The organism is Enterococcus sp. FSL R5-0957 (genome assembly GCF_038008005.1).
Classification (GTDB): Bacteria; Bacillota; Bacilli; order Lactobacillales; family Enterococcaceae; genus Enterococcus_B; species Enterococcus_B faecium.
The window spans coordinates 115343-173013 of the sequence record NZ_JBBOYG010000002.1; the positions used below are offsets into that span (position 1 = coordinate 115343).

The window sequence follows — 57671 nt, forward strand, 5'->3', positions numbered from 1 at the left end:
ATATAAGATTTCTTGAACTTCACGATAGCTAAGGTTATAACGAAGATAGTAGCCCACGGCTACAATAATCACATCCTGCTGAAATTGCTTTCCTTTAAAATGATTCATCGTCATTCCTCCTGCTATCTTTTTCTATTATTCTACCTTATTTGATAGTAGATTTAAAACTTTGCAACAGAACCCTAACATTCATCATTGCTTTCATCATTACTCTAGTCTATGAGCAGCGTAGAGAATTGAAAGCTGAAAAAAATATTCGCCCAGTGGAAGATGGAACAAGAACAAGTGGAAATGGTTGAATCATTAGCTCATGATTTAGAAAAACCCCTCTTTCCATTATAAGAGGATATTTCGAGGCAATACTAGAATCTAATATTGATGATGGATAGGCTACAATTAACTAGACAGAAAAATTAAGGTGTGTAGACTAGAAGAAAACATACCAGGAGGAATTTTTATGTCTAAGAGAACACGAAGAACTTTTTCACAAGAATTCAAGCAACAAATCGTCAATCTTTACTTAGCTGGAAAGCCACGTGTAGAAATCATTCGAGAATATGAACTAACGGCTTCAGCATTTGACAAATGGGTAAAGCAATCTAAAACGAGTGGTTCATTCAAAGAAAAAGATAATCTTACGCCTGAACAAAAAGAATTGTTAGAACTACGTAAAAGAAACCAGCAATTAGAAATGGAAAATGATATTTTAAAGCAAGCAGCGCTGATATTCGGACGAAGAGACAAGTAATCGATGCGAATAAGCATCTTTACCCTATATCAGCGATGTGCAGAATATTAGGTCTATCACGTCAGTCCTATTATTATCAATCAAAACCAAAGAAAGACGAATCAGAACTTGAAGAAGTAGTCGCTGAAGAATTTATCCGCAGCCGAAAGGCCTACGGCTCAAGAAAAATAAAAAAAGCCTTATCAAAACGAGGCATTCAGATCAGCCGACGAAAAATTAGTAGAATCATGAAAAATAGAGGATTAAAATCGAGCTATACTGTTGCTTATTTTAAAGTACATCATTCTACTTGCAATGAAGCCAAAACGACAAACGTATTGAATCGTAAATTCTTAAGAGACAACCCATTAGAAGCGATCGTAACAGACTTGACTTATGTACGAGTCGGGAAAAAATGGAATTATGTCTGTTTCATTTTGGATCTGTTCAATCGAGAAATTCTCGGCTATTCTTGTGGAGAACATAAAGATGCCGTTCTAGTAAAAAAAGCATTTAGCCGTATCAAACAACCTCTGACAGAGGTTGAGATTTTTCATACTGATCGTGGAAAAGAGTTTGATAACCAAGCTATTGATGAATTATTAACAACTTTTGACATCAATCGATCATTGAGTCATAAAGGCTGTCCTTTTGATAATGCCGTAGCTGAATCAACTTATAAGTCGTTGAAAGTAGAATTTGTCTATCAATACACATTTGAAACCTTACAACAATTGGATTTGGAGTTATTTGACTATGTCAATTGGTGGAACCACCTTCGGTTGCACGGTACACTTGGCTACGAGACACCGGTTGGTTACCGTAACCAGAGATTGGCGCAGCGAATCCTTGATAATGAGCTCGGATGTGCTAACGCTAGCGAGGCAGTCTAACTTTAACTGTTAGCTCCTGCCGAAGATCGTCACATCCGAGGAGGCTCATTGTCAAGGACAATCGGAATAGCATACGGAAAGAAGTTCTGCACCTTATAAAATTTGTCAAAAAAACTGTTGCCATTCCATTGAATGACTTTTCTACCACATTTTTTCTTATTTTCTTTATACTGGTGCCAATAATCAAAGAGCAGTCTTGCCTTGCTTGAACTTATTGACTACATTATAAATAGTTTGTATAGTACGTCCCATTCGGTTAGCGATTTCAACCGGCTTATTATGTTGAAGATAATATGATTCTATCATTGTCAGTTCGTCTATGGTAAGATGTTTGTAGGTCATTTATGGTTACACTCCTTTGTTTTCTTTCGTCGGAAATACAATTTGAGTGTACCATAAATGCCTTTTTATTTTTCTAACTTAATTTTACAATTCGCGTTATAAAAAAGATATTAATGGATAATTATGTATATACGAAAATCGAGATATATGTTATACTTTGTATATACAATTAAAGAGGTGAATAACATGGAAATGATACCAATCAAAAAATGGGGAAATAGCAACGGACTTAGATTGCCAAAAAATTTAATGGAATTTCTGGAATTAAAGACTGATGATCGAGTATCAATCAAAAGCGAAGATGTTAATGGAAAAAGACGATTAATTATCGAACCAGCAATTTCAAAAGAAGAAGTAACTATTGAAGAGCTTTTCAAAGATTACACAGAGGGCAAAGTAAATATTAAAATTCAGGATTTAGGAAGCCCAGTAGGGAGAGAACTATGGTAGATGTTCCAAGACAAGGTGATATTCTTTTATTGAACACAGCTCCCAGATCTGGCCATGAACAGACTGGAAGAAGACCTTATATTGTTCTTAGTCACGATATTATTGCAGATACTAGTAATGTGGTTATTGTTGCACCGATAACTACAACTAGTAGAAATTACCCACTATACATTGAAATAACAGAAAATCATAAAATGAAAACACGCGGAAAAGTTATGTTAGATCAAATCACAACAATTGATTATGAAGCCAGGAACTGCAAATTTCTAGAAAAAGCTTCTGAAAAATTAATAGAAGAATTATTAACAAAAATACGAGCTGTATTTCAAAAAGTATAAATTATTTTTTCATAAAAAGTCGACCCCAAAAATTAGAAAAAAAAGGTTCTGTTGCAAAGTTTTAAATCTACTATCAAATAAGGTAGAATAATAGAAAAAGATAGCAGGAGGAATGACGATGAATCATTTTAAAGGAAAGCAATTTCAGCAGGATGTGATTATTGTAGCCGTGGGCTACTATCTTCGTTATAACCTTAGCTATCGTGAAGTTCAAGAAATCTTATATGATCGTGGCATTAACGTTTCTCATACGACGATTTATCGTTGGGTGCAAGAATATGGCAAACTACTCTATCAAATTTAGAAAAAGAAAAATAAAAAATCCTTTTATTCATGGAAAATGGCATTATTTGTATCGAGCCATCGATGCAGATGGTTTAACCTTGGATATTTGGTTACGTAAAAAACGGGACACACAAGCAGCCTATGCTTTTCTTAAGCGGTTAGTGAAGCAGTTTGATGAACCGAAGGTTGTAGTCACAGATAAAGCCCCCTCTATTACAAGTGCCTTTAAGAAACTAAAAGAATACGGCTTTTATCAAGGGACAGAACATCGTACCATTAAATACCTGAATAATTTGATTGAACAAGACCATCGTCCAGTAAAGAGACGCAATAAATTCTATCGAAGTTTACGCACTGCCTCTACCACGATTAAAGGCATGGAAGCCATTCGAGGATTATATAAGAAAACCCGAAAAGAAGGCACTCTCTTCGGGTTTTCGGTCTGTACTGAAATCAAGGTATTATTGGGAATCCCAGCTTAAATCATAGATACCGTAAGGGATTTTATTCTTTATTTAAAACTTTGCAACAGAACCACAGGAGGGAATGTTGTATAATGGCCAGAGCTACAAAAATTAGGATGAATGATTCAAAAGGTTTTTCAAATGATGTTACAGAAATTAAAGATATTTATTTGACTGGTGTCAAACAACCCGCATATTACTCAAAAGAATCAATCTATGATTTTATAAAAGGCGGAAATACTGTTGATGTTAACATCTATCCATACCCTAAATTAATTCCTGCAATGAGAAATGGACAGCGATATGTTCGATCTGAACCGAATGATACACCAAATGATAATTTGCTAAAATTGCCTAGGGATTAATTTTCATGACTACGGTTAATCACGTATTCTTTTTTCATTTTAATAATTAATAGTACTAACCTAAGAAGATTTAAATACCTTAAAAAAGCAGAAACATTAGTGGGATGTCGTTTATTCAACCAATAAATGATTTGAGTGCAAATATTTTTAAAGATTCTATTATAAAATATGAGATAGCTTAATTATAATAAGTTAGTTTACATAAGATAGATTATACGAAGTTATCAATGTTAAATGCCTTTAAATAAGGACGATTTATGCATCGATTATATTTATGTTAACTAAATTCTCTTTAACATAAATATAATCAACTTAGCTAGATGAATCTAAAATGATTGTCTGTATTGATGACAAAGCTAATTAATAATTACGTGATTCAAAAAAGAAATCATACAATTAGTTGGTCGATTTCTTTTTTTATTCGGTAAATTGTTGGCCTAGTCACATTGTAGTCTGTTGCAATCTTTGAGATAGCAACCCCATTCTCAAGATCCTGAACGATGCTCCTATAGACAAGGCGATGTTGAGGATCTTTGGTGTCTGCACTGTATAACTTAGGACGACCTTTATAGATGCCGTTTGCTTTAGCGATTTTAATTCCTTGTGCCTGGCGTCGTTTCGATTCAGTACGTTCTTGTTCAGCAATCATGGCTAAGATTTGAATGATTAAGTCTTTGATGAATTTATCTAGGAGAGGATTTCCAATTGCTTCAGCCATGATCGGTAAACTGGTGATAATAAGTCGCACATTCTTCTTCTTTAGATAATTAACTGAATCGATAATCTCGTCATAATTTCGTCCAAGTCGATCAATGGCTTCCACAATAAAAATATCTTGCTCTCTGACAAAATCTAAAGCTTCCTGGAAAATCGGTCTATGACTAATGGTTGCTCCAGATTATTTTTCGATAAAAATTTTTTCAGCACCAAACTTTTTCATTTCTTCAATTTGACGTTGTTCATTTTGATCGATGGATGAAACTCTAATATAAGCAATTTTCAAATTTATTCCCTACTTTTCTATAACGTTTATAATACACCCTAATCATACGTTGAAACTCTAAATTTTTCAATGTTATATTTTTGTCTATTTAGGGTAAACTCTAAATAGACAAACGGTTTTTGAATTCTAAAAGTTAAATAGTTTATAATAGAAGAAAAAGAATGGGGTGACGATTTCTTAGATTGAAAAGGAAAGATAAATATTATAGATTATTACTTTTGACAGCTGAAGCAGGATGGATGGATTTTCCAGAAGTTGTAAAAGAAGTTCAAGAGATAGGTGCAACTATTTCTGATAGCCGCTCCTCTCCTATGAACTATCAGGATGCCCATGGAATTAAAATAATTGATCAAGAGAGAAATGTCAGAAAATACACAACAATAAATGAGTGTGTAATTAATGAAAATCTTTGTAGGGCACCGATAACGAAACACATTAAGAATAGAAGCAAAGCAAAAGACGGAAGAACTTTTACTACCTTCTAAGTTTTTTTCATATTTGTTTGCTATACTTAGATCTAAGGAATTAGACTTTCGCTGCCCATTATTTAAGTTTGAGGTAGCGTCTTGCGAGGGATCAATAATGGAAGAAGAAAAAATATTTGAAAAACGCTGGGAATTGGCTTCAGTTGAACAAAGAGCAAGGTACCATAATCTAATGTCCTCTTACCGTAATATTGATTGGACTTACAAAGAAAAGAAGTACTTGCTTTGGTTATGTCAGTTAGATGTAAATACCTTTGAAACATTTGAAGTGATTCTAGATAAGATTAAAAACAGCAATGAAAAAAGAGCTGATCTATAATGGTTCGCTCTTTTTATTTTATTAACTCTTTGGTTACTATATGTAAAATACAGCTTCATATTACAATAAATTTCAGGATACAAATTTATTTAAGCATACCCGTGGTGCTAGTTAATTTTTTCCTAGAGGAAAATGTCTAAACATGTTGGTAAATCAACAAAAAAACGCATATAGTAGTCTCAAAACTCCCAAGAAATGAGGACTACATATGCGTTCATCAAAATATACTGAACATTATACAGATACTTTTATAACATTCAAGGAAATTATGAGAACTGTTTCTAACATATACCACAATTGTGTACCAGATAAGATTAAAAACCGAAGAAATACTGATCAACTGAAGCAACGCGATACAGTGATTATTGCTTGTGTTATATGGGGCATAATTAATGGCTATACTAGCCAAAGAGCCACGTATAGAGCGGTTTGTTCCGTCTTATTTCCTAATGGTGACTTTCCTAGTAGGAGTCGATTCACTCGCTTAAGTTCAAACTTAGCTTACACTATCAAGATTATTCGATACTTTTTCATCAAGAAGCTCACCAAAGGTGAACTAGTCGGAATTATAGATAGTTTTCCTAGTCCATTATGTAAACCAGTTAGAAATAGACAAGCAAAACTATTGAATCAAATAGCCAAAGTTGGCTATAACTCAACAAAAAAATCTTATTTTTATGGTCTTAAAATTCATATGATCGTTACTAAGACTGGCTTTCCGATTACTTACTCAATCACGAATCCAGGTGTCCATGACGTGAAAGTGTTAGAGACTTTATCGGAAGAAGCGAATCTTCCCAATATCCTAGGGGACAAAGGATATATTAGCCATAAAATCCATGAAAAGCTTGCCCTTAAGGGCATTACTATATCCGTTCCGCCACGTAAAAACATGGATAAATCAGAAAAACTAGACCACAGCTTACTTGGAAAACAAAGAAAAACAGTTGAGACTGTTTGTTCTTCCTTAGAAAAATTAGGTTGTCAAAATTTCAACTCACGTTCTGTTAAAGGGCTAGAGAGTAGATTTGAAAGCATATTACTGGCTTACAGTGTTCTATTAAGTCGAGCACAACGACGTTTTGAAGGAACTTTGAGATATTCTTTAGGATATTAAAATTAACTAGCACCACGGGTATATACATAGACAAAAAGGAGAAGAATAGATGAATAAATTGTTAAGTGGGTTGTTTGGAGTATCGGTGATTTTAATGTTGGGGGCCTGTGCAAATTCAACAAGCGGCAAAAGTGAAAATACCAAGAGTGCTGCAGAAGGAAAATTTGTTGTATCAAAAAATATAGAAATAACTGAACAAGAAAAAGAAATGAATGTTACTGAGAGGATGAATGAACTATTTAATGCAGTTAATAAAGACACGATAATAGCAAATACTTCGGAAAAATTTGGCTATCAATTTGCTATTGAAGAGAATTTGAATGAACCTTATAAACTAAGTGATCAAATTAATAAGAATAAAGAACTTATTTTCAAAAACTTAGATAAAGAAATAGGGTTGGAAAATTATTATACAAAAACAGCATTGAAACATATCAAGGAAGAATTTGAATGAATGAATCAACACACACCTTTTCAATATCCGATAGACTTCTTTTTCTTAGCTCAATACACTGGACATTATTGGGGAGAAGTAAAGACTGAAGACAATGGTTACGTGAATGCTTATATTGATAGAAATACTATAGTTTTTGATGGTCAAAGTTGGAAGATAAATCGCATAGATTCTGAAGGAGAGAACGTTGCTAAAATAGAAGTTACAAACGATAATATTCGTCCAACAAACAATTCGTATACATTTGACTCTTCTATCTTAGAGAGTCAAATAAAAAACAAAGAAAGCGATCCAATAGCTGAATCATTACAATTAAATGATCACAAGTACCAAAATATGTCTGTCATTTTCAGCAATCCTGCAATTAATTCGTTACAGTTATCTAATATGAGTGGAAAACCTGCTTTGGTTGTAACTTTAAATAAAGAAGATTCAATTTGGAAAATCAACACAGTAGAGTATGGATATTAATTTTGACAGGTGAATATTATGAATAAAGTAGCGTACGAACAGAAAGAAAAAGACGTTTTAAAACTACCATATTCCACAAGGTACCAGGCATTGAAGCAAGAGAAAATTCGGTTGAAAAAAATCGAGATTGCCGTTCCTGTAGGTTATCAGGACAAAATAAAAAAAGGACTACAACCAAATAAATGCTTCGTAGAAAGTATAAAATTTGCACGAGATGTCAAAGAAGCTATTTATTGCATTGGCCAATTTCAAAAAAGTGAATTTTTTCATGCTTGGATAGAATTTAAGGATCAGGACTATTGTTTTGATGGCACATTTCAAGCCTTCTATCCAAAAGAAAAATATTATGAATATCGAGGACTAAAAAAGCTTTATACGAGGTCTTCTGCAGAAATAACGGAATTGGCGAATAAGTATGAAATGCATGGATTGTATCCTGAAGACAGGCAAAAATTAAAAAGTCTACTTGTTAGTAGTTCGTCATGAAAGTTATAAAACCCGAACAACTTTTAAAAAGGAAGTTCGGGTTTTTTTATAGTGAATCAAGTAGCTTTGGTCTGTATTTATTGATATATGAAGACTCTAACGCATTTAAAATCTGATAAGTGGTTAGTTATCCGTTTAAACTGCTTGTAATAACAATTTGAATCTTTTTTTGTTCATTTAAACATTCCTTCTTTACAAACGAGAACGTATGTTTGTATAATTGTAACGAATGGAGTGTTATTTATGATGGATTATTCAAAAGAGCCAGTAAATGATTACTTTTTGATCGATATGAAAAGCTTTTACGCAAGTGTCGAATGTATAGAAAGGAATTTAGATCCATTAACGACTGAATTAGTCGTCATGAGTCGAGCGGATAATACAGGATCAGGGTTGATTTTAGCTTCTTCACCAGCTGCAAAGAAAGAATATGGGATCTCTAATGTCAGTAGGCCAAGAGATCTACCTCAGCCATTTCCTAAAACGTTACATGTCGTCTCACCACGCATGAATCTCTATATTAAGCGAAACATGCAGGTAAACAATATATTTAGAAAATATGTAGCAGACGAAGATTTATTGATCTATTCGATCGATGAATCGATCTTAAAAGTGACCAGATCACTGAACCTTTTTACGACTGAAGAAACACGAAGTCAACGGAGAAAGAAGCTGGCTCAAATGATCCAGGAGAATATTAAAGAAGAGCTAGGATTGATTGCTACGGTAGGCGTCGGCGATAATCCCCTTTTGGCTAAACTAGCCTTAGACAATGAAGCAAAGCATAATGAAGGATTTGTTGCGGAATGGACGTACGAAAACGTTCCTGAAAAAGTATGGAATATTCCTGAAATGACGGATTTTTGGGGTATTGGCTCTCGAATGAAGAAAAGACTCAATCAGATGGGGATTATGAGCATTAGAGATCTTGCTAACTGGAATCCTTATACGATTAAGAATAGACTAGGTGTGATTGGCTTACAGCTGTACTTCCATGCTAATGGGATCGATCGAACAGATATAGCAATCCCACCAGAACCGACAAAAGAAAAGTCCTATGGTAATTCACAAGTGTTGCCACGTGATTATACTAGAAGAAATGAAATCGAGCTGGTTGTAAAAGAAATGGCGGAACAAGTAGCCATTCGTATCAGACAGCATAATTGTAAAACAGGATGTGTCCATTTAAACATTGGTACATCGATCTTAGAAACGAGACCAGGGTTCTCACACCAGATGAAAATCCCTATCACAGACAATACAAAGGAATTGCAGAATTATTGTCTTTTCTTGTTTGATAAGTATTATGAAGGACAAGAAGTCCGCCACGTCGGAATCACTTACAGCAAGCTATTTTATACTGATTCGCTTCAGCTGGATTTATTTAGTGATCCACAAAAGCAAATTGACGAAGAAAATTTAGATAAAATTATTGACAAGATTCGGCAAAAATATGGTTTTACGTCGATTGTACATGCTTCTTCAATGTTAGAAGGCGCTAGAAGCATTACTAGAAGCACACTTGTTGGTGGTCATGCGGGCGGAAATGGGGGAATTAAAAATGATTGATTACAATGATCGTGGTCGTTTAAAGTGGGCAGGGTTTTATTTATCTGATCATACTGAAGAGATCGATGCGGACAATGAGCAACGTACCAATCATAATTTGGCAAAAGAACAAATGACGACTGAAGATATTGTGAAAGTATTGAACGCTGCAGTCATAAAAAATAGATCAGTATGTATCCAAAAAGAAGAACGAAACGCTGAAGGATACTATCCATACGATATTGTTGGAAAGATCTTAGGTAGTGATGAGCTGGGAATCTACGTTGGAAAAGACAAAATTCACTACGACGAAATACGGCACATTGAATTTTACCAGGATAATAAGTGGAGTCGACTAGAATGAATATTATCCAGCAATATGAGCTAAAGTATATAACATGTATAGTTATATACAAATATTTAGCTTCGGTTAGTATAAACTTAATAAGTGACTTTTTGAGCCAAAAGTAAGGAATGGATAGGCTACAATTAACTAGACAGAAAAATTAAGGTGTGTAGACTAGAAGAAAACATACCAGGAGGAATTTTTATGTCTAAGAGAACACGAAGAACTTTTTCACAAGAATTCAAGCAACAAATCGTCAATCTTTACTTAGCTGGAAAGCCACGTGTAGAAATCATTCGAGAATATGAACTAACGGCTTCAGCATTTGACAAATGGGTAAAGCAATCTAAAACGAGTGGTTCATTCAAAGAAAAAGATAATCTTACGCCTGAACAAAAAGAATTGTTAGAACTACGTAAAAGAAACCAGCAATTAGAAATGGAAAATGATATTTTAAAGCAAGCAGCGCTGATATTCGGACGAAGAGACAAGTAATCGATGCGAATAAGCATCTTTACCCTATATCAGCGATGTGCAGAATATTAGGTCTATCACGTCAGTCCTATTATTATCAATCAAAACCAAAGAAAGACGAATCAGAACTTGAAGAAGTAGTCGCTGAAGAATTTATCCGCAGCCGAAAGGCCTACGGCTCAAGAAAAATAAAAAAAGCCTTATCAAAACGAGGCATTCAGATCAGCCGACGAAAAATTAGTAGAATCATGAAAAATAGAGGATTAAAATCGAGCTATACTGTTGCTTATTTTAAAGTACATCATTCTACTTGCAATGAAGCCAAAACGACAAACGTATTGAATCGTAAATTCTTAAGAGACAACCCATTAGAAGCGATCGTAACAGACTTGACTTATGTACGAGTCGGGAAAAAATGGAATTATGTCTGTTTCATTTTGGATCTGTTCAATCGAGAAATTCTCGGCTATTCTTGTGGAGAACATAAAGATGCCGTTCTAGTAAAAAAAGCATTTAGCCGTATCAAACAACCTCTGACAGAGGTTGAGATTTTTCATACTGATCGTGGAAAAGAGTTTGATAACCAAGCTATTGATGAATTATTAACAACTTTTGACATCAATCGATCATTGAGTCATAAAGGCTGTCCTTTTGATAATGCCGTAGCTGAATCAACTTATAAGTCGTTGAAAGTAGAATTTGTCTATCAATACACATTTGAAACCTTACAACAATTGGATTTGGAGTTATTTGACTATGTCAATTGGTGGAACCACCTTCGGTTGCACGGTACACTTGGCTACGAGACACCGGTTGGTTACCGTAACCAGAGATTGGCGCAGCGAATCCTTGATAATGAGCTCGGATGTGCTAACGCTAGCGAGGCAGTCTAACTTTAACTGTTAGCTCCTGCCGAAGATCGTCACATCCGAGGAGGCTCATTGTCAAGGACAATCGGAATAGCATACGGAAAGAAGTTCTGCACCTTATAAAATTTGTCAAAAAAACTGTTGCCATTCCAGAATTACAAAAAGAGAAAGAAGAGAAGGAAGAATGAAAAAGGTATTATTTGCGGTTAGTTTAGTTGTTAATATAGCACTAGCAGGAGGATTATTTTATACCATTACAGAAATGAATAAGCTTGATGACCAACGGGAAAGCTTAGCAATCAGTAACGAACAATACAAAAGGAAGCTAGATGAAGCTAGCAGCACCAACGTGGACACTCAAGAAGCCGTAGAATCCTCTACAATTGTTTATAGCAATGAATCCAGTGAAACCCTAACAAATTCGGAAAGAAGCACAGCTACAGCTACAGAAACTGTTTCTCAAAAAGCTACTATAACAATAGGAAGTAAAGTATTCACGTTTATAGTAAATGGCTTGACAATAGAACACGATTCTAGCAGAACAGGAAAAATGACCGAGCTTTCTCATGAGTTTCCAGTGATTGTTACTACTCCTAGTGCTACCCTTAACGGTATATTGGTGCAAGACAATAATGATAATAATTGCTATATAATGGTAGACGGTCAAACTCTATACAGAGGAACATACCAATAAATTTTGAGTCTTAATATGACTGATATTTATAAAAAATTCCTGATATTAGAACAAGAATACGCTGTCTTCAAATGTATAATATTACAATAGCACGATATAGCAATATTGTTATATCGTGTTTCATAATAATTAAGAGCTTTAAAATTAGTATTTATTAGATACTTAAAAGCTATTTTAGTATTGATAAATTGTTACCAGCAACAAAAAAGAAGTTACTTAGTGCTAACTTTTGAGCAACTGCTAGAGGAGGTAGGATATGGCTAATTATCCTGTAATTTTTATTGTATTTTCTAGAAATGTAATTATTCTCTTAAACATTCCAGCATATCCAAGTATATAGAAAATTTACGTTTTCTATATACTTGGATTTGAATTATAGCTATTTGTAATTTACTTCAATTATTTCGCTATAGCAGCTAATAACACTATAAAGACACATACAGTAACTCCTTAAATGGGCTGCGTATGTGTCTTTATAGTGTTGATCACTTCATATTTTAGTTGATCGAAATCCTTATCATACGTAGCAATATATACCGCTAAATTTACAGCATCTTTTTGATCAATAGCTAAAAGCTGTCCATTGATTTTCAAAAAAACAAAAGTAGCTAAGAAAGCAGTACGTTTATTTGCATTGTGAAAAGGATGTTTCTTTATCAATTGTATAAGTAGGATAGCTGCTTTTTCATAAATCGAAGGATAAACCTCTTCACCAAAAGCTGAGGCTCGAAGTTGCCCTACACACATTTCTAAAGCATTCGCATCCTTTACACCAAGGGGTTCATTAGGAGAGTATTTTTTTATTTGGATTACATTCATTTTTATAATATCTTTGGCTTCTAGGTAATGAATACTCATTTATCGACAAGCTCTCTAAAAGTAGTATCATATTCAGTTAATGCTTGAGATATTGCTACATCAATTTCATCAGATAAGGCTTGTTTTTTTGTAATTGCCGCTCGAAGTTTTTCTTCATCTAAAAAAACCGTATCTCCGGGATTTAACCCATTTTCTTTAAGAAACTCCTTTGAAATAGTTAATACTACTGAGTTCCCCACTTCCCTAAATTTTCTTTCTTTAATTGCCATAGTCTTCTCCCCCCTTTTTCTTTGTATATACAGTATATACGCTTGTTGATTTTAAATCAAGCATAGTCCCTCTCATGTCTAACTCTATAGAAAGATTGTTCTTTCTATATAATTTAGACAATTTAAAAAATTAAGATTGCCCCCTTCTGTTTCCTTTCCTATTCATGTATACCATTTATTTTAAATTATTAAATGTATACCATTTATTTTAAATTATTAAATGTATACCTATTTATCTGCTTTTTTTAAATAAATTAATAAATTTCAGAGTGTACCAATTGACAAAACACTCTATAATTGGTATAGTCCAATTATAGAGATACTTCTCTCCCCTACTTATCGAAAGGATGAATAACATGAAAAATACAGAAATATATCAAAAAATAGATACAATCATACTTCATATGCCCGATTATATAAAAGATTTTGTTCAAGATCGTGAGGATAAAGATCAATCACCTCGAACTACTTTAGAATATCTAAAAAATTATAAGCTCTTTTATGAATGGCTTCTGAGTGAGTCTATCGTTCCTGATACTTCAATCACCTCGATAAGACAGTTAACTGCCTATGATCTAAACTTGTACAAATCTCATTTGAAACGTCGCACAAAAGAAAATGTAAAAAAAGAGACAACAAAAACTAAGCTCAAAGATAATAATAACTTAGGTCTATCTACTTCTACTATCAATAGAAATATCACAGCATTAAAGGTTCTATTTAAGTATCTTTCGAAAAGTTCCAATAATCCTTTAGGAAAACCATACTTAGACAATAATCCTATGGATCAAGTAGCAACTATCACAGATAAAACTACGTTAGCTGCCCGTGCAAACGCAATCGAGAAAAAATTATTTCTAGACGAAGATACACAAAATTATCTAGATTATATTGCCAATGAATATAAAAAAACTTTGAGCAAACGAGCTTTGATCTATTATCAACGAGATGTAGAAAGAGACCTGGCGATCAATGCATTGATTTTAGGATCTGGATTGAGACTCTCCGAGGTTGTAAATATTAATTTAGATGACCTATCTTTAGATAAGAATAATGTGGTAGTAACTAGAAAAGGAAATAAAAGAGATGCAGTCAATATAGCAGCATTCGCAATGGAATATTTAGGTAATTATCTAGCTATTCGGAAAGAACGATATAAAGTAACAGAAAACGAAAAAGCTTTATTTCTAGCAATTTATCAAGGAGAAGCCAAGCGTATATCCGGTATTGCAATCGAACGGATGGTAGCAAAATATTCAAAAGGCTTTAGAATTCAAGTCAGTCCGCACAAACTGCGTCATACATTGGCTACTAGACTCTATCAACAGACAAATTCTTTGGTATTAACTGCCCAACAATTGGGACATTCTAGTACCAATACAACGACTTTATATACCCATATAGACAATGCAGCTACGATTGATGCGCTTAATTCTTTATAAATATAGTAAAATAAAAAAGATGAGAAACCATAATAGCTTCTCGTCTTTTTTGTTTGAATATTATTAGTTATCCCCTTAATGTAACTGCTATAAAATTTCTTGTCAACATCTGTAAAAAACAAGAAGAAAATTATGTTATACCTTACCTAACTCAAATTGTTTAATAGCCCAAGTATCTATGATTTTTTTATCACTTATCGTAGTACATAGTACTTCTTTTAAGGTAGAGAAGCTCATAGTTTTAAGTAACTTCTCAATTATTTCGTCAGTTCTTGCATCGAACAGCATCCAATCAATTAAGGGAGATCTGCCTTTCATTTTGCCTTCTACTTCTTTACTAATTATTTGGTATTTATCAAAGTAATTTTGTTGGATAAGATTAAACAAATCAGATGTTGCTACTTCTATTGTATCTGGATATGATTTTATTCCTTTAACTTGTTCGATATTAGTTCGTTGGATGATATTTGTTAAGACTTCGTTTCTTATGTTATCAAATTTATCTGAACCAGAAATAATCAATTCTATAATAAAATTGAATGTTTTTTCTTCATAGGGCAACCTGGAATATCTTGTTAGTATTTTGTCTACTAGCTTGGTTTCTGGTATTCCTATATACTCATAAAAGTTAGCTAAATAGTCTTTGTAGTTTATTATTGTTTGCAGTTTACCAGGTACATTTTCGATAATTAGAAATTCTTCGAATACCTTATCTATACTTAAGATTAAATCTTTATTCCACTTTTTTAAGCTTTTTAGGATTTTACTATAAATATAAAAGTTGCTAAAATGAAATTCATAGTTTTTATTTATTATATACTTTATATGATTACTAACGCAATCATATATATCTGTGACATCACTTTCTACATAATTTTCGTTTTTACTTAGCAACATATGCAATAATTTTCTAACTTCATTATCATTATTGTGGAAAATTGGGTATATAGAAAGTAAGTTGACTAGTTTTCTGTAATCAAATTTATAGATGTCAACATAGGATAAAAATTTAATATATTGTTTCAATAATGAAAAATTATTATCTATATGGCTTGTAATTTTTCCACAAATTTCTACACTAGTATCTATAATATATTCGAAGGCCTCTTCGGTTATTTTGATTTTACTAATAGAATATTTGTCCAGATAGATGGGGAGCAATTTCAAATCAAGATATGGAATTATTTCTTTTATATCGCTCAGTTCAATTTCATCTATAACAGAGGATGCACGACTATGTTTATCTTTATTGTCATACAAAATGTTTGAATTATTGGATGCTATTATTAAACTCTCAAAATATCTATTTACTATCATTTGAAATTCTTTGTAATGGCCAATACATATACAGTTTGCGTTCACAAATTGTATGAAAGATTGAAATTCATATTGTAGTATACTAAAATTACTGTTATATGAAAAACCGCCATTTTTTACAGTATTGTTCTCTACTTTTAGTTTATCCAACAAATCATTAATTTTAAATAATTTTTTATAAATAAAATTAAAATTTAGAATAGTATCTCTAAAATAAGTAGCATATTTTTTAGTATCGTTGTTTGAGTTATTAATTATTTTATCTATTACTTCACGTAGTTCTGTGTTGACAATACTTTGTGGAATTTCTGGTTCCTCTTTAAAGATATCAAATTTAATATTAGTTACATTAAATTCTGAAATCATATAATTTAGATAATCTTGTTTTTTATATGCTTCATTTGATATTTCTCTAAATTTTATTTTGGCTTCATTATTTTGATTTAATTTATATAATTCAAATGCGGGCTGTAAAATATTATTCTGTTTCACATCATCAGGGTGAGTAATTTCATTTCCTAAAAAAGAATTTAACCAAGTTTTTTTCTCTAAAAATTTTCTTGTATTACTTTTGTCAGGTAGAGCAAATACTTTTTTTTCTTTAGTATTTATATTGTAGCTATACTGATCTGGATAATAAAGATATGCATCTTCTTCTAAATTCAAGTGACTAACAACATCTCGTGATTCTACAAAGCTAAATTTATCTAAAAATTTGATACTATTCCACACATCTTGAATGTCCCTGCTTTTTTTATTTTTGTTATTGCTAGATATATTTGATAAAAAGTTGACAGTTTCTATTCCTAAATCTTCCCTAGGAATATCATTTTTACCACTTGATAAAACATGGATACCTTTTTTCTTGTAATATTCTATAACTGCTTCTTTGGGTTGGTTTGGAGTATAAAAATAAGATTTCTTTGTGTGATCATCCAGACTGTTATGAATTAATCTAAAGATGGAGTTGAATGTAGTATCTCCTAATGAATATCCAATAAATAAGATGGTATTATTCATTATCAGGGATTTTATTAGTGTTGAGATCATTGGGAAATTATTTTCATAATCCAAGTAATCATTTTCTTTTAAGATAATATTTTTACTATTTAAATCACCATGCATCTTTACTAAATACCTATTACCTTGGGTATAAGGAATATCATAATCACTTTTTATGATACTATATTTTGTAACACCTTTATTTAATTCTTCTTCTAGTAATGTATCATAATTCGTCGTTATAACATGTCGTGGCTGAATTTTTAAGATATGTTCATGTATTTCATTGGGCACTGCATTAGTGTGTTCTTTAAATACATCGGTAATTTTTTGAAAATATTTTTGCTTCCCCCACGTGTCATAATAAAATTGAGCAACTTTTAAGTTATCTTCTTCATTTTCATTCAGTGAAAGTTCCCTTCTAAACTCACTTATAAGTTGATTCCAAGTAGGCAAACCTGAATTAGCTGATACTCCAGCACCTACAAAAATAATTAAAGAATCATTAATCATGGCTTCAATAATATGGTTCATTGTTTGTTGATCCATTGCTGATTCCATACTCAGTTCTCACTCCTTCATCAAATTTATACTTATGAGCACATCTTTTTTATAATTATAGTTCAACATTAATTCATTTTAACAGTTAGCTTCCCAATTTAAATCCACGAAGTGATGCCCCTATTTCATCTTCAGTTATACCAATGTACCTTTTTGTAATTGCTTGTGAGCTATGATTAAAAATAAACATTAATGTAGCAATGTCTCTAGTTTTTTTGTAGTAGTGATACCCAAAAGTTTTTCTTAATGTATGTGTCCCTATATCATCTCTTCCTAATTTTTCTGCTATATCTGCATATATCTGATAGACACGATCCCTTGTTATATGTCGACCTTGTTGCCGACTTGGAAATAACCAATCATTTTCTTCTTTACCTTCAGTATATAATAAAATCTCTTCTCTCAAATTATCTATAAAAATCGGTTTTCGCTTACCTGTTTTATGTTCAACAATAATAGGCTTACTTTTACCTCGTATATCTCCAACTTTTAATCCTATAATATCTGACATACGTAACCCATTATTGATTCCAAACAAAAATAAAAAACTATCTCTTTCCGGATTACTTGTTCTTCTTAGCCAAAACTGAAAATCTTGTATCTCTTCATTTGTCCTTAATGGTTGTACATTATAGCTCACTATTGTTTCCCTTCTTAAAAATATTCTGAGTTTATGATTATGTATATATTTTACCATAATCATGAACTTATATATATACTCTGTTAAAAGTCAAGAAAAACAAGGGGTTTAGTTTATGATTTTATATCATTTCAGTAACTCAGAATATTCCGACTTTTTTGTACAAAAAAATTAACCTTACTTATATGAAGATTCTAAGCTCTTATTTAAATTTTAGACGGGCAGTTATCCGTAGAAGTTCTTAGAATAGCTAATTTACATAATTAAATTATATGAAATTTAAGTTTGAACAATATACTAAGAACTCCCCTTACTATAAAGTGAAATAAATTAGCATATGAATAACCGTGTTACCAAGCTTTTCATTAATAAAATATTTTTATTAATATTTTATAACTTTACGCAAGATCATAATTTTGGGGAGCGTCAATAATTTTGTGTAAATGATTCTTCCCTACTGCAGATTGTTTCTAATTCTCAATCAGTTGGCTTAGCATTTGTTCAAGTTCGCCTTCGGCCTGTTGAAAGCCTTTATGACTGCGACCTAGGAATTTTTGGTTGTAAGTATCAAAAGACGAGACTAAGAAACGTTCCATCGACTCTTCGTTTTGGAACTGTTCCTTGCGGTGGCTGTATTTCTTGATTTGCTTATTAAAGGATTCAATCAAGTTCGTAGAATAAATACTCTTGCGTATGGCCAAGGGGAAATCATAGAAAGTGAGCAAGTGATCGTTCGAAAGAATCGATTCAACCACTTTTGGATAGCTGGTTTTCCATTTTTTCGCAAAAGCACCACGTGCTTCCAACGCCACCTCTTTAGATGAGGCTTGATACACCATTTTAAAATCATCACAGACTTCCTTACGATTATTGACACGCACTTTGTGACTGATATTACGGAAAACGTGTACACAACAATGTTGAAAACGAGCTTTGGGATAGAACCGACTAATCGCTCCTACCATCCCCTTTAAGCCATCCGTGATGAACAGGAGGACATTTTTCAAACCGCGCTCTTGAAGGTCTAATAAAATTTCCTCCCAAATCGTGATGGATTCAGTCGGTGCAATCGCATAGCCCAATACTTCCTTTGATCCGTCCGGGCGAATGCCAACTGCGATATGAATAGCTTCCTTGGCGACGGTTTTCCGCTTTAACGGAATATACGTTGCGTCCATATAAATAGCAGCATAACGGTCATGAAGCTCTCGCCCTTTAAACGCCGTTACCTCTTCTGTAAATGATTTTGTTATATTGGACATGGTTTGGGGCGTGTAGTGATGCCCATACATTTTCTCAATCAAGTCTGCGATTTCCGACATGGTAATACCTTTTCGGAAGAGGTGAATGACGGTCTCCTCTAACGTGTCATTCGTCCGTCTATAAGCAGGAACAGTCTGTTGCTTGAACTCGCCATTGCGGTCGCGCGGAATCTGGAGATGAAGTTCCCCATACTCGGTCTTGACCGTACGGTCATAGGAGCCGTTACGAGAATTACCCGTGTTAAAACCAATGCGATCATACTTTTCGTAATCTAGGAAAGCCGTTAACTCCGTTTTGAGAAGCGTATTGACTGCTTTTTCCAAATGGACACGGAATAATTCATTCAAATCGCCTTTGTTCGCTAGAGTCTTTAGAATTTCTGTAGTAAAATCGTTCATAGGGAAGTCCTCTCTTCTGTGAATGTTTTGTGGTAACTCTATTCTACAGAAGGGATTTCCTTTTTTCTATTTACACAAAATATTTTACACTCTCTAATTTTGTCTGTGTAGATATTTCGTTATATTACTAAAGATAATAAGATTTAATGACCTCATTAATATTGTTTGCTAGGTCCAAACTCTTATTAAACTTTCTTTGCTATAAAACCCAAACATAGTAATAAAAGAATAACTTATTACCTTTAAATTATACTACCAACAAATGGTAGTATATTATTAATTTATATAATATGAAACCTAAAATATAGTAGTATGTTAATTTATACTAAATTAAATAAAGTACTACCTTTAATAGGTAGTACTTTATTATCAAGCCATTATTCCTTCTTCTACTAGTTCTTTTTGTCACATAATTTTGCAATCAATAAATGTTGCGCAATAAGTATAAGAATTCCATTTTCTAAATTTGAAAGGTGATCCATAATTTCATGTTCAAGTAGTTTATTAATTGTCCACTTGTCGCTTCATCTAAAAATTTTATAGGTTTTAGGAATGCTATTCGCTTATTTTAGGAAGATTTTAACTGTTTGCTATAGATATATATCATACTAGTATCGTAATAAAAGTACTCTAAAAGAAGAATTTTCAAATACGCAAAATTAAGTACGAAAGTGGATTTGAGTCAATATCTTGGACACATTTTAGTAGAGACGGTTAAGCCATTTTTTCTTTTGCTAATTCTTCAAATTCCTGTGGGGTTAGATAGTGAATCGAGCTATGGATTCGATTTCGGTTATAAAATCCTTCAATGTAGCTAAATAGCGCTCGATTTGCTTCTTCAAAATCTGAGTAGCTAGTCGTGTAGACTTCTTCTTTTTTCAATGAGGCATGGAAAGTGGAATGGCAACAGTTTTTTTGACAAATTTTATAAGGTGTAGAACTTCTTTCCGTATGCTATTCCGATTGTCCTTGACAATGAGCCTCCTCGGATGTGACGATCTTCGGCAGGAGCTAACAGTTAAAGTTAGACTGCCTCGCTAGCGTTAGCACATCCGAGCTCATTATCAAGGATTCGCTGCGCCAATCTCTGGTTACGGTAACCAACCGGTGTCTCGTAGCCAAGTGTACCGTGCAACCGAAGGTGGTTCCACCAATTGACATAGTCAAATAACTCCAAATCCAATTGTTGTAAGGTTTCAAATGTGTATTGATAGACAAATTCTACTTTCAACGACTTATAAGTTGATTCAGCTACGGCATTATCAAAAGGACAGCCTTTATGACTCAATGATCGATTGATGTCAAAAGTTGTTAATAATTCATCAATAGCTTGGTTATCAAACTCTTTTCCACGATCAGTATGAAAAATCTCAACCTCTGTCAGAGGTTGTTTGATACGGCTAAATGCTTTTTTTACTAGAACGGCATCTTTATGTTCTCCACAAGAATAGCCGAGAATTTCTCGATTGAACAGATCCAAAATGAAACAGACATAATTCCATTTTTTCCCGACTCGTACATAAGTCAAGTCTGTTACGATCGCTTCTAATGGGTTGTCTCTTAAGAATTTACGATTCAATACGTTTGTCGTTTTGGCTTCATTGCAAGTAGAATGATGTACTTTAAAATAAGCAACAGTATAGCTCGATTTTAATCCTCTATTTTTCATGATTCTACTAATTTTTCGTCGGCTGATCTGAATGCCTCGTTTTGATAAGGCTTTTTTTATTTTTCTTGAGCCGTAGGCCTTTCGGCTGCGGATAAATTCTTCAGCGACTACTTCTTCAAGTTCTGATTCGTCTTTCTTTGGTTTTGATTGATAATAATAGGACTGACGTGATAGACCTAATATTCTGCACATCGCTGATATAGGGTAAAGATGCTTATTCGCATCGATTACTTGTCTCTTCGTCCGAATATCAGCGCTGCTTGCTTTAAAATATCATTTTCCATTTCTAATTGCTGGTTTCTTTTACGTAGTTCTAACAATTCTTTTTGTTCAGGCGTAAGATTATCTTTTTCTTTGAATGAACCACTCGTTTTAGATTGCTTTACCCATTTGTCAAATGCTGAAGCCGTTAGTTCATATTCTCGAATGATTTCTACACGTGGCTTTCCAGCTAAGTAAAGATTGACGATTTGTTGCTTGAATTCTTGTGAAAAAGTTCTTCGTGTTCTCTTAGACATAAAAATTCCTCCTGGTATGTTTTCTTCTAGTCTACACACCTTAATTTTTCTGTCTAGTTAATTGTAGCCTATCCAAAGATTCGATTCCAGCATTATCATAAGGTGTTCCTTTTCTACTATAAGAATGCCTTATTTTGTTGGTTTTAAGCCATTGTTCCACTTCTCTTGCTGTGTATTGGCTGCCCAAGTCAGTGTGTAGAATCATTCCTTCTGGAATGTGATAATGTATTTTTGCTTTATTCAATGTTTGAATGACACAATCCACAGTCATTCGTTTTGAAAATGTATAACTAATAATTTTTTTCGTGTGTAAATCCATGATTGAAGATAAGTAACACCAACCATTTTTCTTAGTAGGAATGTACGTAATGTCAGCTGCCCATTTCTCACAGATCGTTTCAGTAGAAAAGTCCTGATTTAAGAGATTCTCTTTTGAAATGATCGGTTTATTAGACCTTTGAGGTCTATATTTTTTAACTACAATCGACCTTAAATTTAATTGTTTCATTAGCTTTTGGACATGTTTAAGAGATACTGAAATCCCTTCTTTTAATAAAACTTGATGGATCTTTGTGGCACCATAGCGTTGTTTATTCGTAAAAAAAATTGTTGAAATCTTCTTTTTCAACTTATTATTTCTGATTTCTGTAGCTGTCAACGGTTTATTCTTATAAAAATAATAGACACTTCTAGGGATTTCTAATAACCGACACAACAAAGAAACAGTGTAATCCTTACACCATTTTTCAATAAATTGAACAAGCGAATTTAGGTTTTCCGAGAGAATATGGCTGCGGCTTTTTTTAAGATTTCAAGTTCCTCATTTAAACGAGCATTTTCTTTTCTCAGTTCAGCTACTTCTTTTCCAGTCAGTCCTGTGGACTGATCAGGTAAATATAAATTCTTCCATTTGTAAATCGTTGCTTCAGATAAGCCATATTCTTTCGCTAACTCTTGAACAGAACGTCCAGTTTGATTCAGTTCAACAATCATTTGTTTAAAATTTTCTTCATATCGGGTCATAAAAATTCATCCTCTCGTAGATAAGTTTAATTTATTCTTGTCTCTACGAAAAGCTGTCTAAGATTTGATACTAACACCATTTCTAAAGGAATATTTGATATTGACATACTACCGATGAAAGGTAAAAGAAAACCCAATGGCCATCAGGAAAAACGGGGAAAACAACAGTATCAGCGCTCAATCCATGATCGACCTGATAATTATCCTGATTTCAATTCTGAGTTTGGTCACCTTGAAGGTGATACGATCGTTGGCATTCATCATAAAAGTGCCGTCATTACTTTAGTTGAAAGATTATCTAAAGTCATTATCACGATTAAACCCAACGGCCGTAAGGCATTAGATATTGAAACTGCCCTTAATCAATGGTTTTCTCGCTTCCCTAAAAACTTCTTTAAATCTATTACGTTTGACTGTGGAAAAGAATTTTCTAACTGGAAAGCCATTAGTAACCAACATGATATTGATATATATTTTGCGGACCCTGGAACACCTTCTCAACGCCCATTAAACGAGAATTCTAACGGGATTCTGCGTCGTAATGGACTGCCGAAATCAATGGATTTTAGAGAAGTGAATCAGACATTTATTTCCAGTGTCAGCAATCAACGTAATCATATTCCAAGAAAATCATTGAATTACAGAACACCAATCGAAATATTTTTGAGCTATGTACAAGAAGCATTTTATTCTAGCTTAATTTGACAAATCATATGATATAATTACGTATTACAAGAATGAACAGAAAAAATTATTTAAGTATAAAGGAACAAAAAGATGGGACAATAGGCATTGGTACGATTTAGACCAAGAAAAGAAAACAAGCATACTGAAGTTGATGAAAAGACTTAATATCGACAAATCTCTATATTTTTCTATATATGGAATTGGATCAATGGATGTTCATGGAACTGGCACTATTAATCATATTGCATCAAATATTGGAATAGAATCAGCGTTACAAATACATGTATTGGAAAAACTATCATTTGTGATAACTTTAGATACTTTGAAAGTAATAAAAGAATTCTATAGATGTAACATCGAGAGAGTGTAAAATATTTTGTGTAAATAGAAAAAAGGAAGTCCCTTCTGTAGAATAGAGTTACCACAACACATTCACAGAAAAGAGGACTTCCATATGAACGATTTTACTACAGAAATTCTAAAGACTCTAGCGAACAAAGGCGATTTGAATGAATTATTCCGTGTCCATTTGGAAAAAGCTGTCAATACGCTTCTCAAAACGGAGTTAACGGCTTTCCTCGATTACGAAAAGTACGATCGTATTGGTTTTAACACGGGTAATTCTCGTAACGGCTCCTATGACCGTACGGTCAAGACCGAGTACGGGGAACTTCATCTCCAGATTCCGCGCGACCGCAACGGCGAGTTCAAGCAACAGACTGTTCCTGCTTATAGACGGACGAATGATACCTTAGAGGAGACCGTCATTCACCTCTTCCGAAAAGGTATTACCATGTCGGAAATCGCAGACTTGATTGAGAAAATGTATGGGCATCACTACACGCTCCAAACCATGTCCAATATAACTAAAGTGCTGACTGAAGAAGTAAATGCATTTAAAGTTAGAACTCTAAATGATAAGTATGTCGCTATTTTCATGGATGCTACTTATATTCCTTTAAAACGGCAAACCGTCTCCAAAGAAGCAATCTATATTGCCATTGGTATACGAGAAGACGGCACTAAAGAAGTACTAAGTTATGCGATTGCTCCGACTGAATCGACCTACGTTTGGAATGAGTTGTTACAGGACATTTACTCCAGAGGGGTTCATGATGTCTTACTGTTTATTACCGATGGCTTAAAAGGCATGAAAGATACGATTCACCAGATTTATCCTAAAGCTAAATACCAACATTGCTGTGTTCACGTTTCCCGTAATATTGCTCATAAAGTACGTGTCAAAGACCGAAAAGAAATCTGTGATGATTTTAAGGCTGTTTATCAAGCTAGCTCAAAGGAAGAGGCAAATACCTTTTTAGGGAGTATGATTGAGAAGTGGCAGAAAACTTATCCTAAAGTGACGCAGTCACTGATAAAAAATCAAGATTTATTGACTTTTTATGAGTTTCCGCCTGGTATCCGCCGAAGCATTTACTCAACTAATTTAATCGAATCTTTCAATAAACAAATCAAGAAATACAGCCGCAGAAAAGATCAGTTTCAAAATGAAGAATCACTAGAGCGTTTCCTAGTATCCATCTTTGATACATACAATCAAAAATTCTTAAATAGAAGCCATAAAGGCTTCCAACAAGTGACGGATACATTAGCTTCAATGTTTACTGAGTAACCCATTATTTTGCAGAAGGACGAGTTATTTACACAAAATTATTGACGCTCCCAACATCGACGATTTGGATGATAATATTATATTAATGGAGGAAGCTTTTAAAAAGATAATTGAGTAATTATATTTACATTTTACAAATTTTATATAGGAGGAAAATAATTATGGATTCGGGATTTTTATGGAATATAACAAGTACAGTGTTGGCATTATTTATACCAATTGCTACATTTTTATTTGAAAATGAGAATGCTGTTGATTGGGATAAAATGGTAGTATTTGATCAAGTTATAAAAATAAAAAAACTGTCTTTTGGACTAATATTGTTAACATTGCCTTTACTTTTCTATCAAACAAATTCAGCAAGTAATGAGTTTTATAGAAAACTTAACTGTATAGTACTTCTTTTATATGTAATCGGCATAAGCTTATCTATTCTATCGTTAGTTAGGTGCTATTTTTGGATTATTAACAAGCGTACTTATTCAAAAAACAATTCTAGTGAAACCGTTAAATATAGAACAGAATGTAGGAAAAGATATATTAGTAACTTATCCAAGAATGAAGCTGTTCAGAAAGAAATATGGTCTCTCATATGGAATTCAGTGGATCAACATGGAGAGATAGAAGAAATCGATCTGATGGATATGTATATAGATCAATGTGAAGAAAATAAAGACTATGAAAAAAAATTAGAATTTATGTCTATCTTTTTCACTAGTATAGACATGAATAAATTTGATGAAATAAATACGTACAATACTATCGATTATGATGTTTATGAGCGTTTATCCAAATTTATTTATTCCGAAATAAAATGTGTGTATCTTGAAGGAAAGAATATAGATATAAAAAAAGTAAATGATTTTTTCGATATCTATACAAAAAACTCTATTTTTAATTGGAATTCTAGTAACAGATATAATCAATTCCTATCACAATTTTTAGAAGAATTATCTGGAGAAGAATATAGATTATTCCTAAATAATAATATTTTAAAATTAATATCTTATGCCAAGAAAGCTAATAGCCTATCTTTAGTAGATAACTTAGATAATCTTTTACCCGATAAACTTATTTATGATGAGAATGAAGATAATTCACAAAAACAAATAATTATATTTGAATTGTATTTAAAGTGGCTTAGCAGCCTGTCAGTGTCACCAGAAAGCAATGATGATGATAAATATTTTGCGAACAAACTGTTTCAATTTATATTTCCAGACTATTCTTCAATGCCATTTTTTACATTAATAAATTTTATGCTGTATGTTAAAAAACACTTAGGATATGATGATTTAGTAGAAATGATAAAGGCATATGATAAAGAACCTTATCCATTCAAAGGAATCAATACTGGTTCAGATATGGCTATGATTTCAGGCGAAACTGTAGAAGAAATTCTAGCTAATTACAAAGAACAAAATATAAAAACTCTGGAATTAATTAAAAAGAATATAAAATACTATGATCCTTTACTAGCGAATAAAGAAAATATTGATGAGTTATTAAATGCAATTGCTGATTCTGATGTTAGATCTCCTAGAATTGATGAGTTAAAAGAAGAAATTTTAATGTATAAAGAACTTTTTTAATTCATTTGATTACTGTTATACTCAATATCATTCTTAATTCTGTAAATAGTTTGTCTAGTAATATTGTAGTTTTTAGCAATTTTTGAAATAGCTATGCCCTCATTTAAATCCTTAACGATGTTTTCATAAACTAAACGTCGTTGAGGATTTTTTGTATCTGCACTATAGAGTTTTGGACGACCTTTATAGACGCCATTTGCTTTTGCAATTTTAATGCCTTGCGCCTGGCGTCGTTTAGATTCGGTACGCTCTTGCTCTGCAATCATGGCCAAAATTTGGATGATTAAATCTTTAATGAATTTATCCAAAAGAGGATTGCCAATTGCTTCAGCCATGATCGGTAGACTGGTGATGATCAGCTGCACGTTTTTCTTCTTTAGGTAATTGACTGAAGCAATGATTTCGTCGTAATTTCTTCCAAGTCGGTCGATTGCTTCGACAATAAAAATATCTTGGTCTCGGACAAACTCTAAAGCTTCCTGGAAAATCGGTCGATGAGTAATCGTTGCTCCAGATTGTTTCTCGATGAAAATTTTTTCTGCGCCGAACTTTTTCATTTCTTCAATTTGGATTTGAGTCAATATCTTGGACACATTTTAGTAGAGACGGTTAAGCCATTTTTTCTTTTGCTAATTCTTCAAATTCCTGTGGGGTTAGATAGTGAATCGAGCTATGGATTCGATTTCGGTTATAAAATCCTTCAATGTAGCTAAATAGCGCTCGATTTGCTTCTTCAAAATCTGAGTAGCTAGTCGTGTAGACTTCTTCTTTTTTCAATGAGGCATGGAAAGATTCGATTCCAGCATTATCATAAGGTGTTCCTTTTCTACTATAAGAATGCCTTATTTTGTTGGTTTTAAGCCATTGTTCCACTTCTCTTGCTGTGTATTGGCTGCCCAAGTCAGTGTGTAGAATCATTCCTTCTGGAATGTGATAATGTATTTTTGCTTTATTCAATGTTTGAATGACACAATCCACAGTCATTCGTTTTGAAAATGTATAACTAATAATTTTTTTCGTGTGTAAATCCATGATTGAAGATAAGTAACACCAACCATTTTTCTTAGTAGGAATGTACGTAATGTCAGCTGCCCATTTCTCACAGATCGTTTCAGTAGAAAAGTCCTGATTTAAGAGATTCTCTTTTGAAATGATCGGTTTATTAGACCTTTGAGGTCTATATTTTTTAACTACAATCGACCTTAAATTTAATTGTTTCATTAGCTTTTGGACATGTTTAAGAGATACTGAAATCCCTTCTTTTAATAAAACTTGATGGATCTTTGTGGCACCATAGCGTTGTTTATTCGTAAAAAAAATTGTTGAAATCTTCTTTTTCAACTTATTATTTCTGATTTCTGTAGCTGTCAACGGTTTATTCTTATAAAAATAATAGACACTTCTAGGGATTTCTAATAACCGACACAACAAAGAAACAGTGTAATCCTTACACCATTTTTCAATAAATTGAACAAGCGAATTTAGGTTTTCCGAGAGAATATGGCTGCGGCTTTTTTTAAGATTTCAAGTTCCTCATTTAAACGAGCATTTTCTTTTCTCAGTTCAGCTACTTCTTTTCCAGTCAGTCCTGTGGACTGATCAGGTAAATATAAATTCTTCCATTTGTAAATCGTTGCTTCAGATAAGCCATATTCTTTCGCTAACCCTCGAACAGAACGTCCAGTTTGATTCAGTTCAACAATCATTTGTTTAAAATTTTCTTCATATCGGGTCATAAAAATTCATCCTCTCGTAGATAAGTTTAATTTATTCTTGTCTCTACGAAAAGCTGTCTAAGATTTGATACTAACACCATTAAAAATGTGGGCACAATACCTAACAAACGTACTAAATATTTACATGGATGATCAACTTAATGAAAAACAGAATCGATTAAATAAATTAAATCAAATCGTAACAAATTGGCACAATTTATTGCCATCCAGTCATTTGGTAGAAGGTCTACACGGCGCTTTCCAACGTTTATCTGACAGAAACGGTGATCGTCCAAACAACATTCATATTCCACCTGTATACATTTTAAAGCCATAGGAAAAAGCCTAGTATCTATTGCTAGACTCTTTTGTATACCTTTACACATTCATTTCCTTCTTCCAGCATTCATAAGACTCAACAGTTGCACTTTTTTTCATTCTCCTACAAATTCCACTAAACAACGACCACTTATAGTCATCCAAAATAGCAGTACCTACTCCCCCTAATCCTAAGAAAAACAGTAAAAGTAAATACAAAAATAGAATCATATTATATGTACGGAGGCATTTCATTTACACAAGATTCTTGACGCTACCCATATTACTCAATAAATTAATATCAAATGGTGAAAATCAACGAAAAAAGGAGATCTATCAAGCAATCTCCTTCCCAATAAATCTCCTCTTATATAAAGTTATTTATGAACACTGATTTAAGCTAAGCTGCCGATATCACAATCTCATCATCCACTAAATCAGCCTTCAAGTTTTTGACATCTAAGTGGTCAAGGTAGAAATCCGTTACCTTATCACGAATTTGTCGTTCAATTACTCGCCGTAATGGCCGCGCACCCATTGCTTCATCATAGCCTTGTTCCATCAGCCAATCTTTAGCCGCTTTAGTTACCTCAAGTTTGATGGATTTTTTGGCTAAAGTTTTTTGTACATCCGCCAACATCAAATCGACAATTTGACTTAAGTCTTGCTTAGTCAGATGTGAAAATTCCACGATTCCATTAAAACGGTTCAGAAATTCTGGGCGGAAAAATGGTGCTAACTTATCCATTAATGACTGATCTCGTTGCTTGTCACCACTTAATGCTTCATTACCAAAGCCAGCATTAGAAGTAGCAATAATAATCGTATTTTTGAAATTAATGACATTGCCTTGTCCATCCGTTAAGCGCCCATCATCCATCACTTGTAACAGTAACGTTAATACTTGTGGATGAGCCTTTTCAATTTCATCTAATAATACAATGGAATATGGATTACGCCGAACCCGTTCAGTTAGAGTATTAGCATTATCTTCATAGCCTACGTATCCAGCCGAGGTACCAATTAATTTCGACACAGCTGTACGATCAGCATATTCACTCATATCTAGCCGAATAATCGCATTTTCATTTCCAAACATATCTAAGGCTAATTGCTTAGCTAATTCAGTCTTTCCTACGCCAGTTGGGCCCACAAACAGAAAACTTCCAATCGGCTGATCACCCTCTGAAAAGCCCGCACGGTTACGCCGAATTGCTCTTGCTACCATTTCAACCGCTTCATCTTGACCGATTACCTTACTTTTCAGACGCTTATCAAGATTTTTCAAGCGCTCAATATCATTAGCGCCCATATCAGAAACTGGTATACCAGTTAAACGTTCAACCGATTGTGCCACATCATCAATCGTGGCAGTGATTTTTTCTTTTTGATCCGTTTCTTTAATCTTTTGCTTGGTTTCCTCGATCGACTTCTTGATATCAGCGGCTTTTGTAAAGTCCTCCGCTTTAATGGCGGCCTCCTTAGCTGCCTCTAATTTTTTAAGGCGTTGATCCAATGTCTCAACATCAGTTTGCGAATTTTTAGCCGCTAAATGAGCCGCAGTCATGTCGATCAAATCGATAGCTTTATCTGGCAAAGTGCGTTGTGGTATATATTGGATTGAATAATCCACAGCCGCCTTCAAAACATCATCTGGTAATACAACATGATGATGTTTTTCGTACAGCTCTTTAACACCTTGTAATATACGTAAAGTGTCAGCGGCCGTCGGTTCATTAATCACAACATCATTGAATCGCCGTGCCAAAGCCGCATTTTTCAAAATAGTATTGCGATATTCATCTTGAGTCGTAGCCCCGATTACACTCAGCTCGCCACGTGACAAAGCAGGTTTAATGATATCAGCCAATCCTTTGCCACCATCTTCACCACCAGTGGCACCCGTGCCGAGAATCTGATGAATTTCATCGAAGAATAGAATAATATTACCAGCTGCTTTAACTTCCTCTACCAGCTGTTTAATATTTTCTTCAAAAGAACCGCGATATTGAGTTCCCGCTTCCAAAGACGATAAATCAATCGAATAGATTTCTTTATCTTGAATCGTTTCTGGAACTTTACCAGCCACAATTGCTTGTGCCAGACCTTCGACGACTGCAGTTTTACCTACACCGGCATCACCAACTAAGATTGCATTATTTTTCGTTCTACGACTCAAAATTTCTGCAGTTTCTTGAATCTCATTCTCACGTCCAATCACTGGATCTAGTAATCCATCACGAGCCTGTTCCGTCAAATTAGTCCCTAATTTTTCTAAAATCCCTCCTTTTTTAACAGCCTGTTGACCATCTTTAGATACTTCTATTGTTTTATTATTTTGGGGTAGCTTACCAGTTGCTCGGTATTGAGCAAACTCATCCGGTGTCAACGATTGTCCATTAACTAAATACCGTGCACGCTTCGAATTTTGATTATCCATGCGCCGAAATAATTGATTGAAAACATCATCCATATCATTGTTGAAAAAAGGATCATTTCCGTAGAAATTTGCCATATTACCACACCTCCATAAAAATTTATATGTGTAACTTAGTGACCATAATATCCTTTAAAACTATAACTGAATTGTATCACAATTTTTATGTATCGCTAAGTAAAGTGCTTATAGAATCAATTAGAAATAATTAGGATAATTTTGTTTAAACAATAGTAAAGAAGTGTTAAGCGTATCAGACTAAGACTTTGCTTTTTCGTGGGCTTCGATTGCCAGAACGTCCTTTGAAACTTCGTTCAATTCATTACCTCATTTCTTTTATTATTTATGATACGGATTAAAGCGTACTCTTTGCCCAAAAAAATATTGTTAATAGGAACTTGATACAGATTAGACAGCTCATTTAAAAGAGAAAATGGAATATCAGAACTATCTTTTTCATATTTGGACAACGTTTGAAAATGCACATCAGCAGCTTTAGCGGCTTTTTTACTAGTGAATCCAGCATTAACGCGCGCTGCCTTTAACGACATAGCAGATTATTTTGGCGTATTGAAGTCTACGATTGATCCGCGGTATGGCGAGATACCGAAAAATTTAATACCTGTTAAAAAATATAGACAGATTCCTGTTTTGGGAGAAATTGCTTGTGGAGATCCTATTTTAGCTGAAGAAAATATTGAAGAATATAGAGAAGAGATAGACGAAAACTTGCCCACTGGTGAAGTCTTTTATTTAAAAATCAAAGGTAATAGCATGGTTCCTACAATCCCTTCTGATAGTTACGTGTTGATTCGAAGACAACCAGTTGTGGAAGATGGAGAAATTGCAGCAGTTATAGTAAACGGCGACTCTGAAGCGACTCTCAAAAGAGTTAAACATGTTAATGATGTTGTAATGCTAATGCCCGATAATAATGATTATCATCCTTATATCATTGATGAAAATAATCCAGCAAGAATTTTAGGTAAAGCGGTAAAAGTAAGTTTTGACCTATAAAAAATACCCCATTCGCAGTTGGAGCTGCGGCTAGGGTTCTCATTTCAGAGACTGTGTATATTATTATATCAGAGATGGGGATGAAAAATGAAAATATTGTACGAATATTATTACTTTCAATAGGCGCTTTTCTTGTATTTATAGGTTTATTTGGTGGAATCATAGCAAGTGGAGATTTTTTATCAGGTGGATTTTCTGTCGTGGTAGGAAGATAGCGTAAAATATTTTGTGTAAATAGAAATTTTAGGTAGATAAAAAGAAAGTCCATTCTGTAAAATTAAAGTTACCTCAACCGAAATTTTATAGGAGGACTTTCTCATGACTAATTTTACTACAGAAATTATGGAAACACTAATCAATAAAGGTGATTTGGATGACTTATTCCGTCGTCATCTAGAATTAGCTATCAATACACTGCTACAAGCTGAATTAACGGCTTTTCTTGATTATGAGAAATATAATCGCACTGGTTTTAATTCAGGTAATTCCCGAAATGGGAATTATTCTCGTTCATTTAAAACAGAGTTTGGAGAATTAAATTTGGCAATTCCTAGAGATAGAAACGGAGAGTTTTCTCAACAAACGTTGCCTGCTTATAAAAGAAGTAACGACTCTTTAGAAACCACCATTATCCAATTATTTCAAAAAGGAATCACTATGTCTGAAATCTCTGAGTTGATTGAAAAAATATATGGTCATTACTATACGCCACAAACCATTTCCAATATCACTCAAATAGTATCTGAAGATGTTGTTGCTTTTAAAGAAAGGTCCTTAGAATCCCAATACTCAATCATTTTTATGGATGCTACTCACATTCCTTTAAAAAGACAAACTGTCTCAAAAGAAGCTGTATATATTGTCATAGGTATCCGACTAGATGGGACCAAAGAGGTTCTTGGGTTTAGTATTGCTCCAACTGGGTCTTCGTATGTTTGGAAAGAAATACTTCAAGACTTAAAAGACCGTGGTTTAGAAGAGGTTTTATTAGTTGTAACTGATGGTTTAAGCGGCATTAACGATAGTATCCATAGTATTTATCCAAATGCTCAATTTCAACAATGTTGTGTCCATATCTCTAGAAACATTGCTCATAAGGTTCGTGTTAGTGACCGACAAGAAGTCTGTAATGATTTTAAATTGGTTTATCAAGCAGCTTCAAAAGAAGAAGCTATGAATCAAATAAGTTTTATGATAGATAAATGGAAAAAGCAGTATCCACGAGTAGTTAAATTACTCATGAATCCTGCTATATTAACCTTTTATAATTTTCCTCCATCAATCAGAAGAACCATTTATTCAACTAACTTGATTGAAGGTTTTAACAAACAATTAAAAAAATATACAAAAAGAAAAGAACAATTTCCTAATGAAGAATCTCTGGAGAGATTCTTAGTTTCTCAATTCAACAACTATAATCAGAAGTTTTTGTGTCGGATTCATAAAGGTTTTAAAGAAATACAAGATACATTAGAATCAATGTTTTAACTTAACCGACAGAATGGTTTTTTCCATTTACACATAATTCTTGACGCAACCGAAATTACTAATAACCATATCTTATATTAGATATAGACATCAATTCTTTTAATTTTTTTGATTGCTTTGCATTTAAAGATACACCGTCTTTTTTTATTGCATTTGATATTTCTAAATTCATACGACTTAAAATTAAAGGTACTGAAGTTCCTTCATTTTTCAGATTTCCAAGGTAGGTGTGCAATATCATTCGAAGGGAATCATTTCCTAAATCTGTCTCTAAATCATCTAATAATTCAGTAATAATTATTTCTGCTCTTTTGCTTCGATCATCTCCGCCAGAAAACCATTTTAAATTACTCATTTATTAATCCTCCTTAATTTTAATTTACTTTTAAATAATTTTATTATAATTTCTCGAAGTCACTTTTTATCTAAATCAATTATCAAATCGCACTTGTTTATTAAGTTAAGGTTATGGGATATCATTATTAATGTCTTATTAGAGTATGTTAATAACTTATCAAAAATTCGCATTTCAGTTTTAGAATCTAGAGCACTCGTAGCTTCATCTAACAATAAAACTTTACTTTCTGATAATAAAACTCTTGCTAGAGCTATTCTTTGCTTTTGACCACCTGATAAATTCGTTCTATTTTCTTCTAGATACGTATCAAGACCCAGAGGAAGCTCATTAATAAAACTCCACAAACAAGTATCTTTCAATACTTTATCAAATTCTTTTTCATTAGGGACACTTTCTAAACCTAAAACTAAATTATCTTTAATGGATCCACTCACAATAAAAGATTCTTGAGGAACATAAGTAATTAATTTACGTAAGTCTTTTCTATTAATATTTTCAATATTTTTCTCATTTATACAAATTTTCCCGCTATCTGGTACATAAAATCCAGCTAGAAGTTGTGCTAAAGTTGACTTTCCCACACCACTATCACCTTTTATTCCTGGTGTTAGTATCAAATCTTAGACAGCTTTTCGTAGAGACAAGAATAAATTAAACTTATCTACGAGAGGATGAATTTTTATGACCCGATATGAAGAAAATTTTAAACAAATGATTGTTGAACTGAATCAAACTGGACGTTCTGTTCAAGGGTTAGCGAAAGAATATGGCTTATCTGAAGCAACGATTTACAAATGGAAGAATTTATATTTACCTGATCAGTCCACAGGACTGACTGGAAAAGAAGTAGCTGAACTGAGAAAAGAAAATGCTCGTTTAAATGAGGAACTTGAAATCTTAAAAAAAGCCGCAGCCATATTCTCTCGGAAAACCTAAATTCGCTTGTTCAATTTATTGAAAAATGGTGTAAGGATTACACTGTTTCTTTGTTGTGTCGGTTATTAGAAATCCCTAGAAGTGTCTATTATTTTTATAAGACGCGAATTGTAAAATTAAGTTAGAAAAATAAAAAGGCATTTATGGTACACTCAAATTGTATTTCCGACGAAAGAAAACAAAGGAGTGTAACCATAAATGACCTACAAACATCTTACCATAGACGAACTGACAATGATAGAATCATATTATCTTCAACATAATAAGCCGGTTGAAATCGCTAACCGAATGGGACGTGCTATACAAACTATTTATAATGTAGTCAATAAGTTCAAGCAAGGCAAGACTGCTCTTGATTATTGGCACCAGTATAAAGAAAATAAGAAAAAATGTGGGAGAAAAGTCATTCAATTACCTGCTCATGAAGTAGATTACATTAAAGAGAAAGTCACTCTTGGTTGGACGCCTGACGTCATTATCGGGCGAAAAGAAAGGCCTGTTTCATGCGGTATGAGAACACTTTATCGTTTATTTTCTAAAGGAATATTTGATATTGACACACTACCGATGAAAGGTAAAAGAAAACCCAATGGCCATCAGGAAAAACGGGGAAAACAACAGTATCAGCGCTCAATCCATGATCGACCTGATAATTATCCTGATTTCAATTCTGAGTTTGGTCACCTTGAAGGTGATACGATCGTTGGCATTCATCATAAAAGTGCCGTCATTACTTTAGTTGAAAGATTATCTAAAGTCATTATCACGATTAAACCCAACGGCCGTAAGGCATTAGATATTGAAACTGCCCTTAATCAATGGTTTTCTCGCTTCCCTAAAAACTTCTTTAAATCTATTACGTTTGACTGTGGAAAAGAATTTTCTAACTGGAAAGCCATTAGTAACCAACATGATATTGATATATATTTTGCGGACCCTGGAACACCTTCTCAACGCCCATTAAACGAGAATTCTAACGGGATTCTGCGTCGTAATGGACTGCCGAAATCAATGGATTTTAGAGAAGTGAATCAGACATTTATTTCCAGTGTCAGCAATCAACGTAATCATATTCCAAGAAAATCATTGAATTACAGAACACCAATCGAAATATTTTTGAGCTATGTACAAGAAGCATTTTATTCTAGCTTAATTTGACAAATCATAAGAATAAACCGTTGACAGCTACAGAAATCAGAAATAATAAGTTGAAAAAGAAGATTTCAACAATTTTTTTTACGAATAAACAACGCTATGGTGCCACAAAGATCCATCAAGTTTTATTAAAAGAAGGGATTTCAGTATCTCTTAAACATGTCCAAAAGCTAATGAAACAATTAAATTTAAGGTCGATTGTAGTTAAAAAATATAGACCTCAAAGGTCTAATAAACCGATCATTTCAAAAGAGAATCTCTTAAATCAGGACTTTTCTACTGAAACGATCTGTGAGAAATGGGCAGCTGACATTACGTACATTCCTACTAAGAAAAATGGTTGGTGTTACTTATCTTCAATCATGGATTTACACACGAAAAAAATTATTAGTTATACATTTTCAAAACGAATGACTGTGGATTGTGTCATTCAAACATTGAATAAAGCAAAAATACATTATCACATTCCAGAAGGAATGATTCTACACACTGACTTGGGCAGCCAATACACAGCAAGAGAAGTGGAACAATGGCTTAAAACCAACAAAATAAGGCATTCTTATAGTAGAAAAGGAACACCTTATGATAATGCTGGAATCGAATCTTTCCATGCCTCATTGAAAAAAGAAGAAGTCTACACGACTAGCTACTCAGATTTTGAAGAAGCAAATCGAGCGCTATTTAGCTACATTGAAGGATTTTATAACCGAAATCGAATCCATAGCTCGATTCACTATCTAACCCCACAGGAATTTGAAGAATTAGCAAAAGAAAAAATGGCTTAACCGTCTCTACTAAAATGTGTCCAAGATATTGACTCAAATCCACCTGCAATATCCAACCAATCCGACATATGTGATCCTCTCCTTCTTTTTTCTTACAAATCCAGTATAAAAGCTCACTAAAAAAATTAAGACATGAAATTTACAGCTTCAGCTAAAAAATGTGTACTAATGGAAGAGCAAAAAAAATTTTCATCTTTTTGCATAGATTGCTAAAATTCCTGAGCGTTATATAAGCAATGTTTCTCTTTTTGATATATAATTTTTTTATCATTTAAGAAAGGAGAATTCTAATGAAAACTTTAGATGCTATTGCATTAACTTTATTTTAACTTTATTAATAAAAAATACTTATTGAAAGGATGATTAAAAATGGCAAATGTACCTAGCATTCGCGACATGTTCCCTGATTTCAATGACGTGTTTAGTCCAGCATTCAATGATTTTTTAGGTGTTTCAAGTTATCCAAAAGTGGATTTAGTCGAAAATGAAAAAGAATACAAACTAACTGCTGATATGCCTGGCTATGACAAAGAAGACACGACAGTTGAATATTCAGATAATACTTTGACGATCTCCGCCAATCATGAGTCCCATACAGAAGATAAAGAAGATGGCAACTATGTACGGAAAGAAAGACATTCGGTCTCTTACAAACGTTCATTCTATCTTCCTAATGTTGATGAAGAAAAAATCACTGGAACCTTTAAAAACGGTGTGCTGAAATTAGTATTGCCTAAAACAGCTCATCAGCCAAAAGAAACAAAAAAAATTGAGTTAAATTAGAACTTATCGCGGCTCTTTGTCAAATGATGTTGGTAAAGAGAAATCTTAGAATAATTGGAGATCAAGTGGATCAGTTCCTCTTGATCTTTTTTAGTTGAAAATCAATGCGTTGCCATGACGAATCATGATGCGCAATTTGAAATTATAAAAGCTACGAAAGCCATATGCATTTCGTTTTAACACTTTGATATGGTTGTTCAGACATTCAAGTGGGCCATTTGAATAACTTTGTTGTAAAGCATTTTTGATTTGTGGCAGAAATTTCTGGAACGTTCTCAAGGTCGTCTGATAGCCTTCGGGAAGCATGATATTATTGGTAAGTAGTTCTTCAAACGATACGTAGTCTCGTTCCTTTACAGCGTAAAGAAAGTCTTGATATAACTGATAGCCTACACGCAAAGCAGGGCTCCCTTTCAGTAAGCGATCCACAATATCGGTCTCTGTTAAATGAGCTTTGAAGCCAGGTCGCCAAAGGCGTCGAGTATAATCAAGCTTGCGTTCATCTTTTTGAAGAAGTTTCCAGTATCTTTTTAATTGCTTACCTAATTGATAGTGTTTTTGTTCTTTGCTTTTTAATAGTTGGTTCGTTTCTTTGATTCGATGATTGCGAAAGGTACGACCAATATGTTGGACGATGTGAAACCGGTCAATAATCAGCTGTGCTTTTGGAAACAGCTTTTTAACGAGCGATACATAAGGAGCGTACATATCAATCACGATCCATTCGACCGCTTCACGAATTTCTCGTGAAAAATGACTAAAATAACGTTTTAAAAAAGGCAGTTGTCGGTTCTCGACAATGTCCAATAAGCGCTGTGTTTGTCCATCCATCATGATGAAACTCATAGCACCTGAAACACCCCGAACTGATTTGAATTCATCAAAACAAAGTACCTTAGGTAACGGTGTCCGAAAAGGATTCAACGGACGATAAAATCGCTTCATAATACGGTAAACAGAAGAGACCGATAGATTTTTCTGAGCGGCGATCTCTGTCATTGAGGTATTTTTTTTCAGACGAGTCACGACAGACCAGCGGACTTTCTCACTGATGAAACAGTGTTTTTTCGCAACAGAAGTATCTGCGACAAAGGTCCGCTGACAAGCTTTGCATTTGAAGCGTTGCTTTTTCAATTCGAGGTAGGTACGGTATTCAGAAACATCGTTCATTAACAACCGGACGGTTGTTGTACCCCAACGCACAATATCTGAAGCAATCTGGTGTTTACAGTGGATGCATTCTTGGGCTGTATAAATCAAGTTTCCACGATAAATATGACAGATTTGCCCTTTGTATTTTTCTTTTGTGAGACAATTTTCGTTAAAAGTAACTGATAAGTCTAGAATATCTAATGTTTCTTTGATAAGGTGAGTGTAAGACATCTTGATTCCTCCTTTTGGGTTGGTTCGCCAAATTAATTCTAAAGGATTTCAAGGTGTCTTTTCTATATGTTTTGGAAAATAAAAAAGATGCTGGTGTCATCCACCAACATCAAAAAGTATAGAGCCCTTATCGCCTCTCGATGGATGAGGGGCGATTTTTATATATTTGGATAAGAACGAGTATGTTTAAATTTTCAAAATGAGCAAAAAAATATTTTGTTTTTACGATAAAGATGTTATGATCTCTCTTGGTAAAAAATATGGGAGTTGATCATTTGATTGTCTTAAGTAAACTTTTGTTTTGGATACCATTTATCATAATGACCAGTGCTTTCTTTTACTTATTCAAAAGGCCTAATAAATACTTACTCTTATCTGCTTGTCCGATGATCTATTTTATCCATAAGATTAGAGGATTTTATTATTACGAATCTGGTATCTCATTGTTTTGCTACGAAATCGGCTTATTAGCTTAGGCCATCTTTTTCATATTTGTGTTAGAATATTTCAGAAAAAAATAAACTTCCAGTCAGTTTTGGCTGGAAGTTTTTCATTTGGTGCAGATCTTTTCAGCTGATATTCATACAAGTTGATCCATTTTTCTATTATTAAGTACATACCATTGTGACTCTTTGAATGTGGGGGAGAAAAAAATAAAAGGAGCTGGTATTTTGTTAGTTATGAGTAAAGCTTTGTTTTTACTTCCCTGCACGTTCATGTTTATTGTTTTATGTTATTTCAAAAGAAGAAAAAAATGGTGCTGGATCGATGTTCTACTATTCCTTCCCTTTTTCCCGCTTATTTATTTTCTTGAAGAAATATGGGATGATATGGCATGTGATTCTGCTTTTCTTTTTAGTCATTCATTGGGGTTTATGATCTCTCTTATGATCTTTGCCATTGTGCTATTTTTTTGAATACGCGAATTGTAAAATTAAATTTGCTCTTTTCACTTTTCGGAATAAATTCACTGTGACTCTTGATACCTTCTTTTATATATTGCTAATGTATTTTCTCCATTGCTATGAAAATAGAATCAACATATTTATAATATCTATCTAATCTATTTTCATTTAACCGCAGCATCTTATTAAATAACGTGTAAATAAGAATATAAAAGTTATTGAACTAATTAATAAAGATAGAATCATCGTAGTTGGATACGTAGATGAAACCTCAACTATAGTTCTTTTTCCCGTACCTTTAATAGACACTAAACCATTGTCATTTTCTATAGTGCTCTTTTTCCCATTTACTTTCACAACTGTTCCCCAATAATTGAATACAGGTAATGTGATATTTTGCTCATCGGCATCTTCTACTGTATAGACTATTTTGGAATTATATGCTTTATGAGATGCATTCTCCCATCGATCACCAACTTTTACTTCATGTTTCTTTAAATGATCTTTATATTTCAATGCATCTAATGGTGCATAGTCATATAGGCCTCCAGTTCTTGAGGATGTATAACGTGTAACATCTTTTTTGGTCATAACTAAACGACCTTTATACGACTGAATTTTATGCGAATAATTTGCTTCTGTTGCTGCAGTCACAGTAAAAATAATAAGAACTATTCCTACAAGGCTCCACATACTTTTTTTGTTGCTTGTTTTCCACTTTAAAAACACTATGGTTAAGATTAATGAACCAAAAAGCACTTGAAAACCCAAGATTCTCCACGGAAATTGAATGATTTGAATAGGTGTTTTTTGTAAAATTTCCCATGGAAAAAGATTAGTTGATAAAAACCAAGTGGTCACTGCACAAGAATAAATAATCTTTTCTTTATTGGTAAATTTTTTTAAAAAGAAAAGTGGAAGAATCAATGAAACCACACCAATTGTTCCCATTGTAAACGTAACTAAATCATTATTTACTGCACCGATTAAACTATCAGAAATATTCAATGCCCTTTCTTGAAGAGTTGTGCGAAAAGGACGATTAATTTTTTGATGTAGGACTTGTTGTAACATCGGATACCAAACGTAAGCCGGTAAAAGAATGGTCCAACCAACAGCTTTTATCATATTTAATATCAGATCCGACATTTCTTTTTTCTCTTTTCGCTTAGAGAAAAGAGAGCCGATAAACAAGAAGCCAATAACAATCACACTCATAAAAGTGGAGAGAACATGGGTATAGATGAGCAAACTCATACTGATAGCTAAAGGAATCACACAGTTCTTTCTTTCATAAAGAAGATTATACGTGTAATACAAGACAACTGGTATAATCGTCAACGCAATTGATTCTGAAATTGCAGAACGCTGATATATATCAATTAAACGATATCCATAAAAGCTATACAAACAGCTAAATAAGAAAGCTGGATAGGCTACAATTAACTAGACAGAAAAATTAAGGTGTGTAGACTAGAAGAAAACATACCAGGAGGAATTTTTATGTCTAAGAGAACACGAAGAACTTTTTCACAAGAATTCAAGCAACAAATCGTCAATCTTTACTTAGCTGGAAAGCCACGTGTAGAAATCATTCGAGAATATGAACTAACGGCTTCAGCATTTGACAAATGGGTAAAGCAATCTAAAACGAGTGGTTCATTCAAAGAAAAAGATAATCTTACGCCTGAACAAAAAGAATTGTTAGAACTACGTAAAAGAAACCAGCAATTAGAAATGGAAAATGATATTTTAAAGCAAGCAGCGCTGATATTCGGACGAAGAGACAAGTAATCGATGCGAATAAGCATCTTTACCCTATATCAGCGATGTGCAGAATATTAGGTCTATCACGTCAGTCCTATTATTATCAATCAAAACCAAAGAAAGACGAATCAGAACTTGAAGAAGTAGTCGCTGAAGAATTTATCCGCAGCCGAAAGGCCTACGGCTCAAGAAAAATAAAAAAAGCCTTATCAAAACGAGGCATTCAGATCAGCCGACGAAAAATTAGTAGAATCATGAAAAATAGAGGATTAAAATCGAGCTATACTGTTGCTTATTTTAAAGTACATCATTCTACTTGCAATGAAGCCAAAACGACAAACGTATTGAATCGTAAATTCTTAAGAGACAACCCATTAGAAGCGATCGTAACAGACTTGACTTATGTACGAGTCGGGAAAAAATGGAATTATGTCTGTTTCATTTTGGATCTGTTCAATCGAGAAATTCTCGGCTATTCTTGTGGAGAACATAAAGATGCCGTTCTAGTAAAAAAAGCATTTAGCCGTATCAAACAACCTCTGACAGAGGTTGAGATTTTTCATACTGATCGTGGAAAAGAGTTTGATAACCAAGCTATTGATGAATTATTAACAACTTTTGACATCAATCGATCATTGAGTCATAAAGGCTGTCCTTTTGATAATGCCGTAGCTGAATCAACTTATAAGTCGTTGAAAGTAGAATTTGTCTATCAATACACATTTGAAACCTTACAACAATTGGATTTGGAGTTATTTGACTATGTCAATTGGTGGAACCACCTTCGGTTGCACGGTACACTTGGCTACGAGACACCGGTTGGTTACCGTAACCAGAGATTGGCGCAGCGAATCCTTGATAATGAGCTCGGATGTGCTAACGCTAGCGAGGCAGTCTAACTTTAACTGTTAGCTCCTGCCGAAGATCGTCACATCCGAGGAGGCTCATTGTCAAGGACAATCGGAATAGCATACGGAAAGAAGTTCTGCACCTTATAAAATTTGTCAAAAAAACTGTTGCCATTCCACTATATCTTATATCCATAAGTCAACTCAGCCGGACTAAAAGGGCTAATCTTACTAGAACACAAGCTGCACTTGATATGCAAATTAACCCTGAATCGGAAGGGTGCTTAAATTGGATATTAACGGAGGGATAAAGTAAAATTTATCTCTAGGGAATGTTTAGAAAGGATCCAAGTTCCTTAACAAGTGACAATTAGTAATGTAGTAACAACGATAGATTGTATGCCGAACATTTCAATTTGATACGTATAAAAGACGATTTCAAGCTCATCCGTGATAAATAACCCACATGAATGATTTGAAATCGTCTTAAAATGCTTTATTTTATAACCCAAAATAGAATAATTACTTCAAAATAACGTCGCATATCACTATTAATGATTAATCGATGACTTCCATAATCATTTTAAGTTCCCCGGATGTTAAATCCTCGCTAAAAATGCCAGTAACTTTTTGTCCAGGTCCAATTTCCTTTGATGATAGGTTTAACAAAGAGATAGGGATATAAATTAATCCGTTTTGTTTCAAAGACAGAGCCAATATTTTTTTCCTTGTTCGAATAGCTGCATCATAGCGAAGAGAAGAGTAAACACCTCTGCCAACAATAGAAATATGCTTCCCCAATAATAAATCAAGGCTACCTATTACTTGTAATTTCTGAAAGGTCGTCCCATCCGTTTTGATTTGAATATCCTGTAAATTTATTTTCCTGTCTAAGGCATCTTGAAAAAACAAGTGTGTGCCTCTGCGATAATCAATGCCACAGAGGTGCATAAAATTAGTTGTCGAAAAAATAATCGCTACCGTTGAGACTTCTCCGACAAAGGATACTTTTTTATCTACAAAATGTTCTTGTAAGAGATGGGCAGCCTTATAAATCGCGTTTAACTTTCTGGTAATTTGGGTTGTCTCTTTTATAGACATGCGTTTGTATTCTTTTTTTGCCACGTGCGAAGAATGCTCCTTTTTCCCAATAAAAAAAGCTGCTCAAAAGAGCAGCCTTTTATACAGGTTTAGTTTTGGTGCTTGCCACCCGCCGGACCCTTACGTTCCGGATTTGTATCGAGTTTAGTTTTGGTGCTCGCCACCCGCCGGACCCTTATGTTCCGGATTTATATCAAGTTGACTATGAGCCTGCTCTCATTTGTATATATAATATACCAAAAAAAGGTTGATTTGTCCAATACTGTGGGTGATTATAACCGTCTTACTGTGCTTATCTATTATATAATACAATCAAAAACCTAACCGAAAATTTAATAACGTTTCACTGATTTCATCTTCATTAATTCCGATGTAGCGTTTGGTAATCTTCTCGCTGCTGTGACCAAAGATTTCCATTAAGGTGGCCACGTCTTTGGTTTTCTTGTAATAGTGGTAACCAAAGGTTTTTCGTAGGGTGTGGGTGCCGATATCGTCCCTTCCTAACAGCTTCGCGACCTTTTGAAACATATGGTAGACCGTATTGACTTCTAAATGGCCGCCCTTAGTACTGGGAAACAAGTAAACCTCCGGATCTAAGGGTGCGGTATAGCCGTGAATCAAGTCCTGTAAGCTGCTTAAGTATAAAATGCGTGTTTTCCCTGTCTTTTGCTCCACGATGCGCGGGTTTTTTGAGGTAATCACGTCTTTTTTCTTGAGTTTGACGATGTCGGACATGCGCAGACCGCTGTTAATTCCAATTAGAAACAAGAAAACGTCACGTTCCGCATTTTTATTCCGTCGCAGGCAAAATAAAAAATCATTAATCTCCTGTTGCGACCGTAGTGGCTGAATATTATAGCCCATGACAATCCCTCCTTTTTAATCTGTTCGAATACATGATTATAGTTATTATAACACGAAATCGTGTGTTTAGGGGGAGTAAAAAAAAAGAACCCTATAGGGATAGGATTCTTGATACATGATTTTATACAATTTCATGTATTAAGATGATTTAGAAAACCGACAGTACGCCATACATTAAGAAAAACTCAATAAGAGCTCCTACTATCGCCAAGCTAGATTTTTCTAAGTTCATTCTCTTCCTGTTTTGTGTTTTCGGATCATTTCTTACTTCTCTATTGTCCATATAATCTAAGATTTTTTTATAGGTTTTTAGATTTTCTTTATCTTGGATCTTTTGAAGTTTAATAGCAGCATTGACCATGATTACTATAAAAGTAACTGGCAAAATCAAAGAAAAATCGCCCCAGTATTTAAATAAGGATGCAGTAATGAGGGTTAAAACAAATGATCCTATAATAACCAACATTAATTGATTCATCTTAGCAATAGTTACTTCTCTTTTCATCTTATCGTCATCTCCTTTAATCAATTCGTCTAAGGAGATATTAAAATAATTGCTTAAAAGTAACAGACTTTGTAGACTTGGATAACTTTTAGGTGTATACTTAATTTAGATAAAGTAACTTTAAAGGTTACTTTTTAAAGAAGGTAAATAATTTTGAGTGAATTTACGATTGCAGTACATGGGTTGGTCTATTTAGGTCATAACAATTCAATTTTTACCAGTGAAGCATTAGCTGAGAACATTTGTACGAATCCAGTTCGTGTTCGCAGAGTTCTGGCAAAATGCCGAAAAAAAGGATTAGTTCAAACAAAAAAAGGTGTGCATGGCGGATACTTTCTAACCGATAATTTAGAAGCTATCACTTTAAAAAATGTTTATGAGGCGATAAAGATCCCAATTATCCAAAATACTTGGCATTCAGGTTATATCAATGAACAATGTATGATTTCGTCTGGTATGTCAGAAGCTATGGATGATCTTTATGATGATCTGAATAAAGATGCAGTAGCAAAACTAGCAACTATTACATTAAAAGATATGGAAGTAAAATTATATGCAATACAAAATGAGAGGGGCACTAAAATATGAATGAGTACACTACAGACGTAGCCATTATTGGATTTGGTAAAGCAGGAAAAACATTAGCAGGTGCTTTAGCTAAAAAAGGAAAAACCGTCACTGTGATTGAAAAATCAGCTAAAATGTATGGTGGAACTTGTATTAATGTGGGATGCTTACCGACTAAATCGTTGACCCATAGTGCAAAAATTATTGATAAATTATCAGAATTTGGCATTGAGCGAAATCCTGAGATTAACAACCAGTTTTTCAAACAAGCCATGGACTATAAAACTGAATTAGTAACCAAATTAAATAAAAAAAACTACCATAAAATTGCTGATTTAGATAACGTAACAGTCTTAGACGGTTTTGCTCACTTCAAAGATGACCATACTTTGTTAGTGGATACAGATACAGAAACGCTACAAGTTACGGCTGCTAATATCATTATTGGAACTGGATCTACGGCTGTTATTCCAGATTTTGAAAACAAGCAAAACAGTTCACACATCCACACAAGTGAAGAAATTTTAGAGCTAACAAATCTGCCAAAAAAACTAGGTATTATCGGAGCTGGTCCAATTGGATTAGAATTCGCTTCTTATTTTGCTGAATTTGGTTCTGAAGTAACCGTTTATGAATTCAATGACTCATTATTGTCACGTGAAGATAAGGATGACGCAGCAGCTATTTTGGAAAGATTAGAAGAATTAGGGGTAACTATTGAATTTAACGCTCAAGCTAAACGTGTTCAAGATACGGATAATGGTGTACGTTTAACATTTGAACAAAACGGCGAAGAAAAATCTGCTGAATTAAATGAAATTTTAGTTGCTACTGGCCGTATTCCTAACACAAATAAATTAGATATTGAAAAGGCTGGCGTGGCGCTCGGCGCTCGTGGAGAAATCAAGGTAAACAAGCACTTGCAATCTTCTGTTGAACACATTTGGGCAGTGGGCGACGTTAAAGGTGGACCACAATTCACTTATATTTCTTTGGATGACTACCGTATTGTTTTGCCTCAATTGCTAGGAGAAGAATCCAACTATAATTTAGAAACGCGTCGTGTTTATCCTACAGCAACATTTGTGGATCCAACATTTGCACGGGTAGGCTTTAATGAAAAAGAAGCAACTGAAGCTGGTAAAAATTATAAAGTTGCTAAGATGCCCGTTGCTGCTGTTCCTAAAGCTCAAGTATTGCGTGAAACAAGCGGCTTTTTGAAAATATTAGTTGATCCAGAGACTGACCTTATATTAGGCGCAAGCTTCTTCAGCTACGAAGCTCACGAAATGATCAACTTAATTGCATTAGCAATTAATGAAAATATTTCATATAAGAGTTTACGAGACGGTATTTATACTCACCCTACAATGAGTGAATCCATGAATGATTTACTTGAAATGATTTAACTTAAATTTAACCACAAAAGAGGCTGGGACAAAATAAAATGGACCTTATAGAGATCTATTTTTCAGAGTCCACTCTATAGGAGTCATTTTACACTATTCACCTCCTATTCATTATTACTTATAACAGATAAGAGGTGAATATCATGCCCTCACTAGACGTTTATGTACCAATTAATAACTCTATTTTAGTACTTGTTGAAGAAATAAAAGAGTGTCTATAAAATCGTATAAACTAATTTATATAAGAGTGGATTTGAGTCAATATCTTGGACACATTTTAGTAGAGACGGTTAAGCCATTTTTTCTTTTGCTAATTCTTCAAATTCCTGTGGGGTTAGATAGTGAATCGAGCTATGGATTCGATTTCGGTTATAAAATCCTTCAATGTAGCTAAATAGCGCTCGATTTGCTTCTTCAAAATCTGAGTAGCTAGTCGTGTAGACTTCTTCTTTTTTCAATGAGGCATGGAAAGATTCGATTCCAGCATTATCATAAGGTGTTCCTTTTCTACTATAAGAATGCCTTATTTTGTTGGTTTTAAGCCATTGTTCCACTTCTCTTGCTGTGTATTGGCTGCCCAAGTCAGTGTGTAGAATCATTCCTTCTGGAATGTGATAATGTATTTTTGCTTTATTCAATGTTTGAATGACACAATCCACAGTCATTCGTTTTGAAAATGTATAACTAATAATTTTTTTCGTGTGTAAATCCATGATTGAAGATAAGTAACACCAACCATTTTTCTTAGTAGGAATGTACGTAATGTCAGCTGCCCATTTCTCACAGATCGTTTCAGTAGAAAAGTCCTGATTTAAGAGATTCTCTTTTGAAATGATCGGTTTATTAGACCTTTGAGGTCTATATTTTTTAACTACAATCGACCTTAAATTTAATTGTTTCATTAGCTTTTGGACATGTTTAAGAGATACTGAAATCCCTTCTTTTAATAAAACTTGATGGATCTTTGTGGCACCATAGCGTTGTTTATTCGTAAAAAAAATTGTTGAAATCTTCTTTTTCAACTTATTATTTCTGATTTCTGTAGCTGTCAACGGTTTATTCTTATAAAAATAATAGACACTTCTAGGGATTTCTAATAACCGACACAACAAAGAAACAGTGTAATCCTTACACCATTTTTCAATAAATTGAACAAGCGAATTTAGGTTTTCCGAGAGAATATGGCTGCGGCTTTTTTTAAGATTTCAAGTTCCTCATTTAAACGAGCATTTTCTTTTCTCAGTTCAGCTACTTCTTTTCCAGTCAGTCCTGTGGACTGATCAGGTAAATATAAATTCTTCCATTTGTAAATCGTTGCTTCAGATAAGCCATATTCTTTCGCTAACCCTCGAACAGAACGTCCAGTTTGATTCAGTTCAACAATCATTTGTTTAAAATTTTCTTCATATCGGGTCATAAAAATTCATCCTCTCGTAGATAAGTTTAATTTATTCTTGTCTCTACGAAAAGCTGTCTAAGATTTGATACTAACACCAAGAGATTCCGGAAAACATCGTGTGCGATATAAAAATAAATTCTATCAAATATAGAACTTACCCAAATCTTTAAGCCCATCATAGCGTAAGTTTCATATCTAAAAAGAGAAGATTGGATTTATTGAGTAAATTAATCATGCAAATATAACATTACCGTTACTATATCGCCACCGCTTTTCCCTATCGCGTCTCTAATTTCCTTATTGATTGAGATGATCTTATCTTCATCTTTCCTTGGAGCCAAATAAATGTTTTTCACTTCAAAATCGTCAATTGTACCAGATACTTTTAAATGTCCCCATCTCCCTTTATTATCAGCTGTTCCTGGTAGTCTAAGGTGATAAGTCCATGATCCAAATCCCTCTTTGTAATGTAATTTGAGTTTCTGATTGTCAATTATTTTTATCATTTAAATAGCCCCATTTCTCATTCACTTTATCTATAGTTATGATACATGAAACTATCTAATTTCATGTATCTTAAATAATTTTTTTAAACCTGGTTAATCTTCTGAATAATAAATAGTCATAAGATAATAGAAAAATAGTGTAACTGCTATAACAACAACAAGCGCTTTTAAGTTTAAAGTTCCAACGTATAGTAAAAACAGTAAAAGTAGAGCAGGTTTTACTAGGTATTTTAACACCTTAGAACCTTTATGCTGTTGATTTAACGTATATAGGAATCGAACGGGTAAAAATAATACTCCAAATAGTAGTGTGAAAAGAACATCTTTCAATGTCAATTTTTGATTCATTTCAAAAACTCCTTTCGAATGGTTTGTTCCTTTATCTTCAAGGTCAGATAAGTTGAATAGGTTATCTAAAAGTTTTAGGCTGATCAAATCAGGTTGGCTTTTTCCTAATTCCCATTTAGAAATAGTTTGCCTTGTAACAAATACTTTATCTGCGACTTGTTGTTGTGTAAGATTTAATTCTTTTCTTTTTAGTTTCAGTTTATTAGAAATATCCATAATGACCTCCTCAGATATAACGTATCATTTCTTTTCTTTTAAACAAAGCAACGATAACGCAACGTTCGTACTGTTGCTTTAAATGCTCCTATTAACGTAACCATTGCGTCTGATTAATAAAAAAAGAACCCTGTTTTAACAAGGTTCTAAACACACGACTTTATGTAATTTCATGTGTTACAACTTAATAGGAATTTAAATTTTATTATTAGATTTTTTAATCATTTACACGAAAATTAATTTTATAAAGAGCATACTTTATACTCTTATTTTTTTTTCAAGAACTCAAAAAAGCGGAAAATCCCAGATTTAAAAATCTGAGTTTCCGCTTTTGTCATTTCAAGGATGGACTATTGTCTCAGCCTCTTCTAATTTATTCTTAAGATATTTTTACTTTCTCTGCAGGTGCTGATACTTCTTTTTGTTCTTTCCGACCTTTCAACTTATACTTCATTAATCTCATGCCATTGAAAATTACCACCAAGATACTACCTTCATGAACCAACATTCCGATAGACATATTCATCCATTCGCTGAAGAAGACGCTGGTCAACAAGACCAACACTACTCCAATTGAAATCACGATATTTTGTTTCATATTATTTGCGGTGGCTTTTACTAATCCTAATGCGTGAGGCAAGTTGCTGAAGTTCGAGTTCATTAAAACGACATCGGATGTTTCAATCGCTACGTCCGTTCCGCTTCCCATTGCGATTCCAATGTCTGCTAAAGCTAAGGACGGACTATCGTTAACGCCATCTCCAACAAAGGCTACAATTTGACCACGTTGTTGAAGTTTTCCGATATAAGCCGATTTGTCTTCCGGCAACATGTGGCCGTGAGCTTCGGTCAAACCAAGTTCGCCGGCGACCACATCAACGGTTCCTTGGTTATCTCCTGAAAGAACGACTAGATTTTTCACGCCCAAGTCTTTTAATTCCTGCAAATTAGCTTTCACACCCGGACGGACTTGATCGCGAATGCCCATCAGTACTTTTAATTCACCGTCGACCGCTGTCAAAACGAGAGAGTTCCCTTGTTGTTCAAACCGTTTGACATCTTTTTGCACTTTTTTGCTGAGAGTGACATTTTCTTTTTCCATCAAGGCCACATTCCCAACAGCCACTCTATGTCCAGCTACACTTGAAACGATTCCGCCGCCTTTCACAACTTCAGTTCCTTCAACAGGATAAAAGTTTGTTTCTCCAATTTGATTTAAGACCGCTTTTGCTAATGGATGATCTGATTCCCGTTCCACACTGGCCAGATAGCCAAGCGTTTCAGCAGGATCTTTTTCATACAGTTCAGTCGCTGCAACGGTTGGGTTTCCGACAGTTAAAGTACCTGTCTTATCAAATACAATTGTATCCACATTGCTGAAGTCTTGAATGACTTCACTCCCTTTTAAAAGAACACCGTTACGAGCACCATTCCCAATACCGGCAACGTTTGAGACAGGCACTCCGATAACTAATGCGCCTGGGCAACCTAGAACCAAGATGGTGATTGCTAACTCAATATTTTGACTGAACGCCCATACAACAATTGCCAGAACCAAGACAGCTGGTGTGTAGTATTTAGAAAAGCGATCAATGAACCGTTCCGCTTCGGATTTAGAATCTTGTGCTTCTTCCACGAGTTCAATAATTTTTCCAAATGTGGTGTCCTCACCAACTCGGTCAGCTCTGATTTGAATCGTTCCGTTTTCTAAAATGGTTCCTGCAAAAACTTCTGCATCAGCTAGCTTGTTGACTGGAACAGCTTCACCTGTAATGCTAGCTTCATTGATATGCCCTTCACCCGTAAGGACTATGCCATCTACTGGAACTTTCGCACCCGTTTTAACGAGCAAGATATCCCCTTCATCTATATCATCCACTTCTACTTCTTCAAATTCGCCATTATCCATTTGTTTCAAGGCGCTTTCGGGTGCCATTTCAGTCAATTCTTTGATAGCAGATCGCGTTTGGTTCAATGTTCGTTGTTCCAAGTAGTGTCCGAATAAGAATAAGAACGTGACAATAGCCGATTCTTCATAATTTTGAATAAAAAGCGCACCAATCGCTGCAATACTGACTAAGACATCAATACTGATGACTTTGACTTTCATTGCTTGAAACGCTTGAATGGCAATTGGCGTAATCCCAAAGACAGAGGCGATGATCAAAGACCACTCTGAAAGTCCTACGTTTTCTAAAACAAAGTGACTGAAGAAACCGAGTACGATTAACAATCCACTGATGACGGTGATAACATTTTTCTTGCTTAATATATATTGTTGCATGCTTTTTCCCTCCAAATTTAATTTCTCTTTTATTGATAAACACAGTATAAGATAATTGCTTAAGTAATTAATTGACTGACATCAAGTTTAGAAAGTTCTCTTTTATCGTTTCTAAGCACCTCGAATCGGATTGCAACAAAAAAAGCAATCCTGGAAAAATAGCTTTTCTTCCAGAATTGCCTAGTTCATTTGATCTGTTAAGCGGCCTTGACTTTTGCTTTAAGGACCGGATAGCCTACGTTTTCGATAGCTTTTTGAATCTCTTCAATCGAAGTGACAGCTGAATCAAAATTGGCTTTGACTTTGCTGGAGTTGAATAATACTTTAATGCTGTCTTTATCAACACCGTTAACTGATTTTACGGCACCTTCAATTTTTTGCATACAACTTGGACAAGACAACGTTTCTAATTGCAATATAGCTTTTTCCATAATTCCTATCTCCTTTATGTGTTTTTATTTTATCGGCAGCAGATTAATGAACACTGCCTTTTCCTCTTTACAACTGTAATATAGCTCACTTTTAGCAAACGAAAATTGACGCATATCAAGTTTTGCACTTCTTTTTATCTTTTTGCTCAATTCACCATCTTAATAGTCTTTTTCTGCCCCTTATTGCCATCAGAATAATAAGAAATTGGTGGATAATTTTGTCTGCGTATAAACCATACTACAATCGCGCCAATAAACAGGGCCAGAGACAAGGCTTGCGAAACGCGGATCCACTCGCCAATCCATAAACTGTCCGTTCGCATACCTTCAATGAAGAACCGACCCACTGAGTACCACAAAACGTAACTCAAAACGACTTCTCCTTGACGCAAAAGCTGTTTTCGGTTCCGTATAGTGACGATGAGGACAAAGCCCAACAAACTCCACAATGACTCGTATAAAAAAGTCGGATGGTAGTAGGTACCATTGATATTCATTTGTTCAATGATAAATTCAGGTAAATAAAGATTTTCCAAGAATTGACGAGTAACCGGCCCACCATGAGCTTCCTGATTCATAAAATTGCCCCAACGACCAATGGACTGGGCTAACAATACATTGGGCGCTAAAATATCAAGAACGAGTGCCAAAGAAGTACCTTTTTTCTTTGCATACCAATATAGCGTACCCCCTCCTGCAATCAATCCCCCATAAATCGCAATGCCGCCATTCCAAATCGCAAGGATTTGTCCTGGATTTTGCAGATAATAACCAAGTTCAAATAACACATAATAAAGCCGAGCGCCGAGGAGTCCAATCGGAATTGCCCATAAGGCCATATCGATAATGGTATCCTCTTCCAGTCCTTTTTTCTTTGCTTCCTTGGTGCTCAACTGGAGAGCCGCTAATATGCCCACTGCAATAATGACTCCATACCAATGAATCACAACAGAACCAATCTCCACCACATGGGGATTCAAAACGCCTAATACGAATCCCATTCTATTTGCTCCATTTCTTCAATTTTTCGCGTCATTCTAGTCATGGTGATGCTGAACAAGATTCCGGCTAAGCTCCATGGAAACCAAACAGTGAATACACTTTTATCTCCCTGGTCACTCGCTTCGTAATACGCCACTTTTCCGTGTACGATTACGCCGGCTCCTTTTACAACTTCCTCTTCTTTTTCCATAGCTAACCTATCTGCCTCAACAACGTTAGACGTTTTTGCTTCGCCGCCAATCGTGTTCTTGGTGAAAGGGACGACAAAGAATGCACCCGCTGCTGACAACGTGATGGCAACTATCACCCAAAAACAATGCACATTCACCCCTACTTATTTTTACGTTTTGTTCGACAACCCTATCTTAAAGAAAAATAAAACAAAAAAACTTGAGGGTTATCATGTTTGTGCTTTTATTTTTCCAATGAATGAAGGTCGTTCTGTCTTAAAAAAGCCAAAAACGGACAGATGGAAGCAAAAGCACTGAGTTCTGTCCCGTTGTTAATGAAGAGCGACAGAACACCAACGTGTAGAAAAAAGTGTGTCCGATTATTCGCTGTAAAGCAATAAATCATCTAAATCCTGAATCTTGATCCTTTTCCCAGACAGCTGTTGAATCAATCCCTCGTCCTCCAATTCTCCAAATTTGCGACTGATGGTCTCAGGTGTCGTTCCTAAATAGGAAGCAATGTCCTTTTTTGCCATCGGCAGGGTGATGGTGGGAGAGTTGCCCATTTCAGGTTCCACATTTTCTGCCAAAAACAAAACTAAACGGGTAATGACACTCTCCACGGCTACTTGTGTCGTTTGACGTTCTGAACTTTCTAACCGTTTAGACATTTCCGCCAATAGTTTTAAAGAAATAGCTGGGTATTGTTCCAGAAAATCTTGGACATCTTTTTGCTGAATCATACAGACAACGGTATCTCGGGTTGCTTCGGCATATTCCTCGTGTACTGCATCCGGGTTGAACAAGGTCCATTCTCCGGTGAAATCACCAGGGTTCAAGATCCGCACTAGCTGCTCTTTGCCAGAGTCTGCCAATCGATAAATACGGATTTTCCCACGATTGATAATATATAAAGTATCCTCTTTTTCTTGTGAACGAAACAGAAACTCTCCTTTTTGATACTGTTTCGTGTGGGCTTTTTCAGCAATGTAATTCATCGCGCTATCCTCTAAGTGATTGAATATTGGAACCAAGCGGATACAGGCTGCGTGGTCGCCAATTTCATGATGGGTATGTTTAGTCAATTCATTCTCCCCCTTTATTTATTTTGTTTATATTCGCTGCTTTTATTATATAAGTCTCTTACTACAAAAAAATTGATGCACATCAAGAAAATGGAAAAAGGACTGGAAAGAATTCCAATCCCTAAATCAGCTTCTACTTTTACCTTAATCTTCATCCTCATCAAGAGCGTCATCATCTTCTAATGCTTCTTTACCAATGAACGCTTGCAGCATCCAAATGTTCTTGTCTAAGTCATTTTTAAAAGCAATCAATGTATCTTCTAAAGCATCGTCACCCTCGTCTTGAGCTAAACGAATCGCGCGAATAGTTAGGTCACGAGTGCTTCTGAAGTCCTCGATAATATTTTCAACCATGTCTTCTGCTTTAGCGTATTTATTAACTGCATCTTCCGAAAACATCGAATATTTTTCAAATTCAACCGTTGTCGAAGCAGGTTTATGCCCAGAAGTAATTAGACGCTCCGCAAGTTTGTCGAACCATTTTTCATTTTCGTTATACAACTCTTCAAATTTTTCATGCAACGTAAAGAAATTGGCTCCTTTTACATACCAGTGATATTGGTGCAGTTTCACATGTAATGTATGCATGTTGCCTAAAAGATGATCCGCAATGGCCGCTGCATTAATTTTCGTATGATGAACATGTTCCTTGTGTTCTTGTTCTTCTTGCAATCTTTCTTGGGGTGTTCTTTCTTGAGTAGCTTTATTTTCAGTCATGATTTATTCCTCCTATAATTTTGGTTTGTTTAAAATAGCTTTCTTTGATTCCTCCTTTTTCTTTACTGAATTTAGTATAGGATAGATTTCCGTTAAAAAAATTGACGCTCATCAAGAAAAGTATTTCTTAATAGACGCCAGGCTTCTCTATTAAAATAAGTTCTTTGAAGTTTATTTCTTTTTATTGGGTTTATTTCAAAGCTTACAGATTATAAATCTCTTTCTTAGAATAGACTCTATACATCAGTACTTAATTGCAGTTTTCTCTTATTGCGCGTCAAAGTGCTCTTGCTTATGCCGGTCATTTTCTCTACTTCTTTATAGGAATGATTCTTCAGTAGATTCATGGCGAGATTGATTTGTTGCTGGCTGAATTTTTTCGGTCGCCCTTCCCGGAAGTCGGGTTTCTGTTTAGCCAACTCTTTCCCCTCTTGTGTACGTTCTACAATCAAATCACGTTCAAAATCCGCAAAAGCGCTGAAAATTGTGAAGATCAATCTTCCAGTGGAAGTATTTTCAATAATTCCTAAATTCAGCACATTGATCCGCACACCCTTCTCAAATAAGAGCTTGATTGTGTTCAATGCGTCTTGTGTGCTGCGAGCGAAGCGGTCCAGCTTCGTCACAACCAAAGTATCCCCTGTCTCAATTTCCTGAAGCAGTTTTTGGAATTCGGGACGATCACTTTTTGTCCCGGTAATTTTCTCGAAGTAGACCCGGTCGCAGCGTTCCTCCTCTAGTTGACGCAGCTGCCCTTCCAAATCTTGCTGGCGGGTACTCACCCGTGCGTAGCCATATTTCATCTTTTTTTGCCCTCTCTTTTGACTATAAGTTATGACACCTTTGTATCCCTTGATTTTACTGGAGCAAGGAAGCATAGTCAATACTCTTAAGTTTTGACTATGAAGGATAAACTAGAACGCCTATACTCTATTCTCTAGTAGGCCTAGGCGTTCGGTATTTTTATATGTGTAGCGACAAAGAGAGGTATATTATCGCTATCACCTTCTCCATACGATAAGCTAATAGGTACTTAGCCGGATCTATTCCCCTTACTAGTTGTCTCCATCCCCATCTTTCGTGTATTGGTATAGCCAGTTGTCTGAAGTAATCGCATGGAGCACACTTCATCTTTAGCTTCTTGGATTGTCACGATACCGCTTCTGATGACACAGGACTTCTTCGGGGAAACTGATTGGTGTAGCGGCTCCTGAAGCTGCTAATACACTGGCGTACGAAGAAGTTTCAACTTCCTTTTGATTCCTTTCGGTTCACTGTATTAAATTGGATTGACATTCTCGGATTCATCCTCTACCTAGTACCCGTTCATCGTGTATACCTGTAATAACTTGGCATTCGAGTAGTCATGTTTGGATAAGTGATAATGGTCTCGAAATTGGTGGCTCCACCCGCTTGTTGAATAGTTCGCTTACTATTCTGCTGGAAATGTATCCTGAAATTCATAGGTTTCGGGAATGAGAACTTTTAAAATGATGTCTTCCGAGATTCCTAGTTCTTTATAAATAAAGTATCTTTGAAAGAGCTTCAGTTTTTCATTCGTTGTAAATAAATTTTGTGCTCCTTGTATTCTATCAGGGTACAACTCGGGTTTATACCCATGCGTGTGAAAATTTCGTGTTTGTGTTAATGACCTAGCTAAACTGCTACTGGATTTAGATGGGCTCTTCCCTTCTTTTTTTATGCAGGATTCGAATATTTTGTCCGGAAGTTGCCTGAATAAATGGCTCAGCTTTTTTTGTAAGGAATCTTCGCCTATAAAATTAATATTTGCATTAAAATGTTCTTTATTCTGCTGTGACACATTCTCATTCACATAATCTGTTAGCAGTTGTTGGTCTTCTCTTAGTTCTTCTTTTTTTTGTTCAATCGAATCATTAATAAAGTTTCTATAATATATTTCTAAGTTTCTAATAGAATTCAGCAGCTGGGTCTCTACATAATAAGGTAAGTATAAATCGTTCAAATAGCTATCAAGAATAAAACTTAGTTTTTCTTTCTTCAAATACCAGCTATTTAAAATGCTTTCAAATTCACCTTCTATAGCATGGAATGTAAGAGCGCTTTTAGGGGCTGTGGTGATTCGCTCTCCAATCTGCCGGAAGAAATATCTCCCCCTTATTAAAGGATAAAATTTCCCAGCATGTTCTGGTATAGTTTCTTTTTCGCATAAGAACTCTAGATAGTCAAA

59 protein-coding genes and 7 pseudogenes (2 of these 66 running past the window's edge) are annotated in these 57671 nt (G+C 34.4%); 32 read left to right on the forward strand and 34 right to left on the reverse strand.

Annotated features, from left to right (window positions below):
- Window positions 1-108: pseudogene (locus tag MKX69_RS13070) on the reverse strand (IS6 family transposase) (it extends 541 nt beyond the left edge of the window).
- A gap of 349 nt (window positions 109-457) precedes the next feature.
- Here MKX69_RS13070 and MKX69_RS13075 point away from each other — a divergent pair.
- Window positions 458-1620 (forward strand): IS3 family transposase gene (locus tag MKX69_RS13075; protein WP_086956687.1). Its coding sequence is split into 2 segments (ribosomal slippage): window positions 458-734 and window positions 734-1620, totalling 1164 coding nucleotides; the frame shifts between segments, so codons are not numbered across the junction.
- A 128-nt stretch (window positions 1621-1748) separates the two neighbouring features.
- Here the strand turns inward: MKX69_RS13075 and MKX69_RS13080 are convergent.
- Window positions 1749-1962: pseudogene (locus MKX69_RS13080) on the reverse strand (IS30 family transposase); the annotation flags it as partial.
- A 186-nt stretch (window positions 1963-2148) separates the two neighbouring features.
- Between MKX69_RS13080 and MKX69_RS13085 the strand changes: the two are divergent.
- From MKX69_RS13085 to MKX69_RS13100, 4 genes and pseudogenes are all read left to right on the forward strand, one after another.
- A complete protein-coding gene (locus MKX69_RS13085; protein WP_002318881.1) occupies window positions 2149-2412 on the forward strand; it encodes an AbrB/MazE/SpoVT family DNA-binding domain-containing protein in 264 nt (87 codons plus the stop codon).
- Window positions 2406-2750 (forward strand): type II toxin-antitoxin system PemK/MazF family toxin, encoded by a 345-nt coding sequence (locus tag MKX69_RS13090; protein WP_002330364.1) that lies wholly within the window; start codon window positions 2406-2408, stop codon window positions 2748-2750. The genes MKX69_RS13085 and MKX69_RS13090 overlap by 7 nt, the downstream gene beginning before the upstream one ends.
- Window positions 2751-2868: 118 nt before the next feature.
- Window positions 2869-3517: pseudogene (locus tag MKX69_RS13095) on the forward strand (IS6 family transposase).
- A 74-nt stretch (window positions 3518-3591) separates the two neighbouring features.
- The gene (locus tag MKX69_RS13100; RefSeq protein ID WP_002362388.1) at window positions 3592-3864 is read left to right on the forward strand and encodes a DUF3892 domain-containing protein; all 273 of its coding nucleotides are present in this window, start codon (window positions 3592-3594) and stop codon (window positions 3862-3864) included.
- A gap of 388 nt (window positions 3865-4252) precedes the next feature.
- Here the strand turns inward: MKX69_RS13100 and MKX69_RS13105 are convergent.
- Window positions 4253-4867 (reverse strand): annotated as a pseudogene (locus MKX69_RS13105) (recombinase family protein).
- Window positions 4868-5106: 239 nt separating this feature from the next.
- Between MKX69_RS13105 and MKX69_RS13110 the strand changes: the two are divergent.
- From MKX69_RS13110 to MKX69_RS13155, 10 genes are all read left to right on the forward strand, one after another.
- Window positions 5107-5352, forward strand: a complete 246-nt coding sequence (locus MKX69_RS13110) for a hypothetical protein (protein ID WP_008271463.1) — start codon at window positions 5107-5109, stop codon at window positions 5350-5352.
- Window positions 5353-5449: 97 nt separating this feature from the next.
- Window positions 5450-5671: a hypothetical protein gene (locus MKX69_RS13115; RefSeq protein WP_002311006.1), complete on the forward strand. Its 222-nt coding sequence runs from the start codon at window positions 5450-5452 to the stop codon at window positions 5669-5671.
- Between the two features lie 208 nt (window positions 5672-5879).
- Window positions 5880-6788: an IS982-like element ISEfm1 family transposase gene (locus MKX69_RS13120; protein ID WP_002343056.1), complete on the forward strand. Its 909-nt coding sequence runs from the start codon at window positions 5880-5882 to the stop codon at window positions 6786-6788.
- A gap of 49 nt (window positions 6789-6837) precedes the next feature.
- Window positions 6838-7242, forward strand: coding sequence for a hypothetical protein (locus MKX69_RS13125; RefSeq protein WP_229210204.1), 405 nt, complete (start codon window positions 6838-6840; stop codon window positions 7240-7242).
- Window positions 7243-7713, forward strand: coding sequence for a hypothetical protein (locus tag MKX69_RS13130; protein ID WP_229505520.1), 471 nt, complete (start codon window positions 7243-7245; stop codon window positions 7711-7713).
- Window positions 7714-7731: 18 nt separating this feature from the next.
- Window positions 7732-8199, forward strand: coding sequence for a hypothetical protein (locus MKX69_RS13135; RefSeq protein WP_341010566.1), 468 nt, complete (start codon window positions 7732-7734; stop codon window positions 8197-8199).
- A 243-nt stretch (window positions 8200-8442) separates the two neighbouring features.
- Window positions 8443-9768, forward strand: a complete 1326-nt coding sequence (locus tag MKX69_RS13140) for a Y-family DNA polymerase (protein WP_072538846.1) — start codon at window positions 8443-8445, stop codon at window positions 9766-9768.
- Entirely contained in the window at window positions 9761-10111 is a 351-nt protein-coding gene (locus MKX69_RS13145; RefSeq protein WP_002290348.1) for a hypothetical protein, read from the forward strand. Before MKX69_RS13140 ends, MKX69_RS13145 begins: the two co-directional genes overlap by 8 nt.
- Before the next feature lie 186 nt (window positions 10112-10297).
- A protein-coding gene (locus MKX69_RS13150; protein WP_086956687.1) for an IS3 family transposase occupies window positions 10298-11460 on the forward strand; the annotation gives its coding sequence in 2 pieces (ribosomal slippage) (window positions 10298-10574 and window positions 10574-11460; 1164 coding nt in all).
- Window positions 11461-11620: 160 nt separating this feature from the next.
- Window positions 11621-12130, forward strand: a complete 510-nt coding sequence (locus MKX69_RS13155; RefSeq protein ID WP_016177642.1) for a hypothetical protein — start codon at window positions 11621-11623, stop codon at window positions 12128-12130.
- Window positions 12131-12580: 450 nt separating this feature from the next.
- On the opposite strand, the gene MKX69_RS13160 is transcribed toward MKX69_RS13155, so the two are convergent.
- A complete protein-coding gene (locus MKX69_RS13160) occupies window positions 12581-12988 on the reverse strand; it encodes a type II toxin-antitoxin system death-on-curing family toxin (RefSeq protein ID WP_002329899.1) in 408 nt (135 codons plus the stop codon).
- A complete protein-coding gene (locus tag MKX69_RS13165; RefSeq protein ID WP_002297441.1) occupies window positions 12985-13218 on the reverse strand; it encodes an addiction module antitoxin in 234 nt (77 codons plus the stop codon). Before MKX69_RS13165 ends, MKX69_RS13160 begins: the two co-directional genes overlap by 4 nt.
- Window positions 13219-13574: 356 nt before the next feature.
- On the opposite strand from MKX69_RS13165, the gene xerS reads away from it, so the two are divergent.
- Entirely contained in the window at window positions 13575-14660 is a 1086-nt protein-coding gene (gene xerS, locus MKX69_RS13170; RefSeq protein WP_058139112.1) for a tyrosine recombinase XerS, read from the forward strand.
- 135 nt (window positions 14661-14795) lie between these two features.
- Here the strand turns inward: xerS and MKX69_RS13175 are convergent, their stop codons facing one another.
- From MKX69_RS13175 to MKX69_RS13205, 7 genes and pseudogenes are all read right to left on the reverse strand, one after another.
- A complete protein-coding gene (locus MKX69_RS13175) occupies window positions 14796-17540 on the reverse strand; it encodes an SIR2 family protein (RefSeq protein ID WP_341010567.1) in 2745 nt (914 codons plus the stop codon).
- Between the two features lie 85 nt (window positions 17541-17625).
- Window positions 17626-18180 carry a tyrosine-type recombinase/integrase gene (locus MKX69_RS13180; protein ID WP_061343393.1) on the reverse strand — a complete coding sequence of 185 codons (555 nt, stop codon included), beginning with the start codon at window positions 18178-18180 and terminating at the stop codon, window positions 17626-17628.
- Between the two features lie 470 nt (window positions 18181-18650).
- Complete coding sequence (locus MKX69_RS13185) at window positions 18651-19841, reverse strand: IS256-like element ISLgar5 family transposase (RefSeq protein ID WP_341010568.1); 1191 nt, start codon at window positions 19839-19841, stop codon at window positions 18651-18653.
- Between the two features lie 714 nt (window positions 19842-20555).
- A pseudogene (locus tag MKX69_RS13190) lies at window positions 20556-20753 on the reverse strand (IS3 family transposase); the annotation flags it as partial.
- A 112-nt stretch (window positions 20754-20865) separates the two neighbouring features.
- Window positions 20866-22028, reverse strand: a protein-coding gene (locus MKX69_RS13195) for an IS3 family transposase (protein WP_086956687.1) whose coding sequence is annotated in 2 segments (ribosomal slippage) — window positions 20866-21752 and window positions 21752-22028 — 1164 coding nt in all. Because the reading frame shifts where the segments join, the coding sequence is not laid out codon by codon here.
- A gap of 40 nt (window positions 22029-22068) precedes the next feature.
- Window positions 22069-22815, reverse strand: coding sequence for an IS3 family transposase (locus MKX69_RS13200; protein WP_341010582.1), 747 nt, complete (start codon window positions 22813-22815; stop codon window positions 22069-22071).
- A complete protein-coding gene (locus tag MKX69_RS13205; RefSeq protein ID WP_341010569.1) occupies window positions 22797-23051 on the reverse strand; it encodes a transposase in 255 nt (84 codons plus the stop codon). The genes MKX69_RS13200 and MKX69_RS13205 overlap by 19 nt, the downstream gene beginning before the upstream one ends.
- Before the next feature lie 81 nt (window positions 23052-23132).
- On the opposite strand from MKX69_RS13205, the pseudogene MKX69_RS13210 reads away from it, so the two are divergent.
- From MKX69_RS13210 to MKX69_RS13220, 3 genes and pseudogenes are all read left to right on the forward strand, one after another.
- Window positions 23133-23756, forward strand: a pseudogene (locus MKX69_RS13210) (IS30-like element IS6770 family transposase); the annotation flags it as partial.
- 436 nt (window positions 23757-24192) lie between these two features.
- Window positions 24193-25371, forward strand: a complete 1179-nt coding sequence (locus MKX69_RS13215; RefSeq protein WP_341008454.1) for an IS256-like element ISEfm2 family transposase — start codon at window positions 24193-24195, stop codon at window positions 25369-25371.
- 161 nt (window positions 25372-25532) lie between these two features.
- A complete protein-coding gene (locus MKX69_RS13220) occupies window positions 25533-26963 on the forward strand; it encodes a hypothetical protein (RefSeq protein ID WP_002334568.1) in 1431 nt (476 codons plus the stop codon).
- Here the strand turns inward: MKX69_RS13220 and MKX69_RS13225 are convergent.
- Entirely contained in the window at window positions 26960-27520 is a 561-nt protein-coding gene (locus tag MKX69_RS13225) for a recombinase family protein (RefSeq protein ID WP_002362392.1), read from the reverse strand. The genes MKX69_RS13220 and MKX69_RS13225 overlap by 4 nt on opposite strands.
- Before the next feature lie 52 nt (window positions 27521-27572).
- Window positions 27573-28699, reverse strand: a protein-coding gene (locus MKX69_RS13230) for an IS3 family transposase (protein ID WP_094850654.1) whose coding sequence is annotated in 2 segments (ribosomal slippage) — window positions 27573-28471 and window positions 28471-28699 — 1128 coding nt in all. Because the reading frame shifts where the segments join, the coding sequence is not laid out codon by codon here.
- A gap of 124 nt (window positions 28700-28823) precedes the next feature.
- Here MKX69_RS13230 and MKX69_RS13235 point away from each other — a divergent pair.
- Window positions 28824-29015, forward strand: coding sequence for a hypothetical protein (locus MKX69_RS13235; protein WP_002293199.1), 192 nt, complete (start codon window positions 28824-28826; stop codon window positions 29013-29015).
- A gap of 381 nt (window positions 29016-29396) precedes the next feature.
- On the opposite strand, the gene clpL is transcribed toward MKX69_RS13235, so the two are convergent.
- Complete coding sequence (clpL, locus tag MKX69_RS13240; protein WP_341009978.1) at window positions 29397-31511, reverse strand: ATP-dependent protease ClpL; 2115 nt, start codon at window positions 31509-31511, stop codon at window positions 29397-29399.
- Between the two features lie 236 nt (window positions 31512-31747).
- A complete protein-coding gene (locus MKX69_RS13245) occupies window positions 31748-31984 on the reverse strand; it encodes a helix-turn-helix transcriptional regulator (protein ID WP_073461081.1) in 237 nt (78 codons plus the stop codon).
- Between MKX69_RS13245 and MKX69_RS13250 the strand changes: the two genes are divergently transcribed.
- The 3 genes from MKX69_RS13250 to MKX69_RS13260 all read left to right on the forward strand — a co-directional run bounded on the left by MKX69_RS13250 (window position 31947) and on the right by MKX69_RS13260 (window position 33938).
- Window positions 31947-32450: a LexA family protein gene (locus MKX69_RS13250; protein ID WP_002339862.1), complete on the forward strand. Its 504-nt coding sequence runs from the start codon at window positions 31947-31949 to the stop codon at window positions 32448-32450. The two genes, MKX69_RS13245 and MKX69_RS13250, sit on opposite strands and share 38 nt — an antisense overlap.
- An 80-nt stretch (window positions 32451-32530) precedes the next feature.
- The gene (locus MKX69_RS13255) at window positions 32531-32665 is read left to right on the forward strand and encodes a hypothetical protein (RefSeq protein ID WP_258081766.1); all 135 of its coding nucleotides are present in this window, start codon (window positions 32531-32533) and stop codon (window positions 32663-32665) included.
- Window positions 32666-32768: 103 nt separating this feature from the next.
- Window positions 32769-33938: an IS256 family transposase gene (locus tag MKX69_RS13260; protein WP_002329896.1), complete on the forward strand. Its 1170-nt coding sequence runs from the start codon at window positions 32769-32771 to the stop codon at window positions 33936-33938.
- Window positions 33939-33996: 58 nt separating this feature from the next.
- Here MKX69_RS13260 and MKX69_RS13265 read toward each other — a convergent pair whose 3' ends face one another.
- Window positions 33997-34293: a bacteriocin immunity protein gene (locus MKX69_RS13265; RefSeq protein WP_002293180.1), complete on the reverse strand. Its 297-nt coding sequence runs from the start codon at window positions 34291-34293 to the stop codon at window positions 33997-33999.
- Between the two features lie 59 nt (window positions 34294-34352).
- On the reverse strand, window positions 34353-34877 hold the full coding sequence (locus tag MKX69_RS13270; protein ID WP_002329895.1) for an ATP-binding cassette domain-containing protein: 525 nt from the start codon (window positions 34875-34877) through the stop codon (window positions 34353-34355).
- 100 nt (window positions 34878-34977) lie between these two features.
- Between MKX69_RS13270 and MKX69_RS13275 the strand changes: the two genes are divergently transcribed.
- From MKX69_RS13275 to MKX69_RS13290, 4 genes are all read left to right on the forward strand, one after another.
- Complete coding sequence (locus MKX69_RS13275; RefSeq protein WP_002311014.1) at window positions 34978-35232, forward strand: transposase; 255 nt, start codon at window positions 34978-34980, stop codon at window positions 35230-35232.
- Between the two features lie 198 nt (window positions 35233-35430).
- Entirely contained in the window at window positions 35431-36390 is a 960-nt protein-coding gene (locus MKX69_RS13280) for an IS30-like element IS6770 family transposase (RefSeq protein ID WP_002293280.1), read from the forward strand.
- A 20-nt stretch (window positions 36391-36410) separates the two neighbouring features.
- Window positions 36411-37172 carry an IS3 family transposase gene (locus MKX69_RS13285; protein ID WP_002352394.1) on the forward strand — a complete coding sequence of 254 codons (762 nt, stop codon included), beginning with the start codon at window positions 36411-36413 and terminating at the stop codon, window positions 37170-37172.
- Window positions 37173-37541: 369 nt separating this feature from the next.
- Window positions 37542-37955 (forward strand): Hsp20/alpha crystallin family protein, encoded by a 414-nt coding sequence (locus MKX69_RS13290; RefSeq protein ID WP_002292906.1) that lies wholly within the window; start codon window positions 37542-37544, stop codon window positions 37953-37955.
- Between the two features lie 90 nt (window positions 37956-38045).
- On the opposite strand, the gene MKX69_RS13295 is transcribed toward MKX69_RS13290, so the two are convergent.
- On the reverse strand, window positions 38046-39338 hold the full coding sequence (locus MKX69_RS13295) for an ISL3-like element IS1251 family transposase (RefSeq protein WP_000122610.1): 1293 nt from the start codon (window positions 39336-39338) through the stop codon (window positions 38046-38048).
- Between the two features lie 260 nt (window positions 39339-39598).
- Between MKX69_RS13295 and MKX69_RS13300 the strand changes: the two genes are divergently transcribed.
- The gene (locus MKX69_RS13300; protein ID WP_341009246.1) at window positions 39599-39814 is read left to right on the forward strand and encodes a hypothetical protein; all 216 of its coding nucleotides are present in this window, start codon (window positions 39599-39601) and stop codon (window positions 39812-39814) included.
- A 162-nt stretch (window positions 39815-39976) separates the two neighbouring features.
- Window positions 39977-40255 (forward strand): hypothetical protein, encoded by a 279-nt coding sequence (locus MKX69_RS13305; RefSeq protein ID WP_324248934.1) that lies wholly within the window; start codon window positions 39977-39979, stop codon window positions 40253-40255.
- A gap of 156 nt (window positions 40256-40411) precedes the next feature.
- Here the strand turns inward: MKX69_RS13305 and MKX69_RS13310 are convergent.
- A pseudogene (locus MKX69_RS13310) lies at window positions 40412-41671 on the reverse strand (hypothetical protein); the annotation flags it as partial.
- 75 nt (window positions 41672-41746) lie between these two features.
- Here MKX69_RS13310 and MKX69_RS13315 point away from each other — a divergent pair.
- A protein-coding gene (locus MKX69_RS13315) for an IS3 family transposase (RefSeq protein WP_086956687.1) occupies window positions 41747-42909 on the forward strand; the annotation gives its coding sequence in 2 pieces (ribosomal slippage) (window positions 41747-42023 and window positions 42023-42909; 1164 coding nt in all).
- Between the two features lie 507 nt (window positions 42910-43416).
- Here MKX69_RS13315 and MKX69_RS13320 read toward each other — a convergent pair.
- The 3 genes from MKX69_RS13320 to MKX69_RS13330 all read right to left on the reverse strand — a co-directional run bounded on the left by MKX69_RS13320 (window position 43417) and on the right by MKX69_RS13330 (window position 45328).
- Entirely contained in the window at window positions 43417-43959 is a 543-nt protein-coding gene (locus MKX69_RS13320) for a PBECR4 domain-containing protein (protein ID WP_058128862.1), read from the reverse strand.
- A gap of 312 nt (window positions 43960-44271) precedes the next feature.
- Window positions 44272-44823, reverse strand: a complete 552-nt coding sequence (locus MKX69_RS13325; protein WP_058128861.1) for a tyrosine-type recombinase/integrase — start codon at window positions 44821-44823, stop codon at window positions 44272-44274.
- A gap of 148 nt (window positions 44824-44971) precedes the next feature.
- Entirely contained in the window at window positions 44972-45328 is a 357-nt protein-coding gene (locus MKX69_RS13330; protein ID WP_021150714.1) for a hypothetical protein, read from the reverse strand.
- Between the two features lie 153 nt (window positions 45329-45481).
- Here MKX69_RS13330 and MKX69_RS13335 point away from each other — a divergent pair, with 153 nt between their 5' ends.
- Window positions 45482-45916: an RrF2 family transcriptional regulator gene (locus MKX69_RS13335; RefSeq protein WP_341010570.1), complete on the forward strand. Its 435-nt coding sequence runs from the start codon at window positions 45482-45484 to the stop codon at window positions 45914-45916.
- Window positions 45913-47304 carry a dihydrolipoyl dehydrogenase family protein gene (locus tag MKX69_RS13340; protein ID WP_195193726.1) on the forward strand — a complete coding sequence of 464 codons (1392 nt, stop codon included), beginning with the start codon at window positions 45913-45915 and terminating at the stop codon, window positions 47302-47304. Before MKX69_RS13335 ends, MKX69_RS13340 begins: the two co-directional genes overlap by 4 nt.
- 290 nt (window positions 47305-47594) lie before the next feature.
- On the opposite strand, the gene MKX69_RS13345 is transcribed toward MKX69_RS13340, so the two are convergent.
- From MKX69_RS13345 to MKX69_RS13395, 11 genes are all read right to left on the reverse strand, one after another.
- Window positions 47595-48721, reverse strand: a protein-coding gene (locus MKX69_RS13345) for an IS3 family transposase (RefSeq protein WP_094850654.1) whose coding sequence is annotated in 2 segments (ribosomal slippage) — window positions 47595-48493 and window positions 48493-48721 — 1128 coding nt in all. Because the reading frame shifts where the segments join, the coding sequence is not laid out codon by codon here.
- Window positions 48722-48930: 209 nt separating this feature from the next.
- Complete coding sequence (locus tag MKX69_RS13350) at window positions 48931-49209, reverse strand: DUF1905 domain-containing protein (protein WP_005875075.1); 279 nt, start codon at window positions 49207-49209, stop codon at window positions 48931-48933.
- A 93-nt stretch (window positions 49210-49302) separates the two neighbouring features.
- Window positions 49303-49773: a helix-turn-helix transcriptional regulator gene (locus tag MKX69_RS13355; RefSeq protein WP_058128857.1), complete on the reverse strand. Its 471-nt coding sequence runs from the start codon at window positions 49771-49773 to the stop codon at window positions 49303-49305.
- Window positions 49774-50152: 379 nt separating this feature from the next.
- The gene (locus MKX69_RS13360; protein WP_086275824.1) at window positions 50153-52057 is read right to left on the reverse strand and encodes a heavy metal translocating P-type ATPase; all 1905 of its coding nucleotides are present in this window, start codon (window positions 52055-52057) and stop codon (window positions 50153-50155) included.
- A gap of 197 nt (window positions 52058-52254) precedes the next feature.
- Complete coding sequence (locus MKX69_RS13365; RefSeq protein ID WP_002292161.1) at window positions 52255-52488, reverse strand: heavy-metal-associated domain-containing protein; 234 nt, start codon at window positions 52486-52488, stop codon at window positions 52255-52257.
- A 146-nt stretch (window positions 52489-52634) separates the two neighbouring features.
- A complete protein-coding gene (lgt, locus tag MKX69_RS13370; protein ID WP_195193728.1) occupies window positions 52635-53489 on the reverse strand; it encodes a prolipoprotein diacylglyceryl transferase in 855 nt (284 codons plus the stop codon).
- The gene (locus MKX69_RS13375) at window positions 53474-53812 is read right to left on the reverse strand and encodes a hypothetical protein (RefSeq protein WP_038809135.1); all 339 of its coding nucleotides are present in this window, start codon (window positions 53810-53812) and stop codon (window positions 53474-53476) included. Before MKX69_RS13375 ends, lgt begins: the two co-directional genes overlap by 16 nt.
- Before the next feature lie 228 nt (window positions 53813-54040).
- Complete coding sequence (locus MKX69_RS13380) at window positions 54041-54745, reverse strand: Crp/Fnr family transcriptional regulator (protein WP_002292156.1); 705 nt, start codon at window positions 54743-54745, stop codon at window positions 54041-54043.
- Between the two features lie 144 nt (window positions 54746-54889).
- Complete coding sequence (locus MKX69_RS13385) at window positions 54890-55462, reverse strand: Dps family protein (RefSeq protein ID WP_341010571.1); 573 nt, start codon at window positions 55460-55462, stop codon at window positions 54890-54892.
- A gap of 236 nt (window positions 55463-55698) precedes the next feature.
- The gene (locus MKX69_RS13390) at window positions 55699-56265 is read right to left on the reverse strand and encodes a recombinase family protein (RefSeq protein WP_038809140.1); all 567 of its coding nucleotides are present in this window, start codon (window positions 56263-56265) and stop codon (window positions 55699-55701) included.
- A gap of 629 nt (window positions 56266-56894) precedes the next feature.
- A protein-coding gene (locus MKX69_RS13395; RefSeq protein ID WP_010829803.1) for an ApeA N-terminal domain 1-containing protein crosses the window boundary here: on the reverse strand, window positions 56895-57671 show its 3' portion. The gene runs 729 nt beyond the window's last position; only the last 777 of its 1506 coding nucleotides appear in the window; the start codon falls outside the window, past its right edge; its stop codon occupies window positions 56895-56897.

Excerpts from the sequence above, each read along its gene's own strand:
- MKX69_RS13085 (WP_002318881.1), top strand. The coding sequence starts at position 2,149 with ATGGAAATGATACCAATCAAAAAATGGGGAAATAGCAACGGACTTAGA.
- MKX69_RS13090 (WP_002330364.1), top strand. The coding sequence starts at position 2,406 with ATGGTAGATGTTCCAAGACAAGGTGATATTCTTTTATTGAACACAGCT.
- MKX69_RS13100 (WP_002362388.1), top strand. The coding sequence starts at position 3,592 with ATGGCCAGAGCTACAAAAATTAGGATGAATGATTCAAAAGGTTTTTCA.
- MKX69_RS13110 (WP_008271463.1), top strand. The coding sequence starts at position 5,107 with ATGGATTTTCCAGAAGTTGTAAAAGAAGTTCAAGAGATAGGTGCAACT.
- MKX69_RS13115 (WP_002311006.1), top strand. The coding sequence starts at position 5,450 with ATGGAAGAAGAAAAAATATTTGAAAAACGCTGGGAATTGGCTTCAGTT.
- MKX69_RS13120 (WP_002343056.1), top strand. The coding sequence starts at position 5,880 with ATGCGTTCATCAAAATATACTGAACATTATACAGATACTTTTATAACA.
- MKX69_RS13125 (WP_229210204.1), top strand. The coding sequence starts at position 6,838 with ATGAATAAATTGTTAAGTGGGTTGTTTGGAGTATCGGTGATTTTAATG.
- MKX69_RS13130 (WP_229505520.1), top strand. The coding sequence starts at position 7,243 with ATGAATCAACACACACCTTTTCAATATCCGATAGACTTCTTTTTCTTA.
- MKX69_RS13135 (WP_341010566.1), top strand. The coding sequence starts at position 7,732 with ATGAATAAAGTAGCGTACGAACAGAAAGAAAAAGACGTTTTAAAACTA.
- MKX69_RS13140 (WP_072538846.1), top strand. The coding sequence starts at position 8,443 with ATGATGGATTATTCAAAAGAGCCAGTAAATGATTACTTTTTGATCGAT.
- MKX69_RS13145 (WP_002290348.1), top strand. The coding sequence starts at position 9,761 with ATGATTGATTACAATGATCGTGGTCGTTTAAAGTGGGCAGGGTTTTAT.
- MKX69_RS13155 (WP_016177642.1), top strand. The coding sequence starts at position 11,621 with ATGAAAAAGGTATTATTTGCGGTTAGTTTAGTTGTTAATATAGCACTA.
- MKX69_RS13160 (WP_002329899.1), bottom strand. The coding sequence starts at position 12,988 with ATGAGTATTCATTACCTAGAAGCCAAAGATATTATAAAAATGAATGTA.
- MKX69_RS13165 (WP_002297441.1), bottom strand. The coding sequence starts at position 13,218 with ATGGCAATTAAAGAAAGAAAATTTAGGGAAGTGGGGAACTCAGTAGTA.
- xerS (WP_058139112.1), top strand. The coding sequence starts at position 13,575 with ATGAAAAATACAGAAATATATCAAAAAATAGATACAATCATACTTCAT.
- MKX69_RS13175 (WP_341010567.1), bottom strand. The coding sequence starts at position 17,540 with ATGGAATCAGCAATGGATCAACAAACAATGAACCATATTATTGAAGCC.
- MKX69_RS13185 (WP_341010568.1), bottom strand. The coding sequence starts at position 19,841 with ATGAACGATTTTACTACAGAAATTCTAAAGACTCTAGCGAACAAAGGC.
- MKX69_RS13205 (WP_341010569.1), bottom strand. The coding sequence starts at position 23,051 with ATGACCCGATATGAAGAAAATTTTAAACAAATGATTGTTGAACTGAAT.
- MKX69_RS13215 (WP_341008454.1), top strand. The coding sequence starts at position 24,193 with ATGAACGATTTTACTACAGAAATTCTAAAGACTCTAGCGAACAAAGGC.
- MKX69_RS13220 (WP_002334568.1), top strand. The coding sequence starts at position 25,533 with ATGGATTCGGGATTTTTATGGAATATAACAAGTACAGTGTTGGCATTA.
- MKX69_RS13225 (WP_002362392.1), bottom strand. The coding sequence starts at position 27,520 with ATGAAAAAGTTCGGCGCAGAAAAAATTTTCATCGAGAAACAATCTGGA.
- MKX69_RS13235 (WP_002293199.1), top strand. The coding sequence starts at position 28,824 with ATGGATGATCAACTTAATGAAAAACAGAATCGATTAAATAAATTAAAT.
- clpL (WP_341009978.1), bottom strand. The coding sequence starts at position 31,511 with ATGGCAAATTTCTACGGAAATGATCCTTTTTTCAACAATGATATGGAT.
- MKX69_RS13245 (WP_073461081.1), bottom strand. The coding sequence starts at position 31,984 with ATGTCGTTAAAGGCAGCGCGCGTTAATGCTGGATTCACTAGTAAAAAA.
- MKX69_RS13255 (WP_258081766.1), top strand. The coding sequence starts at position 32,531 with ATGAAAAATGAAAATATTGTACGAATATTATTACTTTCAATAGGCGCT.
- MKX69_RS13260 (WP_002329896.1), top strand. The coding sequence starts at position 32,769 with ATGACTAATTTTACTACAGAAATTATGGAAACACTAATCAATAAAGGT.
- MKX69_RS13265 (WP_002293180.1), bottom strand. The coding sequence starts at position 34,293 with ATGAGTAATTTAAAATGGTTTTCTGGCGGAGATGATCGAAGCAAAAGA.
- MKX69_RS13275 (WP_002311014.1), top strand. The coding sequence starts at position 34,978 with ATGACCCGATATGAAGAAAATTTTAAACAAATGATTGTTGAACTGAAT.
- MKX69_RS13280 (WP_002293280.1), top strand. The coding sequence starts at position 35,431 with ATGACCTACAAACATCTTACCATAGACGAACTGACAATGATAGAATCA.
- MKX69_RS13290 (WP_002292906.1), top strand. The coding sequence starts at position 37,542 with ATGGCAAATGTACCTAGCATTCGCGACATGTTCCCTGATTTCAATGAC.
- MKX69_RS13295 (WP_000122610.1), bottom strand. The coding sequence starts at position 39,338 with ATGTCTTACACTCACCTTATCAAAGAAACATTAGATATTCTAGACTTA.
- MKX69_RS13300 (WP_341009246.1), top strand. The coding sequence starts at position 39,599 with ATGGGAGTTGATCATTTGATTGTCTTAAGTAAACTTTTGTTTTGGATA.
- MKX69_RS13320 (WP_058128862.1), bottom strand. The coding sequence starts at position 43,959 with ATGTCTATAAAAGAGACAACCCAAATTACCAGAAAGTTAAACGCGATT.
- MKX69_RS13325 (WP_058128861.1), bottom strand. The coding sequence starts at position 44,823 with ATGGGCTATAATATTCAGCCACTACGGTCGCAACAGGAGATTAATGAT.
- MKX69_RS13330 (WP_021150714.1), bottom strand. The coding sequence starts at position 45,328 with ATGAAAAGAGAAGTAACTATTGCTAAGATGAATCAATTAATGTTGGTT.
- MKX69_RS13340 (WP_195193726.1), top strand. The coding sequence starts at position 45,913 with ATGAATGAGTACACTACAGACGTAGCCATTATTGGATTTGGTAAAGCA.
- MKX69_RS13350 (WP_005875075.1), bottom strand. The coding sequence starts at position 49,209 with ATGATAAAAATAATTGACAATCAGAAACTCAAATTACATTACAAAGAG.
- MKX69_RS13355 (WP_058128857.1), bottom strand. The coding sequence starts at position 49,773 with ATGGATATTTCTAATAAACTGAAACTAAAAAGAAAAGAATTAAATCTT.
- MKX69_RS13360 (WP_086275824.1), bottom strand. The coding sequence starts at position 52,057 with ATGCAACAATATATATTAAGCAAGAAAAATGTTATCACCGTCATCAGT.
- MKX69_RS13365 (WP_002292161.1), bottom strand. The coding sequence starts at position 52,488 with ATGGAAAAAGCTATATTGCAATTAGAAACGTTGTCTTGTCCAAGTTGT.
- lgt (WP_195193728.1), bottom strand. The coding sequence starts at position 53,489 with ATGGGATTCGTATTAGGCGTTTTGAATCCCCATGTGGTGGAGATTGGT.
- MKX69_RS13385 (WP_341010571.1), bottom strand. The coding sequence starts at position 55,462 with ATGACTGAAAATAAAGCTACTCAAGAAAGAACACCCCAAGAAAGATTG.
- MKX69_RS13390 (WP_038809140.1), bottom strand. The coding sequence starts at position 56,265 with ATGAAATATGGCTACGCACGGGTGAGTACCCGCCAGCAAGATTTGGAA.